The following is a 56,194-nucleotide window of genomic DNA, read 5'->3' as shown; positions in this document are numbered from 1 at the left end:
ATCGCCCAGGCGCCGATGACCAGGTCGGGACGGCGGATGCCCGCGCCGGCGAGGGCGGCGTCGATCCGCAGTTGCTCGGCGGCGGTCGCGCCCCTGCCGTGCGGCGCGGGCCAATGCGGGGCCAGCAGTCCCGAATCGGCCAGCGCGACGCGCCGCGCGGGCTCGGGCAGAGCGGCGATTTCGCCTACCAGATCACGGAGTCCGGCGTCTTCGCCGACGTCGACGCTCAATGTCCGGCGGTCGCCGCGCAGCGCGAGTTCGGCGGCACGACGGCGCCAGCGGGCGGAACCGCCCAGCCAGTGCCTCAACGCCACCGCACGCCGCAGGTAGAAGTGCGCGTCATGCTCCCAGGTGAAGCCGATGCCGCCGAGGATCTGGATGCAGTCCTTCGCGTTGGCCACGGCCGCGTCGAGCGCGTAGGCCGCCGCCGTCGCGGCCGCGAGGGCGTGCTGCGCCGGGTCTTCGGCCGCCTTCGCCGCGTCCCAGGCGAGCGCGTCGGTGGCTTCGGCCCGGCACAGCATTTCCGCGCACAGATGCTTGATCGCCTGGAACGACCCGATGGGACGGCCGAACTGCTCTCGCGCCTTCGCGTACTCGACAGCGGTCCGAAGACACCATCGGGCGACCCCCGCGGCCTCGGCGGCACCGAGCGTGGCGGCGTAGGCGTCCACCGGCAGAGCCTCGAAAACCGCTTCGGACCGCACCTTCGCGCACCGGACGCGGCCGACCGGCCGGGACACGTCGAACGGCTCACACCGCTCGATGTCCATTCCGGACGTTCCAGGTGGAATGAGCGCGGACACGTCCCCCTCGGAGACCAGCGTCCACGCCGACGGGTGAACGTCGAAAGCCGGTCCAGACTCGCCGTCGACGACCGAACCCGAGATGCGGAAACCCGGGCCGAGCACCACCGCCATCCGCTCGGTCCCGTCCGCGAGACCGGGCAGGATCTCCTTGGCGGCCCGGGGAACGGTCGCGAGCAACGCACCGCCCAACGCCGTCCCGAGTACAGGACCGGGCACGAGTGCTTCAGCGGCTTCGGCGAGCCCGGCGGCCAGGTCGGTGACCGTACCGCCGGCCCCGCCGACGTCTTCGGGAATCGCCACGCCGAACAGGCCGAGTTCCGCCAGTCCTGGTGGCGGCTCGGCGATCCGGCCCTTTCGGACGGCGTCGCCCGCGCGGGCGGAAGCCGCCCAAGCCCGGATCGACGCGGCCAGCGCCGCCTGTTCCTCGGTGAGCGCGATCGACACGGGTGAGACCTCCTGCTCGGACCTACCCGCGAGTGTAGAACGTGTTACAGTTTCTTGCCCAGTGGGTCACGTCGTGAACAGTTCGTCCGCTTAGGTACGCTACGCGGGGAAAGTGGAACAAGTTCCGTTAGACGAAGGGGGACGTGGCGATGCCAGGGAAGGCCAAGGCACCCACGAGCGCGAAGGCGCGAAGCGGCAACGGTCTCTCCGCGCTGGGCGGCGAGGAACTCGGCTCCGCGGCGCAACGCGACCGGCGGCGCCGCATCATCGACGCGACCCTGACACTCGCCGCGAAAGGCGGGTACGACGCGGTCCAGATGCGCGCGGTCGCCGAGAAGGCGGACGTCGCGCTCGGCACGCTGTACCGCTATTTCCCCTCGAAGATCCATCTGCTGGTTTCCGGGCTGGCCAGGGAATTCGAGCGCGCGCAGGAGAAACTCGACCGCGCGGCCATCCCCGGCGAAACCCCGAGCGAGCGGCTGATGTTCGTCCTCGGCCGCAACACCCGGCTGATGCAGCGAGACCCGCACCTGACCGAGGCCATGGTCCGCGCGTTCATGTTCGCCGACACGACCGCGGCCGCCGAAGTCGAACAGGTCGGACGGCTGATGGAGAACATGTTCGCCAAGGCCATGGGCATCGAGGACCCGACCGAGGCCGATCGCGACATCTTCCACGTCATCGCCGACGTCTGGATGGCGAACCTGGTCGCCTGGGTGACGCGGCGCGCTTCGGCGGCCGATGTCGCGAACCGGCTGGAACTCTCGGTGCACCTGCTGCTGGACAAGAACGTCTGACCCCCGTTCTCGTGCCATGAACGGTCCGTTCCTTGCAAATTTTGCAAGGAACGGACCGTTCATGGCGGCTCGGCGGCGGCTGAAGGCCCGCTGTTCCCGGCGGCCGAGAGTGCCTCACGGCACGGCGCGCGTCAGGCGGTCAGCTTCGGCAGCACGTCCCGGCCGAAGGTCTCGATGAACTCGTCCTGGTTCCGGCCCACGTTGTGGAGGTAGATCCGGTTGAAGCCGGCGTCGACGTACTTCTGCAGCGCCGCGCGGTGCACGTCCGGGTCGGCCGAGACGACCATGCGACCCTCGAAGTCCTCACGCCGCACCAGTTTCGCCATCTGCGCGAAGTCGAACGGCGAGCGGATGTCGGCCTTCGGGAACTTCATGCCGCCGTTGGGCCACTGGTCCATCGCGTTGGCCCACGCCGTCTCGTCGTCCTCGGCCCACGACAGGTGCACCTGCAGCAGCTTGGGCATCGAGTCCGGGTCCTTGCCGGCCTTGCGCGCGCCGGTGCCGAAGTTGTCGAGGATCCCCGCCAGCTTCTCGATCGACGCGCCCGGCGTGATCAGCCCGTCCGCGAGCTCACCGGTCTTGCGTGAGGTGTACGGGCCGGCCGACGCGATGTAGATCGGTGGCGGCTCGTCCGGCAGCGTCCACAGCCGGGTCGTGTGCAGCTTGAAGAACTCGCCGCTGTGCTTGACGTCCTTACCGGTGAACAGCTTCCGGATGACCTCGAGCGCCTCGAACATCCGCCGTACGCGCTCAGGCGCTTCGGGCCAGTAACCGCCGATGATGTGCTCGTTGAGCGCCTCGCCGGAGCCGATGCCGAGCCAGGTCCGGCCCGGGTAGGTCGCCTCCAGCGTCGCCGCGGCCTGCGCGACCATCGACGGGTGCAACCGGAACGACGGGCAGGTCACGCCCGGCCCGAGATCACCGGTGGTGTTCTCCGCCAACGAGGCGAGCACGCTCCACACGAAGGACGCTTCACCCTGTTGAGGGACCCACGGCTGGAAGTGGTCGGCGGCCATCTGGCCGGAGAATCCGTGCTGTTCGGCCAGCGCCGCCAGCCGGATCGACTCACGCGGCGAGAACTGCTCGAGTGCCGCGGCCAAGCCGATTTGTACCTCAGTCACGCCTGCTGCTCCTTTCGAAAGCTCTCGGCGACCTTCGCGTACTGGTCGAGTCGTTCCAGTGTCGCCGCTTCGGGCTCTGTCGGCAGGAAGAGCGTGGCCTCGTCGACGCCACCGTCGACCAGCCTGCCCAGCGCGTCCTCCGCCGGCGTGGCGCCGAAAGCGGAGAACTTGAGGTCATGACGCCCCTGGTCGGCCAGCCACTGACGAGCCCGGCGAAGTTCCTCCGGCGGGGTGTGGGCGTGCGGCAGCCAGCCGTCGCCGTACTTGGCGATCCGCCGCATGGCCTTCTCCCCCGCGCCGCCGATGTAGATCGGCGGATGCGGCTTCTGCACCGGCTTGGGCCACGCGAAGATCGGGTCGAAGTCGACGAACTCGCCGTGGAATTCGGCCTCGTCCTTGGTCCAGATCTCCTTCAGCGCGGCCAGTTGCTCGTCCACGAGCACACCCCTGGTGCGCGGATCCGTGCCGTGATTGCGCATTTCCTCCCGGTTCCAGCCGACGCCGACACCGAAGAGGAACCGGCCTCGCGAAACCAGGTCGAGCGAAGCGACCTCTTTCGCCGTATGGATGACGTCGCGCTGCTGCAGCAACGCGATGCCCGTGCCCAGCTTCAGATTCGACGTGGCCACGGCCGCCGCCGTCAGCGCGACGAACGGGTCCAGGGTCCGGTAGTACACGCGCGGCAGCTCGCCACCGCCCGGATACGGCGTTTCCCGGCTGACCGGGATGTGGGAATGCTCCGCGATGTGGAGCGAGCTGAACCCGCGCTCTTCGACGGCCGCGGCGAGGACGTCCGGTCTGATGCCTTCATCGGTGATGAAGGTGGCGATTCCGATCTCCATGTTCGGCAACTACCCGAACACGCCCCGCGATATTCCCGGGCCGCCGGTGTCCCGGGCGTGATCGGACTCCCGAGCCACTAGACGTTGCGCCGGTACTGGCCTCCCACTTCGAAGAACGCCTCGGTGATCTGGCCGAGTGAGCACACCCGTGCCGCGTCCATCAGCACGCCGAACAGGTTGCCGCCGCGGGTCGCGGCCTCGCGCAGCGTCTTGAGCGCGACCTGCGCCTCGGCGTGGTGACGGTGCTGGAAGTCCTCGAGCCGTTCCAGCTGCGACCGCTTCTCGTCCTCGGTCGCCCGCGCGAGTTCGACCTCGACGTCGTCCTCTCCGGCGTTCGGGTTGCGGAAGGTGTTGACGCCGATGATCGGCAAGGTGCCGTCGTGCTTCTGACGTTCGTAGAGGATCGACTCGTCCTGGATCTTGCCACGCTGGTAGCCGGTCTCCATCGCGCCCAGCACGCCGCCGCGTTCGGCAATGCGGTCGAACTCCAGCAGGACGGCCTCTTCGACCAGATCGGTCAGCTCGTCGATGATGAACGAACCCTGCAACGGGTTCTCGTTCTTCGACAGGCCCCACTCCTTGTTGATGATCATCTGGATGGCCATCGCGCGCCGCACCGAGCTTTCCGACGGCGTCGTGATCGCCTCGTCGAAGGCGTTGGTGTGCAAGGAGTTCGCGTTGTCGTAGAGCGCGCACAACGCCTGCAGCGTGGTGCGGATGTCGTTGAAGCTCATCTCCTGCGCGTGCAGCGACCGGCCGGAGGTCTGCACGTGGTACTTGAGCTTCTGTGAGCGTTCGTTGGCGCCGTAGCGCTCCCGCATCGCGACCGCCCAGATCCGCCGCGCGACCCTGCCCAGCACCGAGTACTCGGCGTCCATGCCGTTGGAGAAGAAGAACGACAGGTTCGGCGCGAAGTCGTCGATGTCCATCCCGCGCGCGAGGTAGCTCTCGACGTAGGTGAAACCGTTCGACAGGGTGAACGCCAGCTGCGAGATCGGGTTCGCCCCGGCCTCGGCGATGTGGTAACCGGAGATCGACACCGAGTAGAAGTTCCGGACGCCGTGCTCGATGAACCATTCCTGGATGTCGGCCATCATGCGCAGGCTGAACTCGGTGGAGAAGATGCAGGTGTTCTGTCCCTGGTCCTCCTTGAGGATGTCCGCCTGCACGGTGCCGCGGACGTTGCGCAGCGCCCATTCGCGCAGTTCGGCGGCCTCGGCTTCGGAAGGCTCGCGGCCGTGCTCGGCCTTGAACGCCGCCATCCGCTGGTCGATCGCGGTGTTGAGGAAGAAGGCGAGGATCGTCGGCGCCGGGCCGTTGATCGTCATCGACACCGAGGTAGTCGGCGACGTCAGGTCGAAGCCGTCGTAGAGCACCTCCATGTCCTCGAGGGTCGCGATGGAGACACCCGAGGTGCCGACCTTCCCGTAGATGTCAGGACGGGTGTGCGGGTCGTGCCCGTAGAGCGTCACGGAGTCGAAAGCGGTCGAAAGGCGCTTCGCCTCGGAGTCGGCCGAAAGGAGCTTGAACCGCTTGTTGGTGCGGAACGGGTCACCCTCGCCCGCGAACATCCGCGCCGGGTCCTCGCCCTCGCGCTTGAACGGGAAAACGCCCGCGGTGTAAGGGAAGTATCCGGGGAGGTGTTCACGGCGCAGGAACGAAAGCAGCTCGCCGGATTCGGTGTGGCGCGGCAGCGCCACGCGCGGGATCCGGTTGCCGGACAGCGTGTCGCGCCAGAGCTGAGTGTGCAGTTCCTTGTCGCGGATCTTCACGACCAGTTCGTCGGCACGGTAGGACTCGGCCAGTTCCTGGAAGCGGGCCAGCAGATTCGTCGTTTCACCGTCCACATCGGACTCGGCGGCGGCGAGCAGGCCGTCGAGCGCGTCGATGTTCGCCTCGATGGCGGCCAGCGCCTCCTTGGCGACGGCGAGGTGTTCACGTTTGCGCAGCGCGGCGACCTGCTGCTCGGTCTTCGCGTGATAGCCGCGGAGGGTCTCCGAGATCTCGGCGAGATAGCGCGACCGGTTGGCCGGGATGATCGTGCTGGCGTCGGTGGACACCTTCCCCTCGACCTTCGGGAGCACGCCCGTCGAGACGGTCAGGCCGCGCTCGGCGAGGGTGTCGCGCAGGTGCTGGTAGAGCGCGGTGACGCCGTCGTCGTTGAACTTCGCGGCGCTGGTGCCGTAGACCGGCATGTCCTCGGGCGAGGAGCTGAACGCCTCGCGGTTGCGGACGAGCTGGCGCGCGACGTCGCGGCGGGCGTCTTCGGCGCCGCGGCGCTCGAACTTGTTGATCGCCACCGCGTCGGCGAAGTCGAGCATGTCGATCTTCTCCAGCTGCGACGCCGCGCCGAACTCCGGCGTCATGACGTACAACGACTGGTCCACGTAGTCAACGATGCCGGCGTCGCCCTGGCCGATCCCCGGTGTCTCGACGATCACCAGGTCGAAACCGGCGGCCTTGCAGGCGAGGATCGACTCGGAGAGGCCGGTCGGGATCTCCCCGCTGGTGGTGCGGGTGGCCAGCGAGCGGAAGTAAACGGGGCCTGAATCGCCTCCAGAGCCGGCGGGCTCGCTCCCGAGACAGTTCATCCGGATGCGGTCGCCGAGCAGCGCTCCCCCGCCCTTGCGGCGCGAGGGGTCGACGGCGAGCACGGCGATGCGGAGCTTGTCCTCCTGGTCCAGCCGGAACCGGCGGATCAGTTCGTCGGTGAGCGACGACTTGCCGGAACCACCCGTTCCGGTGATCCCCAGGACCGGTACCGTCCGCGACTTGGCGGCCTCGGTGATCTTGTCGAGCGCGTCCTGCGGCAGTGCCTCGCGCTGAAGCTGCGTGATGACCCGGGACAGCGCCGGGATGTCACCCGAAAGCAGTTTGTCGAGCGAGCCGGGCGACTGCGCGGACAGATCCGTGTCGCAGGCCTTGATCATCAGGTTGATCATGCCGGGGAGGCCCATTTCGTAGCCGTCCTCGGGCGAGAAGATCCGCGCGACCCCCCGCGAGTGCAGCAGGTCGATCTCCTCGCGGACGATGACCCCGCCACCGCCGCCGAACACCTTGATGTGCCCGGCGCCGCGCTCGGTGAGCAGCTCGACCAGGTAGCTGAAGTACTCGACGTGCCCGCCCTGATAGGCGCTGATGGCCACGCCCTGGACGTCCTCGGCGATGGCCGCGGTGGCGACCTCGTCGACCGACCGGTTGTGCCCGAGGTGCACGACCTCCGCACCCTGCGACTGCAGGATGCGCCGCATGATGTTGATGGACGCGTCGTGCCCGTCGAAGAGGCTCGACGCCGTCACGAAGCGAACTGGGTTCACGGGCCGGTGCAGGTCGCTGGTCATCCCTCCAAAATACTTGGACTTCCTACTGTTTTAAACCCGTCTACTCGCGTGATGGCGCTCTCACTCGCCCTTGACAGCTCGGCCGTCACCGCTATATTCAACCACTAGGTTAATCAACCGACCGATTGAGCGACGATGACCACTGATCAGCTCAGCACCACGTTCGCCGCACTGGCGGATCCCACCCGCCGCGCCATCCTGGCGCGCCTGGCCGGCGGCGAAGCCACTGTGAACGAGCTGGCCGAGCCCTTCACCGTGAGCCTTCAGGCCATCTCGAAGCACTTGAAGGTCCTCGAGCGCGCGGGCCTGATCAGCCGCGGCAAGACGGCTCAATGGCGGCCCTGCCGGCTCGAGGCGGGGCCACTCGGCGACATCTCGGACTGGGTCGAGCGATACCGCCGATTCTGGGACGACGGTTTCGATCGTCTCGACGAGCACCTGACCGAACTCCAGAAAGGCAAGCCGGATGCATGAGAAGGAGCTGACCATCACCCGCGTCTTCGACGCGCCGCGGGAACTGGTGTTCCAGGCGTGGACGGTTCCCGAGCAGTTCGCGAACTGGATGGGCCCCAAGGGGTTCACCGCTTACGGCGTGCGGATGGACCTCGTCGAGGGCGGCGCCTGGCAAGCGACCATCGGCAACGACGAAGGTGTCGAGCACACCTCGGGCGGGGTCTACCGCGAGATCTCCGCGCCGGAACGGCTGGTGTTCACCTTCTTCTGGGTGTCCTCACCCGAGGAGACGACGCTGGTGACGATCGACTTCGCCGACCTCGGCGACAAGACCGAAATGACTTTCCACCAGGGCGAGTTCCGCTCCGAGGAAGACCGCGACGAGCACCGCGGCGGATGGTCCGAAACCTTCGAGAACCTCACCGCCCACCTGACCCGACAGGAGACGAACCGATGACCCCGACACTCCCCGAAATCGTGTCGCGCGAAGAATGGCAGGCCGCGCGGGACGCCTTGATGATCAAGGAAAAGGAACTCACCAAAGCCACCGACGCGATCAACGCCGAACGCCGGCGGCTGCCCATGGTCCGCTTCGACGGCAAGTACGAGTTCGAAGCCCCGGACGGCCGGGTCTCCCTGCTGGACCTGTTCGAAGGACGCCGCCAGCTGATCGTCTACCACTTCATGCTGAATCCCGGCCAGCAGGCGGGATGCGTCGGCTGTTCGATGGTCATCGACCACGTCGGCCCCCTTGCCCACCTCCACGACCGCGACACGACGTTCACCGCGGTCTCGCCCGCCTCGCTTCCCGAAATCGAGCAGTACAAGGAGCGGATGGGCTGGACGATCCCGTGGGTCTCGACGGCGGGCGATGATTTCAACCCCGACTGCGGTCTCGACGGCGGGTTCGGCGTCAGCGTCTTCCTGCGCGAGGGCGACGACGTCTTCCGCACGTACTTCACCTCCGGCAGGGGCGGCGAGCAGTTCGTGAGCACCTTCCGTTACCTCGATCTGACGCCGTTCGGGCGGCAGGAGGCGTGGGAAGAGTCCGGTAGGGGGAACGACGGACCGGGTCAGTGGTGGAAACGACACGACGAGTACTGAGCGTTTAGTCCTCTGGATGCGGGTCAGCCGCATCCAGAGGACTAAACGCGTGGGGCATGTCGAGGACCCTAGGCCTGTTCCGACCCCTTGGTGTCGGGCGCCCGGAAGCCGGGCGCCACACCCGGAAGGGATCAAGCCATGCGCAAGCTCGTCTACCTCGTCCACACCTCCCTCGACGGCCACATCGAGGGCGCCGACGGCGAGTTCGACTGGACGGAGATGGGCCCTGAGCTGTCCGGCCACTCGCAGGAACTGCTCGACCGTGGCGACACCTTCGTCTACGGACGTCGGGTCTGGGAAATGATGTCGTCGTTCTGGCCACAGGCCGAGTCGCTGTCGGACCACCCGCACGACCTGCGGTTCGCCGAGACCTGGCGGAAGACGCCGAAGATCGTCTTCTCCAGGACACTGGAAGACGCGGACTGGGACACCGAGGTCGTCGCCGGCGATCTCGCCGCACGCGTCACCGAACTCAAGGGCAGGCCCGGCAAGGATCTGCTGCTGATGGGCGGGACCGAACTGGCCACGGCGCTCGCCGACCGCGGCCTCATCGACGAGTTCCACATCGTCGTGCACCCGGTGGTGCTCGGCGGTGGCAAACAGCTTTTCGGAGGCGGCGTCCGGACGGACCTGCGGTTGACCGGCACCCGTACCTACGACGGGCGCGTGGTATTGCTGACCTACGAAACGCGGTGAATCCCTGGGCGGCAGCCCCTACGCTGCCGCCGTCAGGTTCACCTCGCGTTGCTCGCCCGCAAGGCGATCCACTGCCGCATCGCGTATTCGACCAGCGTGATCAACGTCTGCTTGGTCGACTCCCGCTCCCGGGCGTCACAGCGGACGATCGGGATGTTGGGGTCGATCGACAGCGCTTCACGCACGTCGTTGATGTCGTGCTCGAGGACGCCGTCGAAGGTGTTCACCCCGACGATGTAGGGCAGGCCCCGGTCCTCGAAGAAGTCGATCGGCGCGAACGAATCGGCCAGCCGCCGCGTGTCGGCCAGCACCACGGCGCCGATCGCGCCGCGGACGAGGTCGTCCCACATGAACCAGAACCGCTGCTGCCCGGGCGTGCCGAACAGGTAGAGGATCAGGTCCGCGTCCAGGGAGACCCGGCCGAAGTCCATCGCGACCGTGGTGGTCGACTTGTTGGGCGTCTGGTCGAGGTTGTCGATCCCCCGACTGGCGTCCGTCATCATCGCCTCGGTGGTGAGCGGGACGATCTCCGACACCGAACCGACGAAGGTCGTCTTACCCGCACCGAAGCCACCCGCCACGACGATCTTCGCGGATGTCATGGTCGGGGGCGCGGTTTCCCGCGGTGCCTTAAAGCCGACGGAGTCCACTCAAAACCCTTTCCATCAACACCAGATGTGCCTCGGCGCCGTCATTGCCCGAAATCGTCTTGTGCACGCTGACCAGTCCCGCGTCCGCCGCGTCGCTGATCAGCACGCGTGCCACACCCAGCGGTACGCGCAGGGTCGCCGCGATCTCGGCGACCGAACGCGGGGTGCGGCACTCCTCGATGATCGAAACGCACTCGATCTGGTCCGCGGCCACCGCGGGGAGGCTACCCGCGGCGACATGGTCCTTGGTGGAGATGAGCGTCTCCAGCTCGAGAGCGTAGTTCGCCTTGGTCCGGCCCCCGGTGAGGGCATAGGGACGGACGATCGCCGTCTCTTCGAGCGGCGACGGTGACTGCTCGAAGACGGCGGGCATGATGAACTCGCCGCTGGGTGGGCCCGGGTCGAAAAGACCACCTGGTCTCGGCCCGACGGCACCTGCGCCGCTGTCGGGTGGAGAGGCAAGTGAGGTCACGCGGTCTCCTTGATCGGTCGGCTGCGGAACTGCCGATTCCCCGGCGGAGTGGACTCCGCCCGGCTGGGAATCCTGGGCTTGCTTGTTCTTCTTGCGCTTCCGACGACCACGACCCGAATCCAGGGTGAACCCGTTCAGGACGTCGGCGAAGGTGCCGTCGTCCCGTGAACCGGCGGCATGACCGGCCCCCCCGTGCGGAGGCTGGTGTTCACCCGTCCCCGGCGGTTCACCGAAGGATCCGGATCCGGTGCTCATCGGGACATCATCCCACCGGTTCGCCGATCAGCGACCCACCGGAGCCCTGCAATTGCGCGCGGAGTTCCGGCGTGAGGATCTGGCCGACGCGATCGACGAGCATCGTCATCTCGTAGGCGACCTGTCCGATGTCGCAGTTCGGGGCGGCGAGGATGGCCAGGCAGGAGCCGTCGCTGATGGACATCAGCACCATGATGCCGAGCTCCATCTCGACGACGGTCTCGTTGACCGCGCCCGCCTCGAAGCACCGGGCGGCGCCCTGGGTCAGGCTCACCAGACCGGACGCGACGGCGGCCAGCTGGTCGGCCCGGTCCAGCGGGAGCCTGCTGGACGCGGTGAGCAGGAGGCCGTCCGCCGACACGACCACGGCGTGCGCCACTCCGGGCACCCGCTCGGCGAAGTCATTCACCAGCCACCCGAACTGGTTCTGCTGGGGCTGGGCCGGGTTCGGCGAGGTCATTCACCCTCCAGGGTTTCGTGGTTGGCTTCGGTCGCCTGGGCCGTGCGGTGCCGTCCGCGCTGGATGCCCTGCTGGAAACTGCTCAGGCGGCCGCGCACGTCGTGCGCGTCTCGCTGTGGTCGGGGGGTGACCGCCCCGGCGGGCGGTCCCGCGCTGCCCGGGAGCAGTTGCTCCCCGCGACGGCGCCTGGGTAATCCTGCCGAAGTCATGTTCGAGGGGACTGACTGGGACACCGCTTGGGCTGCTTTCCAGCCTTCGTCGGAGCCGAAGTTCCAGGCGTCCGTCTGCTCGGTGGCGGCGACCGGTTCCGGTTCCGGGGACGCTGCCTGCGGTTTCTTCCCGGGTTTCCGGCTCGGCAACGCGGCGGGCGGTGCCGCCGGACGCTCGGCCGTCTCCGGTGCCTTCGCCGTCTCCGATGCCTTCGCGGGCTCGGACGTCTTCGGCGACTCGGGTGCCGCTGCCGGCTCAGGGGTCGCGTCCGGCTGGGTGGTGAGGGGCTGGGCCTCGGCGGGCGTGGCCTTGTCCGCCGCCTCCTTGCGTCCCCGCTTGACGCCCTGCTGGAAGCTGCTCAACCTGCCGCGCACGTTCGCCGGGTCGCGGACCGGCAGATCCGACTTGGCGGCGGGTTCGGCGGCCGGGACCGACGACGCCGCGCTGCCCGGCAGGAGCTGCTCGCCCTTGCGGCGGCGGGGCAACCCGGCCTGGGTGAAGGTCGACGGGGCGTTCTGGGAGACCTCCTGCACCGTGCGGAAAGCCTTGTCGCTGGCGAAGTCCCAGGTGCGGGACTCCTGCTCGGCGGTGGGAGCGGACTCGGCGGTCTTCTTCTCTTCGGGTTCCTTCGCCCCGGGCTTCTCTTTCTTGGCCGCGGGCTTTTCCGGAGCGGGCGAACGGAACCACGCCGAGAGCATCTCGTCGAAGATCGGCGTCGTCTCCGACGCGGTGGGCGCGGGCGCGGCGGCGGGAGGTGGCGGGGCCGCCTGGTTCCACCATTCGCTCAGCGTGGTGCTGTTCTTGGCCTCGAACAGTTCCTTGCCGCTGGGCAGTTCGCCTTCCACCGAGGCGGGCTGCTCCGCCTCCTTCGCGACGGGCTCGGGTTCCGGTTCGGGACGACGAGGCTCCTGCGCCGGCGGCCCGGCGGGCGGCGATGTCGTCTCGTCCTTGGGGATCGGGCTGAACAGCGCCGTTCCCGAGATCTCCAGCTCCGACGGCGGCCGCGGGTCCTGGGGGTGGCTGTGCCCGTTCACGCCGGGTTTGGTGTGGCCCGCCAGATCGTTCGCCGACGGCCAGCGCTCGCCGCCCTGCGGCGGCACGTTCGACGTTCCCGGCCGCGAGCCGTTCGTGGGACGCTGGCGGCGGGGCAGGCCACCCGGCTGCTGCGGCGACAGCGGCGCGAGGCGCTGAGTGATCGGGCCGGTGGCGGGACCGGGGTCCCCGCCGGGCGGGACCATCACGAGATCCGCCGGGACCGAGACGGTGGCTCGCACCCCGACGATGTCCTTGCCGCCGTGCAGCGAGACACCGATGTGATGCCTGTTGGCCAGCCGCCCGACCACGAACAGACCCATCCGGCGCGAAGTGGTGAGGTCGACGTTCGGGGCCTCGGTGAGCCGGGCGTTGGCCTCGGCGACCTCGGCCTCGTTCATCCCGATGCCCTTGTCGAGGATGTCGATGCCGAACGAACCGTCTTCGACGAGCCTGGTCGCGACGGTCACCTGGGTTTCCGGGGCGGAGAACGCCGTGGCGTTGTCCAGCAGTTCGGCGATCAGGCGCATCAGATCGTTGGCCGCGTACCCGACCAGCCGCACCGGCGGCGGGTTCTGCACGGTCACCCGCTGGTACTGCTCGATCTCGGACACGGCCGCGCGCACCACGTCGGTGGCGGAGACCGGCTGACCGGACCGCCTGCCCGGCTCGGCGCCGGAGAGGACCATCAGGTTCTCGTTGTTGCGGCGCATGCGGGTGGCGAGGTGGTCGAGCTGGAAGAGCGTGGCCAGCTGGTCGGCGTCCTCCTCGTCGCGCTCCAGCCGCTCGATCAGTTGCAGCTGGCGCTGCACGAGACTCTGGCTGCGGCGGGAGAGGTTGACGAACACGTTGCTGTAGCCGGTGCGCATCGAGGCCTGCTCGGTGGCCAGACGCAGCGCCTGGTGGTGGACCTTGTCGAAGGCCCTGGCGACCTCGCCGATCTCGTCGTCGCTGCCGACCGGGACGGGCCGCACGTCGGTGCCCTGCGAGCGGCCCTCCTGGATGTTGCGGACCGCGTCGGGCAGCTGCTTCTCGGCGACGTCGAGGGCGCTGGCGCGCAACACCTTCAGCGAGCGCAGCAACTGGCGGGTGATGAGGAAGACGACGGCGACGGCGAGCACCATCGCGCCGAACAGCAGGACCGCGAGCAGGCCCGCACCGCTGCTGGCGTCGTCGACCAGTTCGGCCGAGACCGCGCTCGTCTCGGCGCCGAACTTGTTCGCGACCTCACCGACCTTGGCGATCACCGCGGTCGAGGCGTCGGTCCAGCCCTGCGCGGACAACGACCGGAACGCCTGCGCGGAAGGGGTTCCCTGCCCGCCGAGGGCGGTTTTCGCGAGCTTGTCGCGGTTTTCCATCGCTTCGTCGGTGACGACGGCCCTGAACTCCTGGCGCTGCTGCTCCGAGGCGGCGGCGCGGAAGTCGGTGAACCGGTCGGCCAGCCTCAGTTCGGCGGTGCGCAGCCGGTCGAGTTCGCTCGGCGCGAGACTCGACCGGGCGATGCCGAAGGAGACCAGCGCCTGGCTCAGCGACAGCTGTTCCTTCATCACCGCGAGGTCGTGCAGCGCGGCGGGGGTGCCACCGAGGACACCTTCGCCGGCACCGGCGGCGAGCGCGGTGTCGAGGGCGAGCAGCGCGGTGGTCACGTCGGTGTACTCACCGATGGCCTGGACGGGGTCGAGCTGTCCGGCGGAGGCCCGCTGGCGGATGTCGGCCAGCCTGTCCAGCTGGGCGGCCGCGGCGTCCCGCGCCTGGCGGAGCGACGGCTCGTTCTCCAGTGCCCGGGACGCGGCGGCGACGTAAAGCGGGATGGCGGTGTCGACGTCGGCGCGGGCCGAGCCGAGTTCCAGGGTCCCGCCGACGGTGCCCGCGGTCAGCCCGGCGGCGGACTGGGTGCGTTCGCGGCCGAGCCCGTCGGCGAGGGTGCGGACGTGCCCGCTCAACGCGACGAGCCGGTCCAGCCGCTGGTAGCCGTCGGACCGGCCGACCTGGCCCGCGATGGTCGCGATGCCCAGTGCGAGCGCGATGAGGATCGGCACCAGCGTCACGGCCGACAGCTTCACCGGCAGGCTCCAGTCCCGCCAGCGCACGAGCGTGCGCCAGGCGGTGGCCCACCGAGATGGCCGGGGAGTGCGTCCCAGCAGCTCCCCGACAGGCACTTGGCCTTCTCCTGCAACGGTCACGTAGGTGACTCCCTGTCCGGCGTCCTGGCACGGTCTGAGGCGTCCGTTCCCGCGAGACGTCCGCTCGCGGGGAACTCGGCCCCGGTCTGACCACGTGATCGATCGCGACGTCCGGCGATCCTGGTGTCCCCGGGAACACCGGTCCGCTTCGGGAGGTCTTGCACCTGCACGTGCAGGTCGCAACCTGCGAAGTGCACGGTCGTCGAGATCAACTTTTCTTTGCCAATCGATCACAGCGGGTCAGCCGGGCCAAAGAATCGTACACCAATCAGCGTGCCGTCAATTCCGTTCGGTACACCGGGGCTGACCAGCGAAAAGTGTGTTCCCGAACGATCTACGTGGCCCGAAAACCGTCCGCACGTCACAAACGAGGGAATTCCGGTCACGGGTTGCGTGGATACACAGGGTGCCCTTGTCACCCGATCAGCCTACGTACGGTAGTCGCGTCGCCCGGTCGAACTACTTTCCGTGCCCCCAACGGGTGGGTCAAGTCCAAATATGTGCCCGATGTTGTGGCCTTGCCGCCCAAGCCTGCTCGTTGTCGCCCGACATGGTGATTTCTTACCAGACACCCGGTGAAGCGGGGGATCTTCCCCGGTCCGGGATGGCGGCACGGTATCGGAACCCGTCGCGGCCCGGTAGCCCAACTACGATCTGTCACCAAAACGAGGGACAGAGCGTGGTCACCGTCCGTCGTTTGCCGCAGTGGTCCGTTCGGGCGACGACCCCGGGTGACAACACTGCTCACTATTACGAGTGATAACGCCGGTCCATTTCGACCGAAACGAATTCCCGGAACACTATTTCGATATGAAACCGAATACCGGCCTCACGCCTTCACGGAACCGGGGTCGCCTATTCAGAGCGCGTGAAGCCGTAGTTAGTATGTGCGCTCCCCTACCGCGCCACGGATGCAAGCCCCGGAGGAACCCATGCCCGACGTCGCGCGTCCTTACGCGGCGAGCAACGCCCTGGAGGACACCGGGCAGATGCCCGCGCTGTTCGTCCGCGAGCGCCAGTCCGCTCCCCCGCCGCCGCGCGCCACCGGCCCGGACTTCGACCGGATCCAGCACGGCAAGGAGTTCGTCGCGCTGCGCAAGACCTTCCGCCGGTTCGTGTTCCCGATGAGCCTGCTGTTCTTCACCTGGTACATGACGTTCGTGCTGCTGGCCGCCTACGCGCACGACTTCATGAGCCGGAAGGTGTGGGGTGAGGTCAACGTCGGCATCCTGCTCGGGCTCGGTCAGTTCGCCAGCACGATCCTGATCACCATCGCCTACGTGAAGTTCGCGAACAAACGGCTCGATCCGAAGGTCGAGCAGCTGCGGGCCTCGGTCGCGGCGGGCGAACGATGAGCATCCCCGACAACGACCCGGTGCTGAACATCGCGGTGTTCGCACTGTTCGTCGCGATCACCCTGTACGTGGTGTACCGCGTCAGCACGCGCAACTCCTCCACTTCGGATTACTACGCCGCGGGCAGCGCCTTCACCGGACGGCAGAACGGCATCGCGCTTTCGGGTGACTTCCTCTCGGCGGCGTCGTTCCTCGGTATCGCCGGGGCGATCGCGATCCACGGCTACGACGGCTTCCTGTACTCGATCGGGTTCCTCGTCGCGTGGATGGTCGATCTGCTGCTCATCGCGGAACTGCTGCGCAACACCGGCCGTTTCACCATGGGCGACGTGCTGAGCTTCCGGATGAAGCAGCGGCCGGTCCGCGCCGCGGCCGCGACGTCGACGCTGGTGATCTCCTTCTTCTACATGCTCGCGCAGATGGCGGGCGCCGGCGGGCTGGTGGCGCTGCTGCTGGACATCCACGGCGGCATCGGCCAGGCGCTGGTGATCGGTGTCGTCGGCGTCGTCATGGTGCTGTACGTACTGGTCGGCGGGATGAAGGGCACCACCTGGGTGCAGATCATCAAGGCGACCATCCTGCTGCTGACCGGGGCGCTGATCACCGTGTTCCTGCTCGGCAAGTTCGGATTCGGCTTCTCGAACCTGCTCGCGGCCGCCGCCGACAACAGCCCGCTCGGTGACGAACTGCTGCAACCCGGCGGCTCGTACGGCAAGAGCGAGGTCACGAAACTCGACTTCGTCTCGCTGGCACTGGCGCTGGTCCTCGGCGCCGCCGCCCTCCCGCACGTGCTGATGCGCTTCTACACGGTGCCGAACTCGCGCGAGGCGCGGCGCTCGGTGGTCTGGGCGACCGCCTGCATGACCCTCTTCTACCTCTGCACGCTGGTCATCGGCTTCGGCGCGGCCGCGCTGGTCGGCCCGGAGGCGATCAAGAACGCGCCCGGCGGGGAGAACTCGGCGGCGCCGCTGCTCGCGCTGAACATCGGTGGCACCGTCCTGCTCGGCGTCGTCTCGGCGGTGGCCTTCGCGACCATCCTCGCCGTCGTCGCCGGGCTGACGATCACCGCGTCCGCTTCCTTCGCCCACGACGTCTACGCCAACATCTTCAAGAACGGCAAGGCGGAACCGGCCGCGGAGGTCCGGGTCGCCCGGCTGACCGCGGTCGCCGTCGGGGCGTTCGCGATCGTCGGCGGCATCCTGGCGAACGGGCAGAACATCGCGTTCCTGGTGGCGCTGGCGTTCGCCGTCGCGGCGTCGGCGAACCTCTCGACGCTGTTGTACTCGCTGTTCTGGAAACGCTTCAACACCACCGGCACGCTGTGGGGCATCTACGGCGGCCTGATCGCGAGCCTGCTGCTCGTGTTCTTCTCGCCGGTGATGTCCGGGGCCGCGGACTCGATCATCCCCGGCGTCGACTTCCACTGGTTCCCGTTGAAGAACCCGGGCCTGGTGTCGATCCCGTTCTCGTTCCTGTGCGGGTTCGTGGGCACCTTCGTCGGCCGCTCGAAGGCCGATCCGGTCAAGCACGCGGAGATGGAGGTGCGGTCCCTCACCGGGATCGGCTCCTGACGCGCGCCATGAACGGTCCGTTCCTTGCAAATTTTGCAAGGAACGGACCGTTCATGGCGTCCGGAGGTGATTTCTGGGCATCCAACGCACCAAAATCCACACAGCGGCGTCCGGACATCCCGCAGGGCCGCAGACCTGCACACGAACGCAACCTTTGCCCCCTCACTAACCCGAAACGCCACTCACGACCCTCTCGCGAGTTCATGGCGTCCGGAGACCGTCCAGCACGATCGCGAGAAGCCGCTTCGCGTCCTCCTCCGAAGCCTTGCTCGCCGCCGAACCCAGGCCGTGGCCGAGCCGCAGGATGTCGACGCCGGTGACGTCGGCCCGGAGCACGCCCTCGTCCTGAGCCGCCTTGACGATCGTGTCTGCCGCGGCCCGCAACCGCGACTGACACCAGCCGAAGACTTCGGATCCGGCGTCGACGGACGCCTTCAGTGTCATCGCGAGCCCGTGTTTCTCGACCACGTAGATGACGTGCGTGGCCAGCCATGTCTCGAGCGCCTTACCCGGTGGCGACTCCTCGAGCAGGTCGTAGGCCTGCTGCGCCAATCCGTCGATCTCGTCGCGGTAGACGGCCTCGATCAGTTTGTCGCGCGTCGGGAAGTGCCGGTACAGCGTGCCCGCGCCGACCCCGGCGCGTTTGGCGATGTCGTCGGCGGGCACGTTGACGCCGTCGGCGGTGAACGCCTTCTTCGCCACGGCCACGATGCGCTCGTAGTTGCGCCGCGCGTCCGCGCGCATGGGGCGGGGCGGATCGGCCGCGACCATCTGCACCTCCTCGGGCGAGGAAGCGGAGATTCTCCGAATCCACCTGCGTAAGCGGAGACTGTCTCCACATCTACGCTCACGACCGCAAGTGGAGAGTCTCTCCGCTTCACCTCGTTACGTCCTTGGAGTATTCCTCGACCGAACGAACCTTGCGTGCCGAGCCTGGCCGGAGATGGCACCGCCCGGGTCGCGCAGGCGTCGGTGCCGCGCGCGCCGGCGATGTCCAGCAGCGGTTTCGTCCTGGTGGCGCTGAACTCCGGCGCCGGGCTCAGAGCTTCGCGCCCGCCTGGACCTTGTGCGTGACCTTGCGTTCCATCACGAAGGAGAAGAACGGGATGCAGCCGGCGATCAGCACGAGGAGGGTGCCTTTCATCGACCAGCGGGCCTTGATCGCGAGGTCGACCGCGAGCAGCAGGTAGACCAGGTAGAGCCCGCCGTGGACCATGGGGATCATCTTCACGAATTGGGGAAGCTCCACGCGGAAGACGTACTGCAGCAGCATCTCGACGACCAGCCCGAGCAGGGCCACACCGGTGGCGTACGCCGCGACGCGGAAACGGATCAGCGGTCCGCCCAGCGAAACCGGGCGGGCCGGGGCGGCGTCGTCAGTTCGGGTGGTCATAGGGAACCTCTCTGGGGAACTACTTGTCGCGGGCGTTGAGTTCGCGAAGGTACTTGTTGTACGCGGCGAGCTCGTCGTCCTCGGGGGGCGGCGGCGCCGGGGCACGCCGCTGCCGGGGCGCGGGCACCTCGGGGACGGCGGTCTCGGCCACCGTTTCCCGGGCGTCGGCCTCGGCGGCTTGGCGGCGGAGCTTGCGGATCCGCCAGAACATGAACGCGGGGAACAGCCCGAACAGCGGCCACTGCAACACATAGCCGAGGTTCTGGAACGTCCCGCTGGCCGAAGAGAACCGCTCCCACTGCCACCAGGCGAGCCCGCAGCACAGCGCCAGGCTCACCAGGCAGACGCCGGCGATGCCGAGACGGCGCAGGGTGGCGGACGATGCGGGCACGCATCGACGCTAGCACTGGTCGCGGCGTGAAACTTCGCCGACCTGAGCGGTCGGGACCTTGGTCCCGGTCACCCGGGTGGGGCACCCCCGCGTGCTATGAACGGTCCGTTCCTTGCAAAATTTGCAAGGAACGGACCGTTCATAGCACGTTAAAGGGGCCGACCACCGAAGCTCACTTGGCGGCCGCGACACCCTTCGCATAGTCGTCCGCCAGCCCGAAGACCTTCTGCGCGTACTCGGTCGAGTTGTTGTACGACAGGATCCCCTGCCACCACCCCGAGGCGGCCGACATGTCGCGGTTGTTCACGCACAGGTAGCGCGCCGCCGCCAGCGTCGCGTCGTCGATCTGCTGCGGGTCGCCGACGCCGTCGCGGTTGCCGTCGGCGGCGTAACGGCGCCAAGTGCTGGGGATGAACTGCATCGGGCCGACCGCGCGGTCGACGGTCGTGTCCCCGTCGAACTGGCCACGGTCGGTGTCGCCGATCGCCTTCACGCCGGGCGACCCGTCGAGCGGGACGCCGATGATCGGCTTCGAGGGCCGTCCGTCCTGGCCGAGAACGGCACCGCCGTACTGGCCGTGGTTCGACTCGATCCGGCCGATGCCTGCCAGGGTCGCCCACGAGATCTTGCAGTTGGGCTGCATCTGGCGCATCGCCAGTTCTGCGTTGCCGTAGGCGAACAGCGCCCTGGCCGGGATACCGGTGGCCTGTGCCACCCGTTCGGTCCAGCCGGTCAGGGGGTCCTTGCCCGGTTTCGGCTGCGCCTGCTGCGGCGCGGTCTGCTGGGTGGCGCCGCCCGCGAGGGTGGCGTTGACCGGGGCGATCGATCCGGGTTTGACGTCGGCCGCCTTGACCTGCAGCGCGGGGATCTCCATCGTCGTCGGGCTCGCGACCGGGGCCGAAGCCTTGGTCACCAGCCAGATCCCGCCCCCGGCGAGGCCGAGCACGGCCAGCACGATCACCAGCCTGCCGAATACGGCGGCACCCACCCCGCGGCGTGGCGGAGCGGGCATGGCCGGGTCTTCGACGAAATCGTCGTTTTCCGGGGTGGTGCGCACGAAGCGGGTCCTCCAGCGTGGGCGGCGATCACGACCGATGCTCGAACAACGAGCCCGCGCAGGTTAGCGTTACGCGCTGGTCGAGATCGCCCCTGCCACGCCGGTTCACCCGCGCGTGCGGGAAGTTCTCCTCAGGCGGACTTCTGCTGCCTCGCCAGGCGCGCCACACACCAAGCCGGCGCGCTTCCGCGGCGAAGGTGCTGCAAGACGGTCATCGGGCCGAGACGGCGGCTCAGGTCGGACGGGGCGAGCCCGGCCGCGCGGTAGTCGAGGGCACGCTGGTCGAGCGGGCTGATGCCGGCGTCCCACCAGGCTTCGGCCTCGGCGACGCCGCCGACCATCTGCCACCAGCCGGCGGCCGCGACGAGCAGGTCCTGCGGGACCTCCGGGAGACGGCGGCGCATCGCGTCGAGGTAGCCGGGGTCGGCGGCCTCGACCGGCGCCCAGCGCGCCTGACCGGACTGCTGACGCTGGCCGGGAATTCCGGGAGCCTGCCGCGGCACGTCGGCCAGCCACGCCGACGTGATGCGGTCGGCCTCCTGCTCCTCGGGGGTCTGCTCGCGTTCCGCGGCCCACTGCCGGATCAACGCATCGACTCCGGGATCTCCGGTCATCCCTGCCTCCTCATGATTCCCCGACTGACAAGTCCTGACTTACTTGCCCGGCTGAAAGTTCCGCTGCCCTGGGGCTTGCACCTGCGGAAACTCCTCACTCAGGAGGCCGGCTCCGGCGCCTGGAGGACCAACCGATCACGCAATGTGAGCACCGTAGGGGCGCGGAGGTCTTTTCCGCCAGAGCTTCCAGGGCACGAATTCGTCGACCAGCGGGTTTTCGGGGGCAATCCACCCGGATGGTCGAGTCGCTCGACCGAAACCGGAGGCGGGTGACTCTGCGTGATAATCGCTGGTGGCCGCGCACGGTGAGCACCGGCGTCACCCAGGACACCGGTGCTCACCGCGGTGGGTCAGGAGAAGAGACTCCGGACGAACGTCACGATGGCTTCGGCACCGGACCGCAGCCAGCCGAGCGCGGTGTGGACGGCGTCGGCGGATTGGGTCGGCCTGCTGATCAGAAAGAAGAGCACGAGCGCGACGACGGCGATCACAACGAATTTCTTCAAGCCGGGCGACATGGCTCCATCCCATCACACCGTAGTGTCCAGACGATGACTCGGCGCGCACTGCGGACTTTGTCACCACTTTAAGGAGATCGGGGCCCTGTTGCCCACCCGGATTCGCTGAGGGAGCGCTCGATGAGCGAAAACATTCTCGTCCACCGGGACGGGCCGGTGACGACGATCACGCTGAACCGGCCCGGGGCACGCAACGCGGTGGACGGGCCGACCGCGGCCGCGCTGGCGGACGCGTTCCGCGCCTTCGACGCCGACGAAGAGGCCGCGGTCGCCGTCCTCACCGGTTCGGGTGACGCCTTCTGCGCCGGAGCCGATCTGAAGGCCGTCGGCACCGGCCGCGGCAACTCGCTCAGCCCGGCGGGTGACGGGCCGATGGGGCCGTCGCGGATGGCCCTGTCGAAGCCGGTGATCGCCGCGGTCCGCGGGCACGCCGTCGCGGGCGGCCTCGAACTGGCGCTGTGGTGCGATCTGCGGGTCGCCGACAGCACGGCCGTCTTCGGCGTGTTCTGCCGCCGCTGGGGTGTCCCGCTGATCGACGGCGGCACGGTGCGCCTCCCCCGGCTGATCGGGCATTCGCGGGCGATGGACCTGATCCTCACCGGCAGGCCGGTCGCCGCCGACGAGGCGCTCGCGATCGGGCTGGCGAACCGGGTCGTGCCCGACGGCGAGGCGCTGCCTGCCGCGCAAGCACTGGCGCGCGAACTGGCCGCGTTCCCCCAGGCGTGCCTGCGCGCGGACCGTGAATCCGCGTACGGCCAATACGGGCTCACCGAAGACGAGGCGATCCGCGCCGAGTTCTCGAACGCGCTGACCAGCGGCGGGCTCGCCGAAGAAGCCGTCAAAGGCGCGAGCCGGTTCAGTGACGGCGCGGGGCGTCACGGCAGTTTCGAGGGCGATCCATCCTAAAGTCTGTCGGATGACAGAAACCGGAGTCACGCTCAGACCGGTGTACGAAGACGACCTGCCGATGCTCGAAACGCTGACGAACGATCCGCAGGCCGCGGGCGCGTTCGAATGGCACGGCTGGCACGATCCGCATTTCCTGCGCCGCCGCTGGGCGGAGACCGGGATGCTCGCGGCGGACAACGGGATGCTGATGATCGATCTCGACGGGCAACGGCTCGGTTTCGTCTCCTGGCACAAGACCAGGTCCGGGGCGACGTCGTACTGCTGGAACGCCGGGCTCGTGCTCATTCCCGAGGCCCGCGGCCACGGCTACGGCACCGAGGCCCAGCGGTTGCTGGTCCGCTACCTCTTCGCGCATACGCAGATGAACCGCGTCGAGGCGTCGACGGAAGCGGGCAACGTCGCCGAGCAGCGCTCGCTGACGAAGGCGGGCTTCACCCGCGAAGGCGTGCTCCGCGGCTACGCGTTCCGGGACGGGGCCTGGCGCGATCACATCCTCTATTCGATGCTGCGATCGGACCTGGGCCCCGACCCGGAACACCTCTAGGCGATCGTCCCGGCGGCCCTGAGCCGTTCGATCCCGTCGGCGTCCACGCCGAGTTCGGTGAGGACCTCGGCGGTGTCTCCGCCCTTGGGCCGCGGCGGTTCCGGCGTCTCCGCCGGGGTGCGGTCGAACCTCGGCGCGGGCGCGGGCTGCGTCATGCCGCCGACGTCGACGAACGTCTTGCGCGCGACGTTGTGCGGATGCGACGGCGCCTCCCTCGGGGAGAGCACCGCTGTCAAGCACGCGTCGGTGCCCTCGGCCTTCGCGACGAGTTCGTCGCGGGTGTGCTTCGCGACGGCCTCGGCGACGATCTTGCGCAGCTTCGGCCACTCGTTCTTGTCGACGTGGACCGGCGTCTCCTCGGGATCGAGGCCGAGCACCTTCACCAGATCGGCCCAGAACCGCATCTCGATCGCGCCGATGGCGACGTACTTGCCGTCGGCGGTTTCGTAGGTGTCGTAGAACGGGGCGCCGCCGTCGAGCATGTTCTCACCACGCCCGCCCGGCCACAGCCCGGAATCCAGCAATCCGTGCAGGCTGGTGGTCAGCAGCGCCGCACCGTCCACCATGGACGCGTCGACGACCTGTCCCTTGCCGGAGGTCTGGCGTTCGAACAGCGCCGCCAGCACGCCCATGGCGAGCAGCAGGCCACCGCCGCCGAAGTCACCGACGAGGTTGAGCGGCACCACCGGCCGCTGCCCGGCGTGCCCGATGGGTTCGAGCGCGCCGGAGATGCCGATGTAGTTGATGTCGTGCCCGGCGACGGTCGCCAGCGGACCGTCCTGGCCGTAGCCGGTCATCCGGCCGTAGACCAGCCGCGGATTGCGGGCGTGCACCTGTTCCGGTCCGATGCCCATCCGCTCGGCGACGCCCGGACGGAAACCCTCGATGAGCACGTCCGCGTCATCGGCGAGTTTCAGCACCAGTTCGACCCCCTCGGGGGTCTTGGTGTTGATCCCGATCGAGCGCCTGCCCCGCGCGAGCGGATCGTTCGGGAACCCGATGACGTCGTTGCCCGGTGTCGCCCGGTCGACCCGGACGACCTCCGCGCCGAGATCGGCGAGGATCGTGCAGGCGAACGGCGCCGGGGCGAGTCCGGCCAGTTCGACGACCTTGAGCCCGCTCAGTGGCCCAGCCTTCATCGCCACGTCCTTTCCTGGTACGGCAACGGGTTTCACAGCGTGCGGGAGATGATTTCCTTCATGATCTCGCTGGTGCCGCCGAAGATACGGGAGATCCGGATGTCGGCCCACGCGCGCGCGATCGGGTACTCGGTCATGTAGCCGTAGCCGCCGAAGAGCTGCAGGCAGTCGTCGACGACCTTGTTGACCCGCTCGGTGGTCCACAGCTTCGCCATCGCCGCGCCCTGCACGTCGAGTTCCTTGCGCAGATGCCGTTCGATGCACTGGTCGAGGAACGCGCGGGACACGGCGGCCTCGGTCGCGGCCTCGGCGAGCTTGAACTTCGTGTTCTGGAAGTTGTAGACCGGACGGCCGAAGGCCTGGCGGTCCTTGGTGTAGGCGATCGTCTGGTCGATCGCGGCCTCCATCCCGGCCACCGCGGTGACGGCGATGATCAGCCGTTCCTGCGGCAGCTGCTGCATCAGCTGAATGAAGCCGAGGCCCTCCTGCGCACCGAGGAGGTTGGCGGCGGGTACCCGGACGTCGTCGAAGTTCAGCTCCGCGGTGTCTTGGCCCTTGAGTCCGATCTTGTCGAGGACGCGCCCGCGACTGAAGCCCGGGGTGTCGGTCTCGACGGCGATCAACGAGACACCCTGCGCGCCCGCGTCCGGGTCGGTCTTCACCGCGACGACGACGAGGTCGGCGTGGAAACCGTTGGTGATGAACGTCTTCGCGCCGTTGATCACGTAGTGGTCGCCGTCGCGTACCGCGCGGGTCTTGATGTTCTGCAGGTCCGAACCCGTGCCGGGTTCGGTCATCGCGACCGCGCCGACCATCTCGCCGGAGGCGAACTTCGGCAGCCACGCCTTCTTCTGCTCTTCGCCCGCGTACTCCAGGATGTAATGCGCGACGATTCCATTGTGGACGGTGACGCCCCAGGCGCTGTCCCCGGATCGGGCCTGCTCTTCGTAGAGCACGGCCTCGTGGGCGAATGTGCCGCCGCCACCGCCGTACTCCTCCGGGATGGACAGGGCCAGCAGGCCGACCTCGCCCGCCTTCGTCCACAGCTCGCGGTCGACCTTCTTCTCCGCCGCCCAGCGCTCCTGGTTCGGCACGAGTTCCTTCTGGCAGAAGGTCCGGGCGAGGTCCCGGAGGTCTTCGAGCTCCGTCGAGCTCCACGAACTCTTCTGGATCTGCAAGGGCACGGCCAACGCCTCCTGATCGGACCTGGAAAACATGACGCTTAGGATGTAAGTTCCAAGCGGAATGTACATCCGTACCGAGCTGCACGTAAAGGGGGCCTGATCCGGTGAGTGTGCTCGGCAGGACCCATCGCACCCAGGCCGAGCGGCGTGAGCAGACGCGCACCGCCCTGCTCGACGCGACCATCGACTGCCTGGTCGATCTCGGCTACGCGCGCACCTCGGTCCAGGAGATCTGTGCCCGCGCGGGCGTCTCGAAGGGCGCCGTGCAGCATCACTTCTCCGCGAAGGCCGAACTCATGGCGGCCGCCGTCGAACATCTGACGGAGAAGTTGCGCGGACGGCTCGCGACGTCGATCTCGGCGCTTCCCGGTGGCGCCTCGGGTGTCGCGGCGGCGATCGACCTGCTGTGGGAGGGCTATTCGGGCACGCTGTCCACGGCCGCCACAGAACTGTGGGTCGCGGCGCGCACCGACCCCGAACTCCGCGAGGCGATCCGCCCGGTCGACAGGGCGCTGGGCCGCTCGACGCTGGAGCACATCACCGCGGTCGCCGGGGACCTGCCGAAGGAACGCGCGGAGATCCTGTTCTGGCTGACGGTGAACCTCACCCGCGGGCTGGCGCTGGACGCCGAACTCGGTGGCGATCCGAAGCGGCGGCGGCAGTTGCTCGACGAATGGAAGCGGGTCGCGGTGATGTTGTACGAGGGCACCTCCGCGTAGCACGCGCGGGAACCGCCGACCAGAGCACAGGTGACACTTATCTCGTCGGCCGATTCGTGGTGGAATTCCTTGCTGGACAACAAAACCGGCGGAGGAGCCGATCATGAGCGCGCCGCAGCAGCAGCCGTACCAACCGACTGGCCCGTTCGGCGCAGGGCAGCCCGCGCGACCGCCGTCCGACGTGCGGCTCCCCCGGCTGTTCGGCGCGATGATGGGAGTTTTCGCGGGTCTGCTGGTACTGCTCGCGACCTTTCTCCCGCAGTCGACCTACGAACAGGTCTCCGAAGGCAAGCCGGTGTCGAAATTCGCCGAGACCGGCTGGACGCGGACCTTCGACATCGAGCCGTCGGCGGAAGAGAAGGAGTTCTACGACACGACGCATGTCGCCCGCTACGGCATCCCGCTGTCCGCCGCCGCGCTGACGCTGTTCGCCGGGGCCGCGGTCGGGTTCGCCTCGTACCGGCGGAGTTCGGGTTCACCCGCCGCGACGACGTCGAGGACGCTGCTGGTCGCCGGCGGAGCGGGGACCGCGATCGGCGTCTGGATGCTCGGCATGGACATCTCGGCGAGCCTGAGCTTCGGGCAGGACACCGGCCGCTTCGTCTCGCGCTACGGCACCGGGAGCGGATTCTGGATCCTGCTCGCGGGCGGACTAGTGGCGTTGCTCACGATCGGACTGGCGGTCGTGGCCAACCGGCGTGAACCGGCGCCGCCCCCGCGGGCCCCGTACCCGGTCGCTTACAACCCGTACGCTCCCGACATCGGCCGGCAGCGGTATCCGCAGGCCTACGAGCCGTCGTCGCCCCCGACGCCGCCCGCGGGATCCGCGTTGCAGCAGCAGGACATCCTGCGCCCGTCCCCGGACAATCCGCCGCGACCCGGCAATACGTGAAACTGATTCACATCAGCGGTGGACAGTCTCCATACCGGCGGTATGCTGTACTCGTCGGTAACACCTGGGCTCTGCGTGGCGCCTTCCGGCTCCACGCCGCATGGAACGGAGACGGCATGACGAGCACGACACCGGCGAGTGCGGGCCAGCACCTCGAAGGATCGTCCACCATCGGCGGCGTTCCCGGCGCCCCCGCCATGGCCAGGGCGGAACGGCTCGTACGGCGGGTCGTGGGCGGCGAGGACACCACTGTCTCGGCACCTGTCGACATGCGCGCGCCGTTCACCGGACAGCCGATCGCGACCCTTCCCCAGGCCACCGACGCCGATGTCCGCGCCGTATTCGACCAGGCGCGGGAAGCGCAGCGCGCGTGGGCCGAACGGCCGGTCGAAGACCGGCAGCGCATTCTGATCCGCCTGCACGACCTGGTCTTGAAGCGGCAGGAAGAAGTACTCGACCTCGTGCAGATCGAAGCGGGCAAAGCCCGGATGGACGCCTTCGACGAGGTCAGTGCCACCGCGCTCGTGGCCGCCTACTACGGCAAGCACAGCGCGAAGCTCCTTTCGCCGCGTCGCGCCGCCGGGCTGATCCCGGTGCTGACGAAGGTCGGCGAGATCCGGCACCCCAAGGGTGTCGTCGGGATCATCTCGCCGTGGAACTACCCCCTCGCGCTGACCGCGATGGACGTCCTGCCCGCGCTCGCGGCGGGCAACGCCGTGGTGCAGAAGCCGGACAACCAGACCGCGCTCTCGGCGCTGTGGCTGCAGGAGATCGCCGAGGAGGCCGGGCTGCCCGCCGGCGTCTGGCAGATCGTGCTCGGCCGCGGTTCGCGGATCGGCGACGCGCTCGTCGAAGAGTCGGACTATCTGTGCTTCACCGGATCCACGCCCACGGGTAAGGGTCTCGCCGCGAAGGTGGCGGAGCGGCTGACGAGCTACTCGCTGGAACTCGGCGGCAAGAACCCGATGATCGTGCTGCCCGACGCGGACATCGCCAAGACCGCGACGGGTGCGGTGACCGCGTGCTTCTCCTCCGCGGGTCAGCTGTGTGTTTCGGTCGAGCGGATCTACGTCCACGAGTCGATCCGCGAAGAGTTCACGCGGGCCTTCGTCGCCAAGACCGCCGCGCTCCGGCTCGGAGGCGCACTGGACTACCAGGCACAGATGGGATCTTTGACCTCCGACGCGCAGCTCGCGACGGTGTCGGCGCACGTCGAGGATGCCCGGTCCAAGGGCGCGAAGGTGCTTGTCGGCGGCAAAGCCCGGCCCGACGTCGGCCCGCTGTTCTACGAGCCGACCGTGCTCACCGACGTCACCGAGGACGTCAAGCTGTTCGCCGAAGAGACGTTCGGGCCGGTCGTGTCGATCTACGGCTACACCGACGTCACCGACGCGATCGAGCGCGCCAACGACACGAAGTTCGGGCTGAACGCGAGCGTGTGGTCGCGCAACGGCCGCGCGGGCTGGGAGGTCGCGGCGCGGTTGAAGGCCGGGACCGTCAACGTCAACGAAGGCTTCGCGGCGACCTTCGGGACCGTAGGGCTGCCGATGGGCGGGATGAAGGAGTCCGGTGTCGGGCGGCGTAACGGTGCCGAAGGGCTGCTCAAGTACACCGAGGCCCAGGCGATCGCGGTGCAGCGCGGGATTCCGCTGCGCCCCGGCCGCGGAATCCCGCCGAAGCTGTGGGCGCGAGGGCTGAGCGCCGGCCTCAAGGCGCTTCGCCGCCTCCCGCGCCGCTGACCCACGCATTTCGTCCTCTGAATGCGGTAGTTGCGTATGCAAGGACCGCATTCAGAGGACGAAATGCGGCTAGGAAGAGGTCGGGGCGGCCAGCAGGCCCCGGTCGTAGGCGATCGCGACCGCCTCGGCCCGGCGGCTCGCGCCGAGTTTCGCCATCACCCGCGAAAGGTGGACGCTTACCGTCTTCTCGCTGATGTACAGCTCTTCGCCGACCTGCCGATTGGTCCGGCCGAGCGCGACGCGTTCCAGTACGTCGCGTTCGCGGTCGGTGAGCGGGTCGACTACGTCACGACGCGGGGCCATGGCCTCCCCCGGAAGCTCGACACGCGCCCGGTGGCTGAGCTCCCGGACGGCTTCGCGCAGCGGACAGGCGCCCAACCGGTCGGCCACCGCGTGCGCGGCCAGCAGCTCCGACGCGGCGAGGGCGGTGTCAACGTCTGAAGCCAGCAGGGACTTCGCGTGCTGCAGGCGGCACATCGCCTGCTCGTACACCGCGCCGTACCCGAACGCCTCGATCGCCTTCGCCCACAACTCCGGGTCTCCCGCGCCGTGCAGGCAGCTGCCGAGCGCCTCCAGCCGGGCAAGCCACGCCAGCGCCTCCGGGCCCAGCGACACCGAACGCGGGACGCCGTGTTCGGCGCAGTGGCGGCCGTGGGCGAGCATCTCCTCGCCCGCTTTCACCGCCGCCTCGACCGTCGCGAGATCGCCGCGCACTCGCGCTTGGGCGGCCTGCGCGACGGCGGCCGCGACGCCGTGCACGCTGATCCGGATCCCGCCGAGGATCGTGGGCTCGACCTCTTCGAGCCACTCGATCAGGTCGTGCGCCTGCCGCACCGCGCCCGCGTGGTCCCCACGCCAGGACGCGAGCTGGATGGCGGCGTCACCCGCCGCGAGCGCGATGGAGATGTCCGTGCTCCAGTGCTGGCGCAGGCTGGGCAGGATCTTGTCCGCGTCGGCGAACCGGCCCCTGCCGACGACGAACTGCGCCCAGATGCTCAGGAACCGCCCGGCGACGACACTCGAAACACCGCGGCCCGCACGGCCGGCGTCGTCGTCTTCCGGCCAATCCCCACTGACGTAGCGCAGCGTGAGGTGCTTGGTCCGCAGCTCGATCCCGAAGGAACTCCAGGTCAGCCCGGTCTCCTTGGCCCGATCGATACCCTTGGCGTAGTACTTGAGCGCGGAGCGGATCTCGGCCCTGTCGTCGTAGCTCAGCCCGAGGAAGTGCAGTGCCCGCAGTTCGCCGTTGAGCGCGCCGGAATCCCTGGCCTTCCGCTCGGCCTGGCGCAACCGCTCCCGCGCCTCCTCGACGTCACCCGCCGAATCGGCCAGCGTCCCGAGCGAGACCAGCGCGGCCGCCTCCGCCCCGCCCGCGCCGACGGCCCTGGCGTCGGCGACCGCGGCCAGCGCGCACTGCAGCGCCTCGTCGTGCCTGTCGATCAGGCGCAGGATGCCCGCCCGGGTGGCGAGCACCCAGGCCCGCGCGGAACTCGCCTCGGTGTGTTCGACCAGCTCCCAGGCCTTGTCGATCGCCTCGACGACCTCGTCGAGCGTGCCGTCGACCGAAAGCAGTGCCTCCGCGTGCCGTCGCCAGACCTTGGCGGCCCGCTCGTTGCCGATGTCCGGGCCGAGGGCCTCGGTGGCGGATCGCGAATAGGCGACCGCCCGCTCCGGCTCCCCCGACGTGCTCGCGAAGTAGGAGGCCTCGTGCAGCAACCGGAGCTCGTCGACGTCCGACGGGCGGTCCGCCGCGGGCACGGCGTCCCAAATGGACAGTGCCTGTTCGACGTGCCGCAGCGCGGAACCGGGAGCACCCAGCTTCTCCGCCTCGTCCATCGCGCGCAGCAAGGCGGCCAGCGCGGTGACGAAGTCCTTGCTCTCCAGGCTGTGGTGCGCGAGCCGCGCGTCCTGGCCACGGCCCTGCGTCCGGTTGCGGATGCGCGACGCGTACGCCGCGTGCATGCGCACCCGCTCCCCCGGCAGCAGATCGCCGTAGACCGCTTCCTGCAACAACGCGTGCCGGAAGGCGTAGAAGCCGTTTTCGATCACCAATACGTGATGCTGCACCGCTTCGCGCAGTGCCTCGTCGAGTTCGAGTTCGTCCAGCCCGGAGATCTCGGCGAGCGCGGCGTGCGCCACCGCGTCTTTGGCGACCGAGACCACGCGCAGCACACGGCGCGTGATCTGGGAAAGCTGTTCCACCCGGGCGAGAAGCACTTCGGCAAGCCCGGCGGGGAGTTCACGGCAGTCCTTCGCCGACGCGAGCAACTCCTCGACGAAGAACGGATTGCCCTCGGACCGGGCGACGATGTCGGCGATCATGTCCTGGCCGATCGGCTCGTCGGCCAGCGCCTCGACGAAGGCGCGCGCGTCCTCGGCGCCGAACGGTTTGACCTCGACGCGTTCGACCGCGCCCAAACGCACCACCTCGGAAAGCACGGCCCGGAGCGGATGCCGCCGGTGGACGTCCTCCTCGCGATAGCTCGCCACCACCAGCAGCCGCTGGGTGCGCAGCCTCGTCAGCAGGAAGGACAGCAGGTTCCGGGTGGAGCCGTCGGCCCAGTGCAGATCCTCCAGCAGGATCACCACGGGCCGGCGCTGCGCGATGACGGTCAGCACCCCCAGTACCGCGTCGAACAGCTGGAGCTGGCCGAGGTCCTGTTCGGGCCGGAGCCGTTGCGTCGACATCCGTTCGCTCGCGGTGAGCTGACCGTCTTCGATGGCGGGGTAGTCCTCCGCCTGCTGCATCTGCGGGAGCAGCCTGCCCAGCGCCGGCCGGGCCCGGACCGCGGCGGTGACCGCGGGATCGGACGTCGTCGCCAACGGCGCGAGCGCCTCGGCGAACGGAAGATAAGGAAGACCGCCCTCATGGACGTCGATACAGCGCCCGGTGAGCACCAGGGCGCCCGTGCTCGCGGCGAACTCGCCGAGCGCGGTCAGCAGGCGGGTCTTGCCGACGCCGGCGTCACCGGAGAGCAGCACCGCGCCGGCCTCGGCCCGTTCTGCACGGGCGAAGGCGGCACGGAGCTGCCGCATCTCCTGAGTGCGGGCGACGATCGGGATTCCGGAGCCAAGACGGGGCACGAGGTGCATTCTTGCCTACCGGACCGACAACTTCGCCTGTGTTTTCGCCGAGAGCTTCATCGCACTCGACCTCTACCGGGTGATCTCGCCGCTGCGGGCGGGCGCCTGCCGCGCCTCGCGGCGCTGCTGGGCGGGCACCTTGACTTGGGCGCGATGCGCGCGGATCCGCCTGCCCGCCCGGCGGGCCTTGTCGACCCACACGCTGCGGCCCGCTCGCTGGAGCTCTTCGCGCCGGTACTCGACCTCGGCCAGTACTCCGGTGAGCAGAGCGTCGTTCGTGTTCATCACTGTTTCCCCTTAGGAACTCACTGCCTTGTTTGGTAGTGATGACATTCGTCCTGAGGGGTGCCTCGCGGCATCGGGTGATCACCTACACCCGGACGTGATTCGACCCCTTACGCCGGCCCATCCCCTGCTCGGGCGGCGTAAGGGGTCGAGTTTCAGTGGCTATGGCCGAGAGCCGGGGCCACCCGGGCGCACGGCGCCGAGCAGGCCCAGCCACGCCTGCGGCGACAGGCGGAAGGCACCTCCCTCAGGGTCCTTGGAGTCCCTCAGTGCGGCACCGGAACCGGTGAAGGCGACCTCGACGCAGTCGTTGCCGCCGCCACTGTGGCTGCTCTTGAACCACCGGGCCTGGGAAAGATCATCGTTGGACGTCATGCTCCCCACTCCTAACTCGTTTCCGGGGACGTCGAGCGCTCCGAGTCCCGTCACTGCGGTTTCTCCGGAAGGGCAGCCCGTTCGGCGAACCTTCCGGCGGCCTCGGCGATCGCCTCGACCGAGTCGTCCGGCTTCAACGCGGCGGCACGCAGATGGTCGAACATCAACGCGTATCGCCGGACGTCCGGGGGTTCCTCCAGGTAGAGCCCGCTGGAGGTGCTGTCGACGTAGACCACGTCGGTGTCGGCCAGTTCGGGGAAGCCCATGATGAGGAACGGACCCTCCATCCCGGGATGGGCACCCGCGCCGAACGGCACGATCTGGACGGTCACGTTCGGCTGCGCCGCCATCGCGACCATCCGGTACAGCTGTTCCGCCATCACCTCGGGCCCGTCGACCGTGCGATGCAGGACAGCTTCGTCCATGACGGCCCAGTACTCCGGCGGCGACGGATCGGTCAGCAGCTCCTGCCGCGCCATCCTCGCCGCCACCCTGCGCCTGATCTCGGCGTCCTCGGCGTCGGGCCGCATCGCCCTGATCACGGCCTTGGCGTAGCGCTCGGTCTGCAACAGTCCCGGCACCAGCAGCGCCTGGAACGCCCGCAGAGAACTCGCGTCCGCCTCCAGGCCGACGAAGGTGCCGGTGAACACCTCGTTGTACGCGTGCCACCAGCCGCGTTTACGGGCTTCCCTGGCCAGCTGGACGAGCGCTTCCTGCTCGTCGCCGGCGATGCCGTACAGCTCGAGCATGTCGCGCGCGTCGCGCGGGGTTACGCCGACGTGCCCGGTCTCGATCCGGCTGACCTTCGACGCCGAGCATTCGAGCTTCTCGCTCACCTCGTCGATGGTGAGGTCCGCCGCCTCGCGCAACCGCCTCAGCTCACTCGCCAGCCGTCGGCGGCGCACGGTGGGTCCCTGACCCCTCGTCATCACGGCACCTCCACAAGCTGTCCGAGCGACATCGATCGCGACACGGCGAGGAGAACAGTGTTCTCCCGACTCCGCACGAAGCTCATTTAACCAGCCCGAGACACATTCGGTGAGATGGTCACACCACCATTTTCCGATCTGACCGGGTTTTCATCCTGCAATTTGCAGATTGCCGTTGTAGGTTGAGCATTGTGCAACGCGGTACGCCCGCCTTCACCGGCGGCAGCGGACCCGCTCGCGGCGTCGGCGCGGGGCCGCGAACTGCACCGACGGGTTTCCGGAAGGATACCCGTCAAGGCCGGATTTACTCCCGGAGCAGGGCCGGAGCCGTCCCCCGATCGGTTCCGGCCCTTCCTTTAAGTCCACCATTTCGTAATGCTCTGGCTCCAGATGTTAATGCGTTTCGCCATTCCCTCTAAAGGGTGGACAAGACACTCTCCGATGCGGAACGTCACCGTTCACACCACCCGGAGAAGGCCTTCCTGCACGACGGTGGCGATATGCGTTCCATCCGCGGCGAAGAATCGGCCGGTCGCCAGGCCGCGGGCACCCGACGCCGTCGGCGACGCGCTGTCGTAGAGGAACCACTCGTCGGCCCGGAACGGGCGGTGGAACCAGAGCGCGTGGTCGAGGCTCGCGCCGATCACCTTGTCGAGATCCCAGTAGACGCCGTGGCGCGCGAGGACCGAATCCAGGAGCGTCATGTCGGAGGCGTAGGTCAGGACGCAGACGTGCAGGAGCCGCTGATCCGGGAGCTTGCCGTCGGCCCGCATCCAGACCTGATTCCTGGCGGGCCGCTCGCCCGATTTCCGCGTCACCCACGGCGGATCGTTGACGTATCGCAGGTCGATCGGGCGTGGCCGGTCGAGGTGGCCCATGAAGTATCCCTCGGCGCGCTCCTGCAACGTCGGGAGCGATTCGGCGTCCGGGACGTCCGGCATGGCCTCGGAGTGCTCGATGCCGCCCTCGTCCTTCTGGAACGAGGCGGACAGGGAGAAGATCGCCTTGCCGTGCTGGATGCCCACGACGCGGCGGGTGGTGAACGAACGGCCGTCGCGGATACGGTCGACCTCGTAGACGATCGGGACGCTCGGGTCGCCGCCGCGGATGAAGTACGCGTGCAGCGAGTGCACCTTCCGCTCCTCGGGGACCGTGCGGCCCGCGGCGACCAGTGCCTGCCCGGCGACCTGCCCGCCGAACACCCGCACCGGCGAGTGGGCGGGCGAGACACCGCGGAAGATGTTCTCCTCGATTTTCTCCAAGTCCAGCAACGCGACCAGCCGGTCGAGCACGGGCTGTCCGCCCACTCCGCCGGAGTTGTCGAAACCGGCCGCGGCTTCCCTGGCCATCTCAGTCATGTCCTGAACTTTAGGCCGTAAGGGTGTCCCGGTCCTGAGTGAGGCGGGGCGTTTGTCGCGAAGGCCACCTTCGGGCCGGCTGGGGACAACTCGGCTGAGCCGGTCACGGGTGAGCGGGGAGGTTGAGTGTCCCCATTCCTCCATCACCCAAGCCACGACGCAGGGAGGACCTCCTCCCTACTCTGACGGCAGGTCCCCGGCAAAGTCGGATAGCCGCTGGTCGGTGGCGCTTGGTGGGCGAACTGGACATCCGAAGAAGGCGGATGACAGGGTGTCTTGAGCGTCAAGTGTCCACAAAGGACACTATTCGACCACTGAATGTCCACTTGATGCCTACATGTACGTTTTTCGCCTGGGGTCGTGAGGGAAAAGAGGGCTGGAACCGTCTTCTTTCCTCACGACCCGGCCGAAAACGGCCGAATCGGGCACCGTCGCCCCGAAGGCGTCCCTTATGGACAGTCGAGAAGGTGCCAGACCGCTGTGACGAGCCCGCCCCTGTCTCCACAATACCCACCTGACCACCTGTTATGCGACTTTGCCTTGGCCCTACCCTGACGGCAGGGAAGAGGCCTTCACGGCACAGTTCGAGGCCCCGCGAGACGGCGAAAGGATCAGGCGTGGTCGTCCTCGCCGAGGCGGTGCACCCGGATGAGGTTGGTCGAGCCGACCGTCCCGGGCGGGGAACCGGCCACGATGACCACCAGGTCGCCCTTGGCGTATTTGCCCATTTCGAGCATCGCGTGGTCGACCTGCTGGATCATCTGGTCGGTGGAGCCCACCTTCGGCACGATCCGCGTCGTGGTGCCCCAGGTCATCGCGAGCTGGCTGCGGACGCTCTCCTCCGGCGTGAACGCCAGCAGCGGCAACCGCGTGTGCAGCCGCGCGAGCCGGCGGACGGTGTCACCGGACTGAGTGAAGGCGACCAGCGCCTTGGCGTTCAGCCGCTCACCGATGTCACGAGCCGCGTAGGAGATGACGCCGCGCTTGGTGCGCGGGACGTGCGAAAGCGGCGGCACGACCGGCGAGTCGGTCTCGACGGCCTCGATGATCCGGCCCATGGTCTTGACCACTTCGATGGCGTAGCGGCCGACGCTGGTCTCACCCGAGAGCATGAGGGCGTCGGCGCCGTCGAGCACCGCGTTGGCGACGTCCGAGGCCTCGGCGCGGGTCGGGCGGGAGCTGTTGATCATCGACTCGAGCATCTGCGTCGCGACGATGACCGGCTTCGCGTTCTCGCGGGCGATCTGGATGGTGCGCTTCTGCACCAGCGGGACCTGCTCCAGCGGAAGTTCCACGCCGAGGTCACCGCGAGCGATCATCACCGCGTCGAAGGCCAGCACGATGGCTTCGAGGTTGTAGACCGCTTCGGGCTTCTCGATCTTCGCGACCACCGGGAGTCGTCCCTTGCCGACGCGGTCCATCACCTGGTGGACCAGGTCGATGTCGGCGGGCGAGCGGACGAAGGACAGCGCGATGAAGTCCACACCGAGTTCGAGCGCGAACTCGAGGTCCTCGATGTCCTTTTCGGACAGCGCCGGCACGGAGACGTCCATGCCCGGCAGGGAAACGCCCTTGTTGTTGCTGACGGGACCGCCTTCGGTGACCTCGCAGACGACGTCCGGGCCCTCGACCTGCTTGACCACGAGGCCGACCTTGCCGTCGTCCACGAGGAGACGGTCGCCGGGCTTCGCGTCGTCGGCGAGTCCCTTGTAGGTGGTCGAGACGCGGTCGTGCGTGCCCGCGACGTCCTCGACGGTGATGCGCACGATGTCGCCGTTGTGCCACTCCACCGGGCCGCCGGCGAAGGTGCCGAGACGGATCTTCGGGCCCTGGAGGTCGGCGAGGATGCCCACCGCGCGGCCGGATTCGGCGGCGGCGGTGCGGACGAGGTCGTAGACCTGCTTGTGGTCGCTGTGCGTCCCGTGGCTGAAGTTCATCCTCGCGACGTCCATCCCGGCGTCGACGAGTTGCCGCATCTTCTCCGGCGTAGCGGTCGCGGGGCCCAGGGTACAAACGATCTTCGCGCGTCGGCTCACGTTCGCACAGCGTAGTCCCTCGTCGCGGATACGTCTGTACCGATACCGAAAGTTCAAGAAAAGTATCAGTTCACCTGGGCGATGGACAGCCGCCGATCAGGGTTCGGTGGTTATCGTCGCGGTTTCTCGCTCGGCCCGACCCGGTCACGGGCCCACTCGTTGAACGCGCTGACCTGCCGCCATGCCTTCCGCACCCGGTCGAGCGCGCCCCGTTCGTGCAGGACGTCGTCCGGTTCCCAGCCGCGGACGGCGTACACCGATCGATACCTCAGCAGGTCGATGCGGGGATGGTCCTCGGCGAACCCGCGCGGCTTCGACTTGAGCCTGTCCCCCTTGATCTCCCAGCCCGCCTTCTCCAGCTTCGTGAGGATCTTGGCCAGTTCGGCGCCGCGCAGTTCGGTGTCGACGGCCTTGCGGAAACGGGCGAGCTGATCGGACTCGAAGTGGAAACAGCCGCCGCCGACACGCAGCCCGGCCGGACCGACCTCGACGTAGTACGCCCCGCCGCCGCGGCCCTGCTCGATCACCGCGCCGCAATGGGTCTTGTACGGCGTCTTGTCCTTGGCGAACCGGACGTCGCGATACGGACGGAACACCTTCCCCTCGCCAAAGCCGTCACCGAACTCCGGAATCAGCTCCGCGAGCAGCGCCTCCATCGGCGCGCGGACGTCGGCCTTGTAGGTGGCGAGGTTCGCGTCCCAATAGGACTTGGAGTTGTCCGCTTCGAGACCGTCGTAAAAGTCGATGGCGTACTCGCCGAAACCCTCGAAACCCATGCGGTGACCGTAATCCCCGCCGCCGACAGCAGCGCGAAGAGGCTTACTTGGCCAGAGCGGAGATCAGCCCGCCGTCGGTGGTGGCACCGGACAGCACCCACGGGACCTTTCGAACATTCCTTGACGGAAATATGCCGCACGGGGCACATTTCCCGGATGATGCAGACTTTCGAGATCCTCGCCGAGCCGAGGCGGAGGACCATCCTCGACCTCTTGCGTGACGGCGAACGGTCGGTCAACGAGCTGGTCGAGGTCCTCGAATTGAGCCAACCTGCCGTATCGAAGCACCTGCGTGTCCTGCGCGAGGCGGGTCTGGTCACCGTCCGCGTCGCCGCCCAGCGCCGGTGCTATCGGCTCCGCCCGGAGCCGCTCGCGGAAGTCGACGCCTGGCTCGCGCCGTACCGCCGGTTCTGGGAAGGACGGATCGACGCGCTCGAGCGACACCTCGACGAAGACAGTCAGTGAACAGGTAACGGCTCGAACGGGATCCGCGGTCGGCCGCGCGCCGCGTCCCCCGGTCGTAGTGCGCCTGGAATGCGGTCATAGTGGTGCGGTCGGGAAAGGAGGCCGCCGTGATCCGGGTCGACGGCCGGACCCTGCGCTGCGCGGACGTCGTGACCGCCGCGAGCACCGAGGGACCGCTGGGCATCGACGTTTCCATCGTCGCGCTGCGCGGCGCCGAAAGCGCGTGGAAACTCGCCGAGGAGCTGAGCACACGGCGGATCGTCTACGGCCGCACCACCGGCGTCGGCGCCAACAAGGAGGACCCGGTCGGCGAGGGCGAGTCGCCGGATCACGGGCTGCGGTTGCTGCGCAGTCACGCCGGTGGCAGTGGCGACGTCATGTCCCCCGGCCAGACCAGGGCGATGATGCTGATCCGGCTCAATCAGCTGCTGGCCGGACGCTCCGGGCTCAGCCCGGAGCTGATCGGGGCGCTGGCCGCCGCGGTGCGGACCGGGTCGCTGCCGCTGGTGCACCGGCTCGGCGCGATCGGCACCGGCGACCTCGCGCCGCTCGCGGAGACCGCGCTCGCCCTCACCGGCGAACGGCCGTGGCTGACCGGCGGTGTGCCACCGGTGCCCGTGCGGGCCGGTGACGCGCTCGCGTTCATGAGCAGCAACGCCGCGACCCTGGCCGAAGCGACCCTCGCGGCGATGCGGCTCGACACGCTGACGCGGGCGAGTCACGTTGTCGCGGCACTGACCTACATCGCGCTCGACGGGAACCCTGAGGCGTACGCGACTCCCGTGCACGAGGCGCGTCCGCACGCCGGACAGGTCGCGTGCGCGGCGGAGATGCGGCGACTGCTCGGGATGGAGGGCACGCCCAAACCCGGCAGGCGCATCCAGGACCCGTTCGGGCTCCGTGCTTTCCCGCAGGTGCAGGGGCCCGCACTGGACGCGATCCACTACCTGCGCGACGTGCTCGCGGTGGAGATCAACGCCAGCACCGAGAACCCGATGATCTCGACGGTGTACCAGGACGCTTACCACCACGCGCATTTCCACACCGCGTACGTCTCGACCGCGCTCGACCAGGTGCGCGCGACCGTCCACCAGGTCGCGGAACTGTCGGTGGCCCGCCTCGGCGACCTGGTGGAACCGGAGTTCACCGGGCTGCGGCCGTTCCTCGCGGCCGGGCCGTCGGGCAGTTCGGGCGTGATGATCCTGGAGTACGTCGCCCACGACGCGCTCACCGAACTGCGGCAGGCCGCGCTCCCGGCGACGCTGGGCACCGCCGTCGTCTCGCGCGGGATCGAAGACCACGCGAGCTTCTCCACCCAGGCCGCGCGGGCGGCGACCGCGGCCGGGACGGCGTACCGGCAGGTGCTGGCGTGCGAACTGGTCGCGGCCGTCCGGGCGCTGCGGATGCGGAAGGCCGAACTCGTCTCCCTGCCCGCGCGGGACGCCTACGAGACCGCCGCCTCCGTGCTCGACCCGAGCGTCGAGGACCGGCCGCTCACCGAGGACATCGCGCGCGCCGTGTCGCTTTTGGACACCCTCGCGCTCATCTGACTCCGCGATGTCGAGAACCGTCAGGCGGCGTCGTCCCTGGGGCGGCACACACCACAGCGAGGAGACCACCATGAACATCCGGCAGCTGGCTCACGTCGGCGTCATCGTCAGCGATCTCACCGCCGCCGTCGCGTTCTTCGTCGAGTTCGGCCTCGAACTGGAAGGCGAGATGACGATGGAGAGCGACCTGGCGGACCGCGTCACCGCGGTCAAGCAGGCCAAATCGGAGGTCGCGATGGTGCGCGTCCCCGGTGGCGACGGGCGGCTCGAGCTCATCCAGTACCTCACGCCCGAATCCCACCCCGGCGACTCGCACGCTCCGGCCAACACGCTGGGCCTGCGCCACCTCGCCTTCGAGGTCGACGACATCGAAGGCGTCCTCGACCGGGTGCGGCCCCACGGAGGCACACTCGTGGGCGAGGTCGTGAACTACGAGGACAGCTACCGGCTCTGCTACCTTCGCGGCCCCGGCGGGATCATCATCGAGCTGGCCGAGAAGATCGGCTGACACCTCAGCAGCAACAGCCCCGTCGGGCGAGTGAGCGGATCCGGGGACTCGTCACGGGCCGATTCGCGGCGATTTCGACCGCGGCGAGCATTCGCCCTCGCTCCGCTCTGTCGAGGACGCGGCCGCGGGTGATCACGGTGTCGATCTTCGCGACGTTGCGGATGTCGGCGGCCGGGTTCGCGTCCAGCAGCACGAGATCCGCCTCCTTCCCCACCGTGACCGTGCCCGACGTCCTTTCCCTGCCGAGGAACTTCGCGGCGTCGCCGGTGACGGTCTTCAACGCCCGCACCGGCGGGAGCCCGGCCTCGACCAGGAAGGCGAGCTCCTCGTGCAGTCCGCTGCCGGGGAAGGTGTACGGGTTGAGGCAGTCGGTGCCGCCGATGAGTCCTACGCCCGCTTCGTGCGCCACACCGACCAGCCGCAACGTCTCCTGGTAGTAACGCTCCTGAAGGGCGATCTCCGACGGCGTCTTCGGCGCGAACAGTTCGATGCCCACGGCCCAGTTCTCGCGCATGTCGGCGGGGACGTATTTCAGCCGGGGGTCGTGCTGGTGGGTTTCGGCGGGCTGCGTGACGACCCGGTTGATCTTCAGCGTCGGCGAGTGCCAGGTGCCGTCGCATCGCAGCCTGCCGAAGTAGGCCCGCGCCACGCCGGGGTCGTACGTGGTGACCGAATCGAACTCCAGTCGCCGCGCCAGGTCGAAGAAGGCGCGCGGCGCCGCGGGGTCGTAGGGCGTCGTCTTCAGCCTGGCGAGGATCTCGTCGCGACGGGAAGAGCAGTGGACGGATACCCCGAAGAAATGCTCGAAGCTGTGCTGGCCGAGGTCGCTCGCCTCGAGGTGTGACAGCTTGTACGGCCAGTGCCCGGAGAACCGCAAACCCTGGTGGCGGGCCTCGTCCGCGATCGCTCGCACGGCGTCGGGCCCGAGGTAGGAGTAGATCTTCACGAACTCGGCGCCCGCGGCCTTCTCCGCGCGGACGACGGCCCGTGCCTCGGCCGCGGTCGTCACGTGGAGCACCGGCGGGCCCAGGAGCGTGACCGGCCCGTCGACGATCCCGCTCGCCAGCACGAACCGCGGGCCGAGCAGTTCGCCGCGTTCGATCTTGTCCCTGGTCGCGCGGTTCTCCGCGTACCCCCACATCTCGCGGGCACCCGTGACGCCGTGGACCAGGTGCAGTGGCGGGACGATCTCTTCGAGGTCCGCGCCGTGGGTGTGCATGTCCCACAACCCCGGGATGAGGTACTTGCCGCGGCCGTCGATCACCCGCGCGCCACCGGTTTCGGGGACCTGACCCGAGACGCCGACCCAGGCGATCCGGTCGCCGAGGAGCACGACCGAGACGTCACGCCGCGGCGCCGAACCCGTGCCGTCGATCAGCGTGACCCGATCGATGACGACGATCTCGCCCGTGTCCGCGGCGGCCGTGCCGGGCAGCAGCCCGGCGAGCGCCACCCCGGTCCCGCCGGCGGCCAGCCATCTCAGGAACTCGCGCCTGCTGGATCCCGCTCCCGCCATGAGAACCGCCGCCCTTCCACCCGGATCCCCCAGGTGGCCGATTCAACTCGCCGTGATGGAGGCGCCGCAAGGAAAGCGAAGGCCCCTTACCCGAGCTCAGCACAAAGTAAGGGGCCTTCTCCTCGAAACAGGGCTCAGCCGAAGAAGACCTCGGCCTCTTCGTACCGCTCGGCCGGGACGGTCTTCAGCTCGGCGGTCGCCTCGGAGAGCTTGACGCGGACGATGTCCGTGCCGCGCAGCGCCATCATCACGCCGAAATCACCGTCGGCGACGGCGTCGACGGCGTTGAGACCGAACCGGGTGGCGAGCACGCGGTCGTACGCCGTCGGGGTGCCGCCGCGCTGGACGTGCCCGAGCACGACCGCACGGGACTCCTTGCCGGTGCGGGCGGCGATCTCGTCGGCCAGCCAGGTGCCGATGCCGCCGAGCCGGACGTGCCCGAAGGCGTCCTTCTCACCGGTCAGCAGCTTCTCCTCGCCGCCCTCGGGCAGCGCGCCTTCGGCGACCACGATGATCGGCGCGTACTCCTTCTCGAAGCGGCGCTCGACCCACGAGACGACCTGGTCCACGCTGAAGTGCCGTTCCGGCACCAGGATCACGCTCGCGCCGCCGGCGAGACCGGAGTGCAGCGCGATCCAGCCCGCGTGCCGCCCCATGACCTCGACGACCAGGGCGCGGTGGTGGGACTCGGCCGTGGTGTGCAGCCGGTCGATGGCCTCGGTGGCGATCGAGACGGCCGTGTCGAAGCCGAACGTGTAGTCGGTGGCGCCGAGGTCGTTGTCGATCGTCTTGGGCACCCCGACGACGCCGACACCGTCGTCCGTGAGCCGCTTCGCGACGCCGAGGGTGTCTTCGCCGCCGATCGCGATCAGCGCGTCGACCTGCTGCTCGGCGAGCACGGCCTTGATCTTGTCGACACCGCCCTCGACCTTGTACGGGTTGGTCCGCGACGAACGCAGGATCGTGCCGCCGCGGGTCAGGATGTCCTCGACGTCGTTCAGGCCGAGCGGGCGGCTGTCCCCGCTGAGGGGACCGTTCCAGCCGTTGCGGAACCCGACGATGTCCCAGCCGTGCACCTCGATGCCCTTGCGCACCACAGCGCGGATCACCGCGTTGAGCCCCGGGCAGTCGCCACCGCCGGTCAGCACACCGACACGCATGAGAAGCCTCCGTCTTGTGTTCCATAGAGATGACAGTCACATGTCCCGCCGCCAGCGTAGCGGGGGTTCTCTGGATCGGTGCAGGGCGGACCACCTCGGGAATCGGTCCACGTCCGCGCTGTGCTAGCTTGGCCTCGTGCAGCGCTATTTCTGGTTTACGAAGCCGGCCCCGGGTGGGCACGGCGGCGTGAACCTGCGCTGAGCTTTCCACCCCGAGCCGGAATCACACCGGCTCGGCGAGTTTCCGCGGGTCGGTATCCCTTTCGAAAGGAACCAGACCCGCGATGTCTCCCTCCGCTGACACCCTGATCGCCCTCGACGGGCACCGCACGGCGGCCATCGATCCGCTGCTGTCGCCCGCGATGCTGCGGCACGAACATCCGATGACGGCGGAAATCGCCGATACCGTCCTAGCCGGGCGGGCCTCGGCCGTCGACATCCTCGACGGCCGGGACGACCGGCTCCTCGTCATCGTCGGGCCCTGCTCGGTGCACGACACGGACGCCGCGCTCGACTACGCCCGCCGCCTCGCCGCCAAGGCCGAAGCACACCGCCGCGACCTGCACATCGTCATGCGCGTCTACTTCGAGAAGCCGCGGACCACGCTCGGCTGGAAGGGTCTGATCAACGACCCCGGCCTCGACGGCACCTACGAGGTCAACCACGGTCTCCGGATGGCACGCAAACTGCTGCTCGACATCTCGGCACTCGGGCTGCCGGTCGGCTGTGAATTCCTCGACCCGATCACCCCGCAGTTCATCTCCGACACCGTGACCTGGGGTTCCATCGGCGCGCGGACCGCGGCGAGCCAGGTACACCGGCAGCTGTGCAGTGCGCTGTCGATGCCGGTGGGGATCAAGAACTCGACCGAGGGCGACGTCCAGGTCGCCGTCGACGCCACCCGCGCGGCCGGCGCGAGCCACGTGTTCGCCGGGATCAACCCCGACGGGCTCGCCGCGCTGATCACCACCGCGGGCAACGAGGACTGTCACGTGATCCTGCGCGGCAGCTCCGCCGGCCCGAATCACGACCCCGCGACGGTGGCGGACACGCTGGCGCGGCTGGCGAAGTCGGGGCTGCCGGAACGCGTGATCATCGACGCGAGCCACGGCAACAGCGCGAAGGACCACGTGCGCCAGGCTTCGGTAATCCGTGAACTCGCCGGGCGGATCGGGGCCGGTGAACGCGGCATCGCGGGGCTGATGCTGGAGAGCTTCCTGGTGGCGGGACGACAGGACCTGACGCTGGGCTCGGCTTCGTCGCTGACCTACGGGCAGTCGATCACGGACGCCTGCCTCGGCTGGGAGACGACGGCGGAACTGCTGGACACGCTCGCGGAAGCGGTGGACTCGCGCCGCTGAGGGCCCGGCGGCGTGCAAGGAACGGTCCTTTCCTGGCAAATTTCGCAAGTAAAGGACCGTTCCTTGCATGGCGCGTGGGGTGGCCGGGGTTGGGGGCCGCGTTTGTGCCGTGAAGGGAGTTTTCGCCGCATGGCACGCGGGGAAGGAGGCCTTCACGGACTCTGGACCGGGAGGCCGTGAAGGCCTCCTTGAGGGACTCTGGGTCCCTCAAGGAGGCCTTCACGGCCGGAACCGTCATCTCCAGCCTCAGTCCGACTACATGAAACTCCCCTTCATTGCACTAGACGCCAGGGTCCCGGCAAAGTCGCATAGCCGCTGGTCGGTGGCACTTTTGGTGATTCGAACCGGACTCCCGACGGGGGCGGATGACAGGGTGTCCTGAGCGTCAAGTGTCCACAAAGGACACTATCCGGCCGCTGGAAGTCCATTTGATGCGTTTATGTACGTTTTTCGCCTGGGGTCGTGAGTGCTAAGTGGGCTAGAACCCTTTTTTCACTCACGGCCCGGTCGAAAAACGCCCAAATCGGGCACTCTCGTCCCGAAGATGACTATGTGGACAGTCGAGAAAGATGTCAGGCGACTGTGACGAGCCCACCTCTGTCCCCGCGACACCCCACTTGACCAGCGGCTATGCGGCTTGCCGGGGCCTGGCGCTAGACGCAGTGAAGGAGGCCTTCATGTACTTCAGGCAAGGGCCTACCGGTGCCAGTAGGATTCGATGATCTGCCACCGCTGGTAGTTGTGCCGCGCGTCGGCCAGCGCGTCGTGCTGGTCGTCCGGGGCGGCGGGCAGCTTCGGCTTGCCCGCGTCCTCCCAGCGTTGCCGCAGGTCACGCGTGAAGCGCGGCAGCTGGCGCGGCAGCGCGGGCATCGGCCCCCACAGTTGCGCCAGCGCGACGTGGTCGTAGGCGGCGAACCAGGCCCACAACTCGATACCGCCGGGCGGCTTGCCGAAGAACTCGAGCAGGTCCGTGCGGATCTTTTCGCGGCTGCGCCACGCCGGGTCGGCGGGCGACGGGAGTTTGGGGAGCACGTGGTCGCGGACCCAGGGGCCCGCCTTGCCGGGATCGAAATCGGTCGAGACCGCGTAGAACTCGCGGCCTCTTTCGTCCACGACACCGATCGACACCAGATCGATGGTCACGCCGTCCTCAATGAATTCGGTGTCGTAGAAAAAGCGCACCGGAGAACCCTAGTGGGGCCTCAGCCGACCTTGGTGTCCGGGATACGGGCGACGTCCTTGGCGGAGGGCTGCGCGGGCACCTTCGGGCGGATTCCCGCCTCCTCGGCGGCGAGCAGTTCCTTCGCCTTGGCGGCGTAGATGTCGACGTACTCCTGGCCGGAGAGCTCCATGAGGGCGTACATGATCTCGTCGGTGATGGACCGCTCGATGAACCTGTCACCGGCGAGGCCTTCGTAGCGCGAGAAGTCGAGCGGCTTGCCGAAGCGGACCTCGAGGCGGCGCGGCCACCACATCTTCGAGCCGATCGGGTTCACCTTGTCGGTGCCGATCATGGCCACCGGGACCACGACGCCGCCGGACTCGAGCGCGATCCGCGCGACGCCGGTCTTGCCCTTGTACAGGCGGCCGTCCGGGGAGCGGGTGCCTTCGGGGTAGATGCCGAGAAGGTGCCCCTCGCGGACCAGCCGGGTCGCGGTGTCGAGCGCGGCCTGCGCCGCGTTGCCGCCGGAGCGGTCGATCGGGAACTGGCCGACGCCGGTGAAGAACCACTTCTTCAGCAGGCCCTTGAAGCCCTTTTCGGTGAAATACTCCGATTTGGCCGGGAAGGTCACCTTGCGCTTGACGCGCAGCGGCATGAAGAAGGAGTCGGCCACCGCGAGGTGGTTGCCCGCGAGGATCGCGCCACCGTCGTCGGGGATGTTCTCCGCGCCGACGACTTTGGTGGGCCACAGCGCCTTGAGCAGTGGCCCGATAAACACGTGTTTCATGAGCCAGTACAGCACTGCGAAAACGCCTCCTAGCAGCTCAACCCCCGCCCCCGATGGCCAAGACTACGAATCGAGCACCCCGGGCACAACGCCGTCCACCCGGTTACCCGTACCCAGCGACGGATCTCACACCCCTTCCGGCCTGATCCCGCCGGTGGTAGGGGGCCCACAAGCCGCTCCGGTCGTGCGAACATAGTAGACCTACCCAGCTCTCACGGAAGGCGATCGCATGGCCGTCCTCGCCGGCGCGGAACCGTTCGCTCACACCGGTTCGACCGAAGCAGGGTTCCTGCTGTGCCACGGGTTCACCGGCACCCCCGCGAGTATGCGGCCCTGGGGCGACCATCTGGCCGAGGCCGGTTACACGGTGCGCTGCCCGCTGCTTCCCGGGCACGGGACCCAGTGGCAGGACATGAACCGGACAGGCTGGGAGGACTGGTACGGCGCGGTCCGCGAAGAGCTGCTGGCGCTCTTCTCGACCTGCGACACGGTCTTCGTCGCCGGGATGTCGATGGGCGGGACACTGACGCTGCGGCTGGCCGAGGAGTTCGGCGACCGGATCGCCGGCATCGTGCTGGTGAACCCGTCGGTGCTGACGCTGCGGTGGGACGCCAAACTGCTGCCCGTCCTGTCGCGGATCCTGCCTTCGGTGCCGGGCGTGGCCAACGACATCGCGAAGCCGGGCGAGACGGAGCTGGCCTACTCGCGGACGCCCGTGCGCGCCGCGGCGAGCCTGGCGAAGCTGTGGAAGCTCACCCGCGCGGATCTGCGCGAGGTGACCCAGCCCGTGCTCCTGCTCCACTCGGCCGTCGACCACATCGTGGAGCCGGTCAACTCCCAGGTGATCCTCGAAGGGATCGCCAGCGACGACGTCACGGAGGTGGTGCTGGAGAACAGCTTCCACGTCGCCACGCAAGACCACGACGCGGCCCTGATCTTCACGCGTACGGTGGACTTCGCCCGGTCCGTGCGCCGGGCGGGACAGGTGGACGCCGGATGAACAGAGGCAAGGACGGGCCGGAGGACGTCGACGCGACGTTCGCCGAGATCGTGGCCGACCTCCGTGCGGAGGGCGTCGGGCTGTTCCCGAAAGACGACCTGGAGAAATCGGCCGGGAAGACGGCGGATAAGCCCGCCGAGAAGACACCCCGGCCCGAGCAGTCGGACGCCGAGCCCGAAGCGGGCTGGCGAGGCGGCGGCACCAGCTGGGACAAGACCCTCTTCGAGGACGATCCCGCCGGGCCGGGCGAAGACGAGGGTCACTTCGTGCCGCCCGAGCCGCCTCCCCTGCCACGTCCGCGCAAGGGCGCGTTCATCGTGCTGCTCTTCTTCGTGCTCGGCCTGCTGCTCCTGATCGCGCCCACGCTGATCGGCATGGGCACGCGGCTCGGCACACCGCTCGGCATCCTCGCCCTCGCGACCGCGATCGCCCTGCTCCTGCTGCGGGTTCGCCAGGGGCCGCCGCCCGGCGCGGATCCCCACAACGGCGCCCAGGTCTGAACTGCCGGACAATTCCGATCATGAAGATCGACTTCACTCCCTCGCGCCGGTCGACGGTCGGCGCGGAATGGGAGCTCGCCCTCGTCGACCGGCGGACCGGTGAACTGTCGTCGGTCGCGGAGCAGGTGCTCGACGCCGTCCGGCCCGACGGCGAGGAGGAGCACCCGAAGATCAAGCAGGAGCTGCTGCTCAACACCATCGAGGTGATCAGCGGGATCTGCGACACGATCGCCGAGGTCAAGGCGGATCTGAGCGAGTCGCTGGACGTCGTGCATTCGGTCCTCGACCCGCTGGGCGTCGAGCTGTTCTCGGCCGGGTCGCATCCGTTCTCGACGTGGTACCAGCAGAAGGTCACCGACAAGGAGCGCTACGCCAAGCTCATCGACCGCACCCAGTGGTGGGGGCGGCAGATGCTGATCTACGGCGTCCACGTGCACGTCGGCGTCGACCATCGCGAGAAGGCCCTGCCGATCCTGGACGCGCTGCTCAACTATGCGCCGCATCTCCAAGCGCTTTCGGCGTCTTCGCCGTACTGGGGCGCGGAGGACACCGGCTACGCGTCGAACCGCGCGCTGATGTTCCAGCAGCTGCCGACGGCCGGGCTGCCGTTCCAGTTCCGGAAGTGGACCGAGCTGGAGAGCTACGTCGACGACATGTTCACCACGGGCGTGATCGACCACTTCTCCGAGATCCGCTGGGACGTCCGGCCCGCCCCGCATTTCGGGACGATCGAGATGCGCGTGTGCGACGGATTGCCGACGCTGGAAGAAGTCGGCGCGATCGCGGCGCTGACGCAGTGTCTCGTGGACGATTTCAATTCCCGGCTCGAGGACGGCGAGATCCTGCCGACGCTGCCGCCTTGGCACGTCCAGGAGAACAAGTGGCGCGCGGCGCGCTACGGCGTCGACGCGATCGTCATCCTCGACGCGGCGGGCAACGAGCGGCCCGTCACCGACGACACCTACGACCTGCTGAACCGGCTCGAGCCGGTGGCCCGGCGCCTGGACTGCGCCGACGAACTGCGGTCGGTGGAGACGATCCTCGCCTACGGGCCCAGCTACCTGCGTCAGCGCGCGGTGGCGAAGCAGTACAACGGCAGCCTTCGCGCCGTCGTCGCTTCGCTCATCGCGGAAATGCGGGACGGGAGGATCGCGCGCCCCTGACCCTCCGCATTTCGTCCTCTGAATGCGGTCCTTGCGCGTGCAACTACCGCATTCAGAGGACTAAATGCGGGAGTCGAGGTGCGTCAGGAGGGTGCTCGGGCCGAAGGTCGAAGCGCCCAGGGCCTCGACCCGGGAACGCAGCTCGCGATCGGCGGTCACCACGACGACGTGGTCGTCCGGACCGGCGGCGCGGGCCTTCCGCGCGACGGCCACGATCTTGTCGTCGCCTTCGCCCTCGGCCTCGACGACCTCGACGCCGGGCACGGCCGCGACTCCCCGCGCCTTCCCCTCGACCACCAGCACGACCCTCGGCCACCACGACCATTCGCCGCCGCCGGGGAGCGCCGGATCGGCGAGCCCGGTTTCGGCCAGGCTCGCGAGCTTGTCCCGCAATCGTTCCGCGGCGCCACGCCGGTCGCGCCACCAGCCGTCCGGCCGCGACCCGACGACGTTCGCGCCGTCGACCACCAGTACCAGTTCGCGATCCAAGTGTTCCTTCAATCCCGGCCACGCCACCGCGAAATCGCGGTGCAGCCGGAAGTCCGCGACCTCGCCCGCCCGGACCCACCGCAGTTCCGCGCTCTCCGCGTTCTTCACCCTGGCCGAAAGCGTGCCGATCGGCGCGGCGAGGATGGTGGTGTAGCGCCAGTTCCCGTGGTCGACGTGCGACGCCGCCAGCGCGCGGACGCCGGACGGCGGGATGTCGGCCTCTTCATGCGCCTCGCGAGTGGCCGCCTCGCGCGCGCTCTCCCCCGCCTCGAGAGCGCCCCCGGGCAGCGCCCACGTACGCCCGTGATGCACCCACCAGGCGCGGCGTTGCAGCAGGACCCCGCGCGCGGGATCGGACAGCAGTAACCCGGCGGCGCCGTTCAAACCCCAGTGGAGATGCCCGAAGTCGCATTTCACGAAGCCGTTGCCGTCTTGCCGGGTCACGGCTTCAGCCTGTCACACCGACTTCGGCGCCGGGAGCCTTCGCCGCGCCGACGGCGAGTGCCGCCGCGCCGACGATCGTGCTGTCGTCCCCGTGATGCGCGGTGCGGATCCGGGCCAGCGGCCGGTGCCCGGCACCGGTGATCTTGCCCGCGTACTGCTCCCGAGCCTCGTCGAGGAACAGCGGCGCCGATTCGGACACCCCGCCACCGATCACGATGATCTCCGGGTCGAAGACGTCGGCGACCAGGGCCAGCCCCTCGGCGAGCCACTTGCCCAGCTCGGTCATCGCGCGCTGGGCGATCGGGTCGCCGTCACGAGCGGCGCCGGCGACCCGGCGCCCGGTGACCGAACCGGGGTCTCCCCTGGTCTCCCGCGCCAGCACGGTCGACCGGCCGGGGTGCCGGGCGAGCAGTTCCACCGCGGTCGCGGCCAGCGCGGTCCCGCTGCAGTACCGCTCCCAGCAGCCGTACTTACCGCACGGGCAGGGCCGCCCGCCGGGAACGACCGTGAGATGTCCGAGTTCGGGGGCGACGCCGTACGCGCCCCGGTAGATCTTGCCGTCGAGCAGCAGGCCCGCGCCGATCCCGGTACCGAGCGCGATCAGCGCGGCCACCTGGGCGCCGCGGGCGGCCCCGAAGCGGTACTCGCCGATCGCCGCGGCGTTCACGTCGTGTTCCAAGGTCACCGGCAGGCCGACGCGTTTCTCGATCCGTTCGGCGACCGGCGCGGCACGCCAGGACAGATGCGGTGCGAACATCACCGTCCGCCGGTCCTTGGCGACGAACCCGGCGACCGCGAGCCCGACACCGGAGACGTCGTGCCGGTCGCGAAGGTCTTCGATCACGCCGGTGATGGCGTCTTCGAGCGCGTCCTCCCCGCCGGGCGTGCCGACCCTGGCGGTGTCCATCAGCGAGCCGTGCTCGTCCACCACGCCGGCGCGCACACTCGTGCCCCCGACGTCCACCCCTACCGTCAGCAACTCAGTTCTCCCGGTCCGGCTGCCAAGCGTCGCGCCTGGTCACCGTGATGTGCTGGACCCGCGAAGCTCCCACCGGCGCATCTTCCCGCGCGGGCTCCTTCCGCGCAGGCTGGAACCCCGGCATGTGCACCCCGCCCTCGGGCTCCCAGCGGTCGGCGAGCACCGCCCGCAGCAGCGCGACGAGCTGCGCGGCCTGCTCCATCAGCCGGGCCACGCACTCGGGCCGCTCCCCGCGGAAAACGCCGACGACCGCGCAGAGCGGGCACCAGCCGCCGTCGGTGTCGTGTTCCGAGCAGCCGTGCCCGGCGGAGATCAAGTCCTCCAGCCACGGCGCCGCGTGCTCGACGACGAGTTCGACCAGCAGCCGGATCTCTTCGGCCAGGTCGAGGCCGTCGGCCTCCGCGTGTTCGCTGTACTCGCTCACCCGGGTCCCCGGTTCCCTGCCAGGCTCACGACCAGGCCGTGCGCGTCGGATTCCGCACCGGTGATCCGGCACGGGCGCAACATCTCCGGCAGCGCGATCAGCCGACGGAAACCGTCCACGGTGACGGCGAGGTCATTGTCCACTCTGGCCAGATCCACTTCGGAGTCAAGGTGCAGCGGCACCGCGATCCGCAGCCGATAGCCACCGTCCGATTCGGACACCCGCAGCAGCGGGGTCACCCCTTTTTCGGTGGCCGCCAAGGGATCCAGTCCCTGATAAAGCTCGTACGCGATTTCCCGCAACGCCTCGATCCCGACCGGCTCGACGGCGCGGTGCTCGACGGGCTTCACCTCTTCGGGTCCGAATCCGGCGTCGGCGAGTTCAGCGAGGACCGCGTTCTGCTGGGTGCGGCGGGTCCGCATCCACGAGGCCGCGGCGCCGCGCCAGAACCCGGGCGCGGGCATCAGCCGGTTGACGATCAGGCCGTCGACCATAATCCCGCGCAGGGCCAGGGAACTCAGGGTGCGGCGGGCTTCCGCGACGACCACGCGTTCCGGCGTCAGCACGAGCCGCACGGTGGTGGTGGCCGGGTCGGTGAGCAGCGTGCGCAGCGACTCCAGATGCGCGCCGAGCCGCCGCACCGCGGCCGCCGTCCGCCGGGCGCCCGGTTTGAACATCCTCGACAGATAGCCGGAGACGGCTTCGGGCAAAGCCAGCAGGCGCAACGTTTCCGCGGTCGGTCCACAGTCGACGACGACCGTCTCCCACGGACCGTGTTCGGCGAGGCGCTGGACCTCGGTGAGCGCGAGGAGCTCGTCCACACCGGGCACCACGGTGAGTTCTTCGGCGTCGAGCGAATCGAGGCCCGCGCCCGCGAGCGCGATCCGCAACTCCTGCCGGAGGTCGCGCCAGGTGCTGTCGACCAGGCCGCGGGTGTCGATCTGGGCGGCGTGGAGCAGGGTGTCCATTTCGGACGGTTCGCCGCCGAGCGCGCGGCCGAAGGCGTCACCGAGGGAATGGGCCGGGTCGGTCGAGACCACGAGCGTCTTCCTGCCCCGCCCGGCCAGTGCCGCCGCCGTCGCCGCCGCCAGCGTGGTCTTGCCGACACCCCCCTTGCCGGTGAACAGCAGGATCCGCATGCCTACCCTTCGACTCAGGATGCTTCAGCGCGCTTTTTGAGCTCCTTGAGCGCGGTGTCCATGACCATCTTCTCGGCCTTGCGGCGCAGCAGCCCGATCATCGGCAGCGCCAGCTCGACGGACAGCGTATACGTGACCTTGGTGCGGCCGGTGCCCAGCGCTTCGAGGGCGTAGCGGCCGTTCTGGGCCTTCTGCATCTGGCCCTTGACCAGGTGCCAGCTGACCCCGTGGCCGTCGGCGTCCCAGTCGTACTCGAGGGTGTAGACGTCCTTGATCGGCCCGGCGTCGAGGGTGAGTTTCACCTGTTTGGCGCGGCCGTCGTCATCCTCGCCGAGCACCTCGGTCTCCCGGACGGCCTTGGCCCATTCCGGGTACGCGGGGAAGTCGGCGATGACGGCCATCACCCGCGCGGGCTCGGCGTCGACCTCGATGGACTGCGTGGACTGCTCGGCCATGGTCCAAACTGTAGCCGCAGCCGAGGGTCACCAGCGCAGCACGTACGGCTGTGCCGTCTCTTTGAAGTGACCGACGTTACGGCATTCGGTCCTGCCGAGCCTCGTCCGCGGGGTCAGCGGCTGGTGGACGTGCCCGAAGACCGACCAGCGCGGCCGCTGCTCGCGGATGAGGTCCACCAGCGCCGCCGACCCGATCTCGGACCGCCGCGCGATCACGTCGTAGGTCAGTTCCGGGATGGCGGGCGGGATGTGAGTGCACAGGACGTCGACGTTCTCCAGCGCCCCGACAGCGACTTCGTACTCCTCGCGGGTGCGCAGGTACGGCCGCCAGAACCCGTTGCGGCGCGGGACCACGCTCGGCGGGAGGAGCGCGCCGCCGACGAAGCCGAAGCGCAGGCCGCCGAACTCGGCGACCTCGCCGTCGAGGACGGTGATGCCGTCGCCGGCGAACTCGGGCCACAGCGACGGGTCGTCGACGTTGCCGGGGGTCGCGAACGTCGGCGCGGTCAAAGCGCCGAACAGGACGGCGTACTGGTCCTGGATCGCCTCACCGACCGCGGCGGCGGGATCGGCCAACGTGGCCCACAATGATCGCGAGAAGGCAACGGTCTCATCACGAGTGCCTTCCCGCCGCAGCCGCGCGAACTCGCCGACCTTCTCGGCGCCGAACAGCGCGCCCATGATGCCCTTGTCGTGTTCGCGGTAGTCGACGAAGTCGAGCAGGTCGCCCAGCACGATCAGCGCGTCGGCGCCGTCGCCGGCGCGTTTGAGCGCGTCGGCGTTGCCGTGCACGTCCGACACCACGTGAACCCGCATGCTCTCCCCTGTGCTCCTCGGTGCCTATTCGGCGCGTGGCCCTACCCCGGGCTCGCGTCCGTCCTCGAGGACCACTTTGAGCCCGAGCGCGATCGCCTTGGCCGCACGGGCCCTGCGGTCGAACTCCCGCCGCAGGTCCCGGGCCTGGAGCACACGAGGCTCCCCGTCCGGACCGGCGGGAGTGGCGCGCAGGAAGTAGTGCAGCAAAGTGCCGTCGAGCACCGGCTCGAGCCAGACCTCCATGGTACCGACCAAGGCACCGCGCACGGTCCAGCGCAATCCTTCGTCGCCGCGGTCGGTGTAGACCTCGAGAACGAGGTCCGGCCAGTAACGTGACCAAGATCGCGGATCGGCGAAGGCGGCGGCCACTGTGGACGGCGGGACCACGAGGAAGGTCTCGTCAACGATGTCGAGAGCTGGCGGAGCCTGGTTCACAGCGGCAGAATGTCATGCCCTGGGTATGGCCGATTCGTCAGCATGGTCTTAAGGTGCACGGCACGCTAAGTTGACTGGCGGGTAACACCGGTCACACCACTTGCACGCGAACACGGAGGTTCCTCGTGCGCGAATACAGCGCCCCCGCCGCCAATCCGGTGACCGACGACGAGAATCTCGCCGACGTCGTCTGGGCGAACGCGGAGCGGTTCTCCGATGTCGTGAGTTTCCGCCGCCAGGTCGACGGTACCTGGCTGGACATCACCGCCAAAGACTTCGCCGCCCAGGTTCTGGCCGTGGCCAAGGGAATGGCCCAGGCCGGCATCGCACCGGGGGATCGGGTCGGGCTCATGTCCAAGACCCGCTACGAATGGACCCTGATCGACTTCGCGATCTGGGCCGCCGGCGCGGTCACCGTCCCGATCTACGACACCTCTTCGGCCGAGCAGGTCCACTGGATCCTCTCGGACTCGGCGGCGAAGGCCGTGTTCGTCGAGACCGACGAGCACCTCGCGACGCTCGAATCCGTCAAGGGACGCCTCGGCACGCTCGAGCACACCTGGCAGTTCGAGGCCGAGGACAAGCCCGCGGTCGACCACCTCACCGCACAGGGCGCCGAGCTCAGCGACGACGACCTGCACGAGCGCCGCCGCACCGTGAAGGCGGGCGACCTGGCCACGATCGTGTACACCTCGGGCACGACCGGCCGCCCCAAAGGCGTCGAGCTGACCCACCGGAACCTCCTCGCCGAGATCCGCGCCGACATCGCCGCGTTCCCGCAGCTGATGGAGCAGGGCAACTCGCTGCTGGTGTTCCTACCGCTCGCGCACGTCCTCGCCCGCGCCATCGCGGTGACCGCGCTCAGCGCGCGAGTGACCCTCGGGCACACCTCGGACGTCAAGAACCTCGTCGCCGACCTCGGCACCTTCCGGCCGACGTTCGTCGTGGCCGTGCCGCGCGTGTTCGAGAAGGTCTACAACGGCGCGAAGCAGAAGGCGCACGGTGACGGCAAGGGCAAGATCTTCGACGCCGCCGAGGCCACCGCCGTCGCCTACAGCCAGGCCCAGGACACCGGCGGCGCCGGACTGGGCCTCAAGATCAAGCACGCGCTGTTCGACAAGCTCGTCTTCAGCAAGCTGCGCGCGGCCCTCGGCGGCCGGTGCGTCGCCGCGGTGTCCGGCGGTGCCCCGCTCGGCGTGCGGCTGGCGCATTTCTTCCGCGGCATCGGCGTCCCGGTGTTCGAGGGCTACGGCCTGACCGAGACGTCCGCCGCGGCGTGCGTCGGCACCCAGGACGGCTTCCGCGTCGGCACCGTGGGCCGCCCGGTCGCCGGCACCTCGGTCCGGATCGCCGAAGACGGCGAGATCCTGCTGAAGGGCGACGTCGTGTTCGGCGGCTACTTCAACAACGCCCAAGCGACCGCCGAAGCGCTCGAAGACGGCTGGTTCCACACCGGCGACATCGGTGAGCTGGACCGCGACGGGTTCCTCAAGATCACCGGGCGCAAGAAGGAGATCATCGTCACCGCGGGCGGCAAGAACGTCGCCCCGTCCGGGCTCGAGGACACCATCAAGTCCAGCCCGCTGATCAGCCAGGCGATGGTGGTCGGCGACCAGCGGCCGTACATCGGCGCGCTGATCACCATCGACGAGGAGTACTTCCCGTCGTGGAAGTCGCAGCACGGCAAACCCGCCGACGCCACGGTGTCCGACCTGACCGACGACGCCGAACTGCGCGCCGAGGTCCAGCAGGCCGTGGATCAGGCCAACAGCGCGGTGTCGCAGGCCGAGGCGATCAAGAGGTTCACGATCCTCTCGAAGGACTTCACCGAGGCCGGCGGTGAGATCACGCCGAGCTTGAAGCTGAAGCGCAACATCGTGAACAAGAACTACGCGACCGACATCGAAGCGCTGTACAAGAAGTAGCTCTTCGCGCGTGAAGCCCCCTTCCTGCGCCTAGGTACAGGAAGGGGGCGTTCATGTCCCTAGGGAAGCCGCCCCCTGAGGCACGTTGCGAAAGCCACAGTGATGATGTGTGTGGACGGAGACTTGGCGGGGTCTGGCTCGGAAAGCCACTGACGCCCTGGTTGGGGTTGTCTTGCGAAAGA

The 56,194-nt window shown here is 68.7% G+C and carries 54 protein-coding genes (1 of these 54 cut by a window edge); 20 read left to right on the top strand and 34 right to left on the bottom strand.

The window, feature by feature from the left end; translation table 11 throughout:
• Positions 1-1,250, bottom strand: the 5' portion of a protein-coding gene (locus ACZ6DT_RS35700) for an acyl-CoA dehydrogenase family protein (protein WP_465603528.1). The gene continues 853 nt to the left of window position 1, outside the view; 1,250 of the gene's 2,103 nt are visible here — the first part of the coding sequence; it begins with the start codon at positions 1,248-1,250; the stop codon falls past the left edge of the window.
• Positions 1,251-1,399: 149 nt separating this feature from the next.
• Between ACZ6DT_RS35700 and kstR the strand changes: the two genes are divergently transcribed.
• Positions 1,400-2,047, top strand: a complete 648-nt coding sequence (gene kstR, locus ACZ6DT_RS35695) for a cholesterol catabolism transcriptional regulator KstR (protein ID WP_034322562.1) — start codon at positions 1,400-1,402, stop codon at positions 2,045-2,047.
• A 131-nt stretch (positions 2,048-2,178) separates the two neighbouring features.
• Here kstR and ACZ6DT_RS35690 read toward each other — a convergent pair whose 3' ends face one another.
• The 3 genes from ACZ6DT_RS35690 to icmF form a co-directional block, all read right to left on the bottom strand.
• The gene (locus ACZ6DT_RS35690) at positions 2,179-3,168 is read right to left on the bottom strand and encodes a TIGR03557 family F420-dependent LLM class oxidoreductase (RefSeq protein WP_465603526.1); all 990 of its coding nucleotides are present in this window, start codon (positions 3,166-3,168) and stop codon (positions 2,179-2,181) included.
• Positions 3,165-4,010 (bottom strand): LLM class F420-dependent oxidoreductase, encoded by an 846-nt coding sequence (locus tag ACZ6DT_RS35685; RefSeq protein ID WP_465603525.1) that lies wholly within the window; start codon positions 4,008-4,010, stop codon positions 3,165-3,167. Before ACZ6DT_RS35685 ends, ACZ6DT_RS35690 begins: the two co-directional genes overlap by 4 nt.
• A 77-nt stretch (positions 4,011-4,087) precedes the next feature.
• Positions 4,088-7,351: a fused isobutyryl-CoA mutase/GTPase IcmF gene (gene icmF, locus ACZ6DT_RS35680; RefSeq protein ID WP_465603524.1), complete on the bottom strand. Its 3,264-nt coding sequence runs from the start codon at positions 7,349-7,351 to the stop codon at positions 4,088-4,090.
• A 135-nt stretch (positions 7,352-7,486) separates the two neighbouring features.
• Between icmF and ACZ6DT_RS35675 the strand changes: the two genes are divergently transcribed.
• The 4 genes from ACZ6DT_RS35675 (at position 7,487) to ACZ6DT_RS35660 (ending at position 9,604) form a co-directional block, all read left to right on the top strand.
• Positions 7,487-7,825 (top strand): ArsR/SmtB family transcription factor, encoded by a 339-nt coding sequence (locus ACZ6DT_RS35675; protein WP_465603522.1) that lies wholly within the window; start codon positions 7,487-7,489, stop codon positions 7,823-7,825.
• Positions 7,818-8,261 (top strand): SRPBCC family protein, encoded by a 444-nt coding sequence (locus ACZ6DT_RS35670; RefSeq protein WP_465603521.1) that lies wholly within the window; start codon positions 7,818-7,820, stop codon positions 8,259-8,261. Before ACZ6DT_RS35675 ends, ACZ6DT_RS35670 begins: the two co-directional genes overlap by 8 nt.
• Complete coding sequence (locus ACZ6DT_RS35665) at positions 8,258-8,908, top strand: DUF899 domain-containing protein (RefSeq protein ID WP_465603519.1); 651 nt, start codon at positions 8,258-8,260, stop codon at positions 8,906-8,908. The genes ACZ6DT_RS35670 and ACZ6DT_RS35665 overlap by 4 nt, the downstream gene beginning before the upstream one ends.
• A 138-nt stretch (positions 8,909-9,046) precedes the next feature.
• Entirely contained in the window at positions 9,047-9,604 is a 558-nt protein-coding gene (locus ACZ6DT_RS35660; RefSeq protein WP_465603517.1) for a dihydrofolate reductase family protein, read from the top strand.
• 38 nt (positions 9,605-9,642) lie between these two features.
• On the opposite strand, the gene ACZ6DT_RS35655 is transcribed toward ACZ6DT_RS35660, so the two are convergent.
• Genes ACZ6DT_RS35655 through ACZ6DT_RS35640 form a run of 4 tightly spaced genes read right to left on the bottom strand, consistent with a single transcriptional unit; the run spans position 9,643 to position 14,842 of the window.
• A complete protein-coding gene (locus ACZ6DT_RS35655) occupies positions 9,643-10,206 on the bottom strand; it encodes a GTP-binding protein (protein WP_125785469.1) in 564 nt (187 codons plus the stop codon).
• Positions 10,207-10,234: 28 nt separating this feature from the next.
• Positions 10,235-10,981 carry a DUF742 domain-containing protein gene (locus ACZ6DT_RS35650; protein ID WP_465603516.1) on the bottom strand — a complete coding sequence of 249 codons (747 nt, stop codon included), beginning with the start codon at positions 10,979-10,981 and terminating at the stop codon, positions 10,235-10,237.
• Between the two features lie 7 nt (positions 10,982-10,988).
• A complete protein-coding gene (locus tag ACZ6DT_RS35645; protein ID WP_364204263.1) occupies positions 10,989-11,441 on the bottom strand; it encodes a roadblock/LC7 domain-containing protein in 453 nt (150 codons plus the stop codon).
• On the bottom strand, positions 11,438-14,842 hold the full coding sequence (locus tag ACZ6DT_RS35640; protein ID WP_465603514.1) for a sensor histidine kinase: 3,405 nt from the start codon (positions 14,840-14,842) through the stop codon (positions 11,438-11,440). Before ACZ6DT_RS35640 ends, ACZ6DT_RS35645 begins: the two co-directional genes overlap by 4 nt.
• A gap of 956 nt (positions 14,843-15,798) precedes the next feature.
• Between ACZ6DT_RS35640 and ACZ6DT_RS35635 the strand changes: the two genes are divergently transcribed.
• Both ACZ6DT_RS35635 and ACZ6DT_RS35630 read left to right on the top strand, forming a co-directional pair.
• Positions 15,799-16,221, top strand: coding sequence for a DUF485 domain-containing protein (locus tag ACZ6DT_RS35635; RefSeq protein ID WP_465603512.1), 423 nt, complete (start codon positions 15,799-15,801; stop codon positions 16,219-16,221).
• Positions 16,218-17,792 (top strand): solute symporter family protein, encoded by a 1,575-nt coding sequence (locus ACZ6DT_RS35630; protein WP_465603510.1) that lies wholly within the window; start codon positions 16,218-16,220, stop codon positions 17,790-17,792. Before ACZ6DT_RS35635 ends, ACZ6DT_RS35630 begins: the two co-directional genes overlap by 4 nt.
• A gap of 201 nt (positions 17,793-17,993) precedes the next feature.
• Here the strand turns inward: ACZ6DT_RS35630 and ACZ6DT_RS35625 are convergent, their stop codons facing one another.
• From ACZ6DT_RS35625 to ACZ6DT_RS35600, 6 genes are all read right to left on the bottom strand, one after another.
• Positions 17,994-18,563, bottom strand: coding sequence for a TetR/AcrR family transcriptional regulator (locus tag ACZ6DT_RS35625; protein ID WP_465603508.1), 570 nt, complete (start codon positions 18,561-18,563; stop codon positions 17,994-17,996).
• A gap of 268 nt (positions 18,564-18,831) precedes the next feature.
• Entirely contained in the window at positions 18,832-19,185 is a 354-nt protein-coding gene (locus ACZ6DT_RS35620; RefSeq protein WP_125785463.1) for a DUF3817 domain-containing protein, read from the bottom strand.
• 19 nt (positions 19,186-19,204) lie between these two features.
• Complete coding sequence (locus ACZ6DT_RS35615) at positions 19,205-19,576, bottom strand: hypothetical protein (RefSeq protein ID WP_465603506.1); 372 nt, start codon at positions 19,574-19,576, stop codon at positions 19,205-19,207.
• 172 nt (positions 19,577-19,748) lie between these two features.
• A complete protein-coding gene (locus ACZ6DT_RS35610) occupies positions 19,749-20,633 on the bottom strand; it encodes a lytic transglycosylase domain-containing protein (protein WP_465603505.1) in 885 nt (294 codons plus the stop codon).
• Positions 20,634-20,764: 131 nt separating this feature from the next.
• A complete protein-coding gene (locus ACZ6DT_RS35605; RefSeq protein ID WP_465603503.1) occupies positions 20,765-21,247 on the bottom strand; it encodes a helix-turn-helix transcriptional regulator in 483 nt (160 codons plus the stop codon).
• A 350-nt stretch (positions 21,248-21,597) separates the two neighbouring features.
• The gene (locus ACZ6DT_RS35600) at positions 21,598-21,765 is read right to left on the bottom strand and encodes a hypothetical protein (protein WP_007033704.1); all 168 of its coding nucleotides are present in this window, start codon (positions 21,763-21,765) and stop codon (positions 21,598-21,600) included.
• 120 nt (positions 21,766-21,885) lie between these two features.
• Here ACZ6DT_RS35600 and ACZ6DT_RS35595 point away from each other — a divergent pair, with 120 nt between their 5' ends.
• On the top strand, positions 21,886-22,671 hold the full coding sequence (locus ACZ6DT_RS35595) for a crotonase/enoyl-CoA hydratase family protein (RefSeq protein ID WP_465603501.1): 786 nt from the start codon (positions 21,886-21,888) through the stop codon (positions 22,669-22,671).
• A gap of 10 nt (positions 22,672-22,681) precedes the next feature.
• Complete coding sequence (locus ACZ6DT_RS35590; protein ID WP_465603499.1) at positions 22,682-23,218, top strand: GNAT family N-acetyltransferase; 537 nt, start codon at positions 22,682-22,684, stop codon at positions 23,216-23,218.
• On the opposite strand, the gene ACZ6DT_RS35585 is transcribed toward ACZ6DT_RS35590, so the two are convergent.
• Entirely contained in the window at positions 23,215-24,357 is a 1,143-nt protein-coding gene (locus ACZ6DT_RS35585; RefSeq protein ID WP_465603497.1) for a CaiB/BaiF CoA transferase family protein, read from the bottom strand. The two genes, ACZ6DT_RS35590 and ACZ6DT_RS35585, sit on opposite strands and share 4 nt — an antisense overlap.
• 32 nt (positions 24,358-24,389) lie before the next feature.
• Complete coding sequence (locus ACZ6DT_RS35580; protein WP_465603683.1) at positions 24,390-25,541, bottom strand: acyl-CoA dehydrogenase family protein; 1,152 nt, start codon at positions 25,539-25,541, stop codon at positions 24,390-24,392.
• A gap of 104 nt (positions 25,542-25,645) precedes the next feature.
• Here ACZ6DT_RS35580 and ACZ6DT_RS35575 point away from each other — a divergent pair, with 104 nt between their 5' ends.
• From ACZ6DT_RS35575 to ACZ6DT_RS35565, 3 genes are all read left to right on the top strand, one after another.
• Entirely contained in the window at positions 25,646-26,260 is a 615-nt protein-coding gene (locus ACZ6DT_RS35575; protein ID WP_465603495.1) for a TetR/AcrR family transcriptional regulator, read from the top strand.
• A gap of 103 nt (positions 26,261-26,363) precedes the next feature.
• On the top strand, positions 26,364-27,152 hold the full coding sequence (locus ACZ6DT_RS35570) for a hypothetical protein (RefSeq protein WP_465603494.1): 789 nt from the start codon (positions 26,364-26,366) through the stop codon (positions 27,150-27,152).
• Between the two features lie 116 nt (positions 27,153-27,268).
• Complete coding sequence (locus ACZ6DT_RS35565) at positions 27,269-28,891, top strand: succinic semialdehyde dehydrogenase (RefSeq protein WP_465603492.1); 1,623 nt, start codon at positions 27,269-27,271, stop codon at positions 28,889-28,891.
• A 69-nt stretch (positions 28,892-28,960) separates the two neighbouring features.
• On the opposite strand, the gene ACZ6DT_RS35560 is transcribed toward ACZ6DT_RS35565, so the two are convergent.
• The 7 genes from ACZ6DT_RS35560 to ACZ6DT_RS35530 form a co-directional block, all read right to left on the bottom strand.
• Positions 28,961-31,984: a helix-turn-helix transcriptional regulator gene (locus ACZ6DT_RS35560; RefSeq protein ID WP_465603491.1), complete on the bottom strand. Its 3,024-nt coding sequence runs from the start codon at positions 31,982-31,984 to the stop codon at positions 28,961-28,963.
• 63 nt (positions 31,985-32,047) lie between these two features.
• On the bottom strand, positions 32,048-32,260 hold the full coding sequence (locus ACZ6DT_RS35555; protein ID WP_465603489.1) for a hypothetical protein: 213 nt from the start codon (positions 32,258-32,260) through the stop codon (positions 32,048-32,050).
• A 162-nt stretch (positions 32,261-32,422) separates the two neighbouring features.
• Positions 32,423-32,635, bottom strand: a complete 213-nt coding sequence (locus ACZ6DT_RS35550; protein WP_465603487.1) for a DUF397 domain-containing protein — start codon at positions 32,633-32,635, stop codon at positions 32,423-32,425.
• A gap of 50 nt (positions 32,636-32,685) precedes the next feature.
• A complete protein-coding gene (locus tag ACZ6DT_RS35545; protein ID WP_465603486.1) occupies positions 32,686-33,564 on the bottom strand; it encodes a helix-turn-helix domain-containing protein in 879 nt (292 codons plus the stop codon).
• Between the two features lie 458 nt (positions 33,565-34,022).
• Positions 34,023-34,922 carry an acyl-CoA thioesterase gene (locus ACZ6DT_RS35540; RefSeq protein WP_465603484.1) on the bottom strand — a complete coding sequence of 300 codons (900 nt, stop codon included), beginning with the start codon at positions 34,920-34,922 and terminating at the stop codon, positions 34,023-34,025.
• A gap of 611 nt (positions 34,923-35,533) precedes the next feature.
• Positions 35,534-36,958 (bottom strand): pyruvate kinase, encoded by a 1,425-nt coding sequence (gene pyk, locus ACZ6DT_RS35535; RefSeq protein ID WP_465603482.1) that lies wholly within the window; start codon positions 36,956-36,958, stop codon positions 35,534-35,536.
• A gap of 110 nt (positions 36,959-37,068) precedes the next feature.
• Positions 37,069-37,734 carry a DUF2461 domain-containing protein gene (locus tag ACZ6DT_RS35530; protein ID WP_465603479.1) on the bottom strand — a complete coding sequence of 222 codons (666 nt, stop codon included), beginning with the start codon at positions 37,732-37,734 and terminating at the stop codon, positions 37,069-37,071.
• A 156-nt stretch (positions 37,735-37,890) separates the two neighbouring features.
• Here ACZ6DT_RS35530 and ACZ6DT_RS35525 point away from each other — a divergent pair, with 156 nt between their 5' ends.
• From ACZ6DT_RS35525 to ACZ6DT_RS35515, 3 genes are all read left to right on the top strand, one after another.
• Positions 37,891-38,199 carry an ArsR/SmtB family transcription factor gene (locus tag ACZ6DT_RS35525; protein WP_037304077.1) on the top strand — a complete coding sequence of 103 codons (309 nt, stop codon included), beginning with the start codon at positions 37,891-37,893 and terminating at the stop codon, positions 38,197-38,199.
• A gap of 107 nt (positions 38,200-38,306) precedes the next feature.
• On the top strand, positions 38,307-39,749 hold the full coding sequence (locus ACZ6DT_RS35520; RefSeq protein ID WP_465603477.1) for an aromatic amino acid ammonia-lyase: 1,443 nt from the start codon (positions 38,307-38,309) through the stop codon (positions 39,747-39,749).
• A 70-nt stretch (positions 39,750-39,819) separates the two neighbouring features.
• Positions 39,820-40,257 (top strand): VOC family protein, encoded by a 438-nt coding sequence (locus ACZ6DT_RS35515; protein ID WP_465603475.1) that lies wholly within the window; start codon positions 39,820-39,822, stop codon positions 40,255-40,257.
• A gap of 4 nt (positions 40,258-40,261) precedes the next feature.
• Here the strand turns inward: ACZ6DT_RS35515 and ACZ6DT_RS35510 are convergent, their stop codons facing one another.
• The gene (locus ACZ6DT_RS35510; protein WP_465603473.1) at positions 40,262-41,773 is read right to left on the bottom strand and encodes an amidohydrolase family protein; all 1,512 of its coding nucleotides are present in this window, start codon (positions 41,771-41,773) and stop codon (positions 40,262-40,264) included.
• Between the two features lie 134 nt (positions 41,774-41,907).
• Positions 41,908-42,933, bottom strand: a complete 1,026-nt coding sequence (locus ACZ6DT_RS35505; RefSeq protein ID WP_465603471.1) for a 6-phosphofructokinase — start codon at positions 42,931-42,933, stop codon at positions 41,908-41,910.
• A 284-nt stretch (positions 42,934-43,217) separates the two neighbouring features.
• On the opposite strand from ACZ6DT_RS35505, the gene ACZ6DT_RS35500 reads away from it, so the two are divergent.
• Positions 43,218-44,294: a 3-deoxy-7-phosphoheptulonate synthase gene (locus ACZ6DT_RS35500; protein WP_465603470.1), complete on the top strand. Its 1,077-nt coding sequence runs from the start codon at positions 43,218-43,220 to the stop codon at positions 44,292-44,294.
• A gap of 696 nt (positions 44,295-44,990) precedes the next feature.
• Here the strand turns inward: ACZ6DT_RS35500 and ACZ6DT_RS35495 are convergent.
• Both ACZ6DT_RS35495 and ACZ6DT_RS35490 read right to left on the bottom strand, forming a co-directional pair.
• Positions 44,991-45,476: a polyadenylate-specific 3'-exoribonuclease AS gene (locus ACZ6DT_RS35495; RefSeq protein ID WP_034322519.1), complete on the bottom strand. Its 486-nt coding sequence runs from the start codon at positions 45,474-45,476 to the stop codon at positions 44,991-44,993.
• A 20-nt stretch (positions 45,477-45,496) separates the two neighbouring features.
• Positions 45,497-46,258: a lysophospholipid acyltransferase family protein gene (locus ACZ6DT_RS35490; protein ID WP_465603468.1), complete on the bottom strand. Its 762-nt coding sequence runs from the start codon at positions 46,256-46,258 to the stop codon at positions 45,497-45,499.
• A 214-nt stretch (positions 46,259-46,472) separates the two neighbouring features.
• Here ACZ6DT_RS35490 and ACZ6DT_RS35485 point away from each other — a divergent pair, with 214 nt between their 5' ends.
• The 3 genes from ACZ6DT_RS35485 to ACZ6DT_RS35475 are packed head-to-tail and all read left to right on the top strand — an operon-like array spanning position 46,473 to position 48,906.
• Positions 46,473-47,243, top strand: coding sequence for an alpha/beta hydrolase (locus ACZ6DT_RS35485; RefSeq protein ID WP_465603466.1), 771 nt, complete (start codon positions 46,473-46,475; stop codon positions 47,241-47,243).
• Positions 47,240-47,743, top strand: a complete 504-nt coding sequence (locus ACZ6DT_RS35480; protein WP_465603464.1) for a hypothetical protein — start codon at positions 47,240-47,242, stop codon at positions 47,741-47,743. The genes ACZ6DT_RS35485 and ACZ6DT_RS35480 overlap by 4 nt, the downstream gene beginning before the upstream one ends.
• A 20-nt stretch (positions 47,744-47,763) precedes the next feature.
• On the top strand, positions 47,764-48,906 hold the full coding sequence (locus tag ACZ6DT_RS35475) for a glutamate--cysteine ligase (protein ID WP_465603462.1): 1,143 nt from the start codon (positions 47,764-47,766) through the stop codon (positions 48,904-48,906).
• Positions 48,907-48,966: 60 nt separating this feature from the next.
• Here the strand turns inward: ACZ6DT_RS35475 and ACZ6DT_RS35470 are convergent, their stop codons facing one another.
• Genes ACZ6DT_RS35470 through ACZ6DT_RS35440 form a run of 7 tightly spaced genes read right to left on the bottom strand, consistent with a single transcriptional unit; the run spans position 48,967 to position 54,087 of the window.
• A complete protein-coding gene (locus ACZ6DT_RS35470; RefSeq protein ID WP_465603460.1) occupies positions 48,967-49,839 on the bottom strand; it encodes an NUDIX domain-containing protein in 873 nt (290 codons plus the stop codon).
• Positions 49,840-49,843: 4 nt separating this feature from the next.
• Positions 49,844-50,803, bottom strand: coding sequence for an ROK family protein (locus ACZ6DT_RS35465; RefSeq protein ID WP_465603682.1), 960 nt, complete (start codon positions 50,801-50,803; stop codon positions 49,844-49,846).
• Between the two features lie 16 nt (positions 50,804-50,819).
• The gene (locus ACZ6DT_RS35460; RefSeq protein ID WP_465603458.1) at positions 50,820-51,242 is read right to left on the bottom strand and encodes a hypothetical protein; all 423 of its coding nucleotides are present in this window, start codon (positions 51,240-51,242) and stop codon (positions 50,820-50,822) included.
• Positions 51,239-52,381 (bottom strand): ArsA family ATPase, encoded by a 1,143-nt coding sequence (locus ACZ6DT_RS35455; RefSeq protein WP_465603456.1) that lies wholly within the window; start codon positions 52,379-52,381, stop codon positions 51,239-51,241. Before ACZ6DT_RS35455 ends, ACZ6DT_RS35460 begins: the two co-directional genes overlap by 4 nt.
• A gap of 14 nt (positions 52,382-52,395) precedes the next feature.
• Positions 52,396-52,836 carry an SRPBCC family protein gene (locus ACZ6DT_RS35450; protein WP_465603454.1) on the bottom strand — a complete coding sequence of 147 codons (441 nt, stop codon included), beginning with the start codon at positions 52,834-52,836 and terminating at the stop codon, positions 52,396-52,398.
• Positions 52,837-52,863: 27 nt separating this feature from the next.
• The gene (locus ACZ6DT_RS35445) at positions 52,864-53,652 is read right to left on the bottom strand and encodes a metallophosphoesterase family protein (protein ID WP_465603452.1); all 789 of its coding nucleotides are present in this window, start codon (positions 53,650-53,652) and stop codon (positions 52,864-52,866) included.
• 24 nt (positions 53,653-53,676) lie between these two features.
• Complete coding sequence (locus ACZ6DT_RS35440) at positions 53,677-54,087, bottom strand: polyketide cyclase / dehydrase and lipid transport (RefSeq protein ID WP_465603451.1); 411 nt, start codon at positions 54,085-54,087, stop codon at positions 53,677-53,679.
• Positions 54,088-54,212: 125 nt separating this feature from the next.
• On the opposite strand from ACZ6DT_RS35440, the gene ACZ6DT_RS35435 reads away from it, so the two are divergent.
• A complete protein-coding gene (locus ACZ6DT_RS35435; RefSeq protein ID WP_465603450.1) occupies positions 54,213-56,012 on the top strand; it encodes an AMP-dependent synthetase/ligase in 1,800 nt (599 codons plus the stop codon).
• Positions 56,013-56,194: the final 182 nt, after the last annotated feature.

This window comes from Amycolatopsis sp. NPDC041971, assembly GCF_055588925.1.
This window is presented reverse-complemented; position numbering and strand designations above follow the sequence as displayed.

Bases quoted from the DNA above. Each gene is read 5' to 3' on its own strand.
- ACZ6DT_RS35570 (WP_465603494.1), top strand. From the start codon at position 26,364: ATGAGCGCGCCGCAGCAGCAGCCGTACCAACCGACTGGCCCGTTCGGC.
- ACZ6DT_RS35475 (WP_465603462.1), top strand. From the start codon at position 47,764: ATGAAGATCGACTTCACTCCCTCGCGCCGGTCGACGGTCGGCGCGGAA.
- ACZ6DT_RS35635 (WP_465603512.1), top strand. From the start codon at position 15,799: ATGCCCGACGTCGCGCGTCCTTACGCGGCGAGCAACGCCCTGGAGGAC.
- ACZ6DT_RS35620 (WP_125785463.1), bottom strand. From the start codon at position 19,185: ATGACCACCCGAACTGACGACGCCGCCCCGGCCCGCCCGGTTTCGCTG.
- ACZ6DT_RS35525 (WP_037304077.1), top strand. From the start codon at position 37,891: ATGATGCAGACTTTCGAGATCCTCGCCGAGCCGAGGCGGAGGACCATC.
- ACZ6DT_RS35595 (WP_465603501.1), top strand. From the start codon at position 21,886: ATGAGCGAAAACATTCTCGTCCACCGGGACGGGCCGGTGACGACGATC.
- ACZ6DT_RS35660 (WP_465603517.1), top strand. From the start codon at position 9,047: ATGCGCAAGCTCGTCTACCTCGTCCACACCTCCCTCGACGGCCACATC.
- ACZ6DT_RS35505 (WP_465603471.1), bottom strand. From the start codon at position 42,933: ATGCGTGTCGGTGTGCTGACCGGCGGTGGCGACTGCCCGGGGCTCAAC.
- ACZ6DT_RS35670 (WP_465603521.1), top strand. From the start codon at position 7,818: ATGCATGAGAAGGAGCTGACCATCACCCGCGTCTTCGACGCGCCGCGG.
- ACZ6DT_RS35585 (WP_465603497.1), bottom strand. From the start codon at position 24,357: ATGAAGGCTGGGCCACTGAGCGGGCTCAAGGTCGTCGAACTGGCCGGA.
- ACZ6DT_RS35665 (WP_465603519.1), top strand. From the start codon at position 8,258: ATGACCCCGACACTCCCCGAAATCGTGTCGCGCGAAGAATGGCAGGCC.
- ACZ6DT_RS35530 (WP_465603479.1), bottom strand. From the start codon at position 37,734: ATGGGTTTCGAGGGTTTCGGCGAGTACGCCATCGACTTTTACGACGGT.
- ACZ6DT_RS35560 (WP_465603491.1), bottom strand. From the start codon at position 31,984: ATGCACCTCGTGCCCCGTCTTGGCTCCGGAATCCCGATCGTCGCCCGC.
- ACZ6DT_RS35545 (WP_465603486.1), bottom strand. From the start codon at position 33,564: ATGACGAGGGGTCAGGGACCCACCGTGCGCCGCCGACGGCTGGCGAGT.
- ACZ6DT_RS35630 (WP_465603510.1), top strand. From the start codon at position 16,218: ATGAGCATCCCCGACAACGACCCGGTGCTGAACATCGCGGTGTTCGCA.
- ACZ6DT_RS35445 (WP_465603452.1), bottom strand. From the start codon at position 53,652: ATGCGGGTTCACGTGGTGTCGGACGTGCACGGCAACGCCGACGCGCTC.
- ACZ6DT_RS35450 (WP_465603454.1), bottom strand. From the start codon at position 52,836: ATGGCCGAGCAGTCCACGCAGTCCATCGAGGTCGACGCCGAGCCCGCG.
- ACZ6DT_RS35655 (WP_125785469.1), bottom strand. From the start codon at position 10,206: ATGACATCCGCGAAGATCGTCGTGGCGGGTGGCTTCGGTGCGGGTAAG.
- ACZ6DT_RS35500 (WP_465603470.1), top strand. From the start codon at position 43,218: ATGTCTCCCTCCGCTGACACCCTGATCGCCCTCGACGGGCACCGCACG.
- icmF (WP_465603524.1), bottom strand. From the start codon at position 7,351: ATGACCAGCGACCTGCACCGGCCCGTGAACCCAGTTCGCTTCGTGACG.
- ACZ6DT_RS35555 (WP_465603489.1), bottom strand. From the start codon at position 32,260: ATGAACACGAACGACGCTCTGCTCACCGGAGTACTGGCCGAGGTCGAG.
- ACZ6DT_RS35625 (WP_465603508.1), bottom strand. From the start codon at position 18,563: ATGGTCGCGGCCGATCCGCCCCGCCCCATGCGCGCGGACGCGCGGCGC.
- ACZ6DT_RS35565 (WP_465603492.1), top strand. From the start codon at position 27,269: ATGACGAGCACGACACCGGCGAGTGCGGGCCAGCACCTCGAAGGATCG.
- ACZ6DT_RS35675 (WP_465603522.1), top strand. From the start codon at position 7,487: ATGACCACTGATCAGCTCAGCACCACGTTCGCCGCACTGGCGGATCCC.
- ACZ6DT_RS35600 (WP_007033704.1), bottom strand. From the start codon at position 21,765: ATGTCGCCCGGCTTGAAGAAATTCGTTGTGATCGCCGTCGTCGCGCTC.
- ACZ6DT_RS35590 (WP_465603499.1), top strand. From the start codon at position 22,682: ATGACAGAAACCGGAGTCACGCTCAGACCGGTGTACGAAGACGACCTG.
- kstR (WP_034322562.1), top strand. From the start codon at position 1,400: ATGCCAGGGAAGGCCAAGGCACCCACGAGCGCGAAGGCGCGAAGCGGC.
- ACZ6DT_RS35685 (WP_465603525.1), bottom strand. From the start codon at position 4,010: ATGGAGATCGGAATCGCCACCTTCATCACCGATGAAGGCATCAGACCG.
- ACZ6DT_RS35485 (WP_465603466.1), top strand. From the start codon at position 46,473: ATGGCCGTCCTCGCCGGCGCGGAACCGTTCGCTCACACCGGTTCGACC.
- ACZ6DT_RS35540 (WP_465603484.1), bottom strand. From the start codon at position 34,922: ATGACTGAGATGGCCAGGGAAGCCGCGGCCGGTTTCGACAACTCCGGC.
- ACZ6DT_RS35515 (WP_465603475.1), top strand. From the start codon at position 39,820: ATGAACATCCGGCAGCTGGCTCACGTCGGCGTCATCGTCAGCGATCTC.
- ACZ6DT_RS35650 (WP_465603516.1), bottom strand. From the start codon at position 10,981: ATGAGCACCGGATCCGGATCCTTCGGTGAACCGCCGGGGACGGGTGAA.
- ACZ6DT_RS35480 (WP_465603464.1), top strand. From the start codon at position 47,240: ATGAACAGAGGCAAGGACGGGCCGGAGGACGTCGACGCGACGTTCGCC.
- ACZ6DT_RS35550 (WP_465603487.1), bottom strand. From the start codon at position 32,635: ATGACGTCCAACGATGATCTTTCCCAGGCCCGGTGGTTCAAGAGCAGC.
- ACZ6DT_RS35645 (WP_364204263.1), bottom strand. From the start codon at position 11,441: ATGACCTCGCCGAACCCGGCCCAGCCCCAGCAGAACCAGTTCGGGTGG.
- ACZ6DT_RS35455 (WP_465603456.1), bottom strand. From the start codon at position 52,381: ATGCGGATCCTGCTGTTCACCGGCAAGGGGGGTGTCGGCAAGACCACG.
- ACZ6DT_RS35605 (WP_465603503.1), bottom strand. From the start codon at position 21,247: ATGACCGGAGATCCCGGAGTCGATGCGTTGATCCGGCAGTGGGCCGCG.
- ACZ6DT_RS35510 (WP_465603473.1), bottom strand. From the start codon at position 41,773: ATGGCGGGAGCGGGATCCAGCAGGCGCGAGTTCCTGAGATGGCTGGCC.